Source organism: Serratia sp. BW106 (genome assembly GCF_002607755.1).
In the GTDB taxonomy this organism is placed as follows: domain Bacteria; phylum Pseudomonadota; class Gammaproteobacteria; order Enterobacterales; family Enterobacteriaceae; genus Serratia; species Serratia proteamaculans.
The window spans coordinates 1-57,671 of record NZ_MCGS01000018.1; the positions used below are offsets into that span (position 1 = coordinate 1).

The window sequence follows — 57,671 nt, forward strand, 5'->3', positions numbered from 1 at the left end:
GGAAATATAGGGGCCAAACCAATAGGCGATGCGGTTCTAGTGTTAATTAATGAAGAGCGCGCCACGGAAAAGGCCGATATCATTGATGTGTTAAAAATGGCGATCACCAGGGATGGCAGGGATGTCAGTCTGGATGAGGCACGAATATTGGCCGTCGAATGGCTGGAGCGATAAGCGCCAAAAGCCGTTGTTACTTGACCTGTTGGATATAGAAAAACCTGCCGAAAAGCAGGTTTTCTAAGTTTGTTGGTATGAGCTGACTCTGCAAACCTTTCGCAAGTCTAAATGTGAAGAGGAGCAGAGGTTTTCACGAAAACTGACAGTTTGTTGAAAGACAGTTAGCCATGAATGAGATATAACCGGATAGCAAAAAGATAAGGAGCTTTGGATGCGAAGGGTGTTATTTCTTTTGGTTATTTTGACCCTGTCAGGGTGTTCGGGCTCTTTGGGCTCCATATTGGGCGTGATCCCGCAGAGTTCCGACGTTTGCCCTCAGGGGAAAAACTCGATCACGGGTGAATGCCGAGTTTAAGAGATAAAAAAACCAACCGCAACGGGTTGGTTTTAATGGCGTTTATTTTAAGTATGATAGGGTTTGAACCTCCCATTCCCCACGTCGCTGTGTGTCATTTGGCTCTGTGGATCGATCCCCTGATTGTCGAGTAGGTGCGCTGTTAACTCGTGGACTTCGTGAAACGTTGGGTGTTCTTCTATGGTCAGATTTCCACGGCACCCCAGTTTATCCCTAAGATCTGAGAATGAATGGCTCGGATAAGTCTGGCACCTCCTGGGTGAGGGGGCGATTTCGTTGAGCGTTCGACACTCCTTTTTGGGGGGCGCTGTACTACATAGGGACTGGCGACATTGCCATAAATCATACCTTTTATACAGGTAGGTTTTTACTAGTAAGTACTTCAGCTCTTAATGAAATAAAAGCATCTAACACTTCAGGTACTGTCAGGTTAGAGACGTCCTCGTTTGGCGCTTCGAGTACGCGCGCCGGCACCTTCCACGGACTCCAGAAGAAGGCATCACTATTGCCGAATAGGGCAACAACTGGGCGTTCGACACCAGCAGCTACGTGTAGTGCACCACCATCGCTTGTTATAATTTGATCACAAAGTGACATTCCCGCCATAAGATCACGAACACTTTTCGTTTCAAACGGGAGTAATGGAAAGTCTTTACATTGCCTTACTATATATTTAGCTTTGTCATCGTCGCCAGGATGCGTGGGATTATCACTTGCACCTGGAGACCAAAATAATATAATTTTACACGGCTCTCTCTCTGATAAACTATGCGCAAGTGCAATAAATTTTTCAGCAGGCCAGCGCTGCTTTTCCTTTCTTGAGCTTATCTGTAAGCCATAAATGGGTACTCCAGTTCCTTCACCCAATTTAGCTTCTGCCTTTATAATTTCAGATTTTTTCAAGTAGAGTTCAAGTTTGCCTGGAGCCTCATCATACCCTAGTGGTTTGGCTAATTGACTTAGCTCTTCAACTATATGTCTATGTCCATGCGTATATGGCACCTTATCGGTGACAGCATTGGGAGCATCTTCGCCTATTGCAATAATGCGTTTTGCACGAGATAGCCTGGCCCATTGCAAAGGGCGCTTATCCCAGTTACCGGCCACAATGGCAACATCGTAGCGCTCGCGCCAAATATTAAAAGAAGTCTTTACGCGCAGTAATATTGCGAAAACTTTAGCTTTAAGTGATTTTTCATGGTGTAGTTTCGTATAAAGATAAATTTTATTGAGATGCGGATTTTCGTCTATCACCTGACTGTTATACGTATTTACTAAAATATCAATTTTATGGTCTCTGCCTAGCAGAGCAATAAGGGGTGTCGTAAGAATTAAGTCACCAATGTTTTCACGTCTAATAATTAGTATTTTCATCACATCCCTATATATTTAATACTACGGCATATTGATTGTATGTTTTTTAAAAGGCGGATGCTAACTATTTCATATTAAGCTAATCAAGTTATCCTTACATAGGTTATGTAATCCATGACCCTTGGTGTCTCTATAGGCTACGAGGATAAACTGCAAAAAAAGGTTCAGATGGACGTTGCTACGGGGCAGGTTTTAATCGGGCATTTCACCATTATTTTACCATGGTAAAACTGCAGGTATAAAAAAACCAACCTCAATGGGTTGGTTTTTATGGGTATTTTTTGGTCGGCATGAGAGGATTTGAACCTCCGACCCCCGACACCCCATGACGGTGCGCTACCAAGCTGCGCTACATGCCGATGCTATAGAAAATTATACTACCCTTTCCCAATCTCAAATCAAGAGTACGCCAACTGACTGATTGTATTTTAAGCAATTAGTTGGCGATAAAACGTTTCACATCGGTCAACACCTGCAGCAGCAGAGCGAGCTGTGGCTTCTCGTCTTTGATCTCTTTGTCGTTCTTGTCATACGCACGGTAGTTACCGCTGCTGTCCAGCACCAGGGTTTGCGTTGGCGTGGTGATCACCAACAGACTGTTATCACCGGTAGCGACCCAGTTGTTTCTGCGCTGGGCGGTAAACAGGTCTTCACCCTGTGAATAGTCATTAGGGCTGGTTTTCACGTGCAGCAAACGCTGCATCAGCGTGCGCATCACGTCGTTATGACCGGTCAGTTTATTGATGGTCTGCGCCGGGGTTCCCGGCCAATGGATAACCAACGGCACCTGCAACTGTTGCTGGTTAAAACTGGTACCTGCGCCCCAGTAGCCTTTGCCGGAGTCATTAAATTCCACACCGTGTTCAGCGGTAATCACCACCACGGTTTTATCCAGAACACCACGCTCTTTCAGCGTGCTAAGCACCTGAGCAATTTGCGCATCCACATCCTGCGCACCTGCGCGGTAGCGCTGAATAAAGTCGGCCGGGGCCAGCGTTTTCCCATTGGCAGCCGATTCAGCGCCACGGAAATTAATATAAGAGAACCATGGGCGGTTACTGTTTTGGTCGGCCAGCCAACGTTGCCATTGTTGCGTGGTCGCCGTGTCATTTTGCTGTATTGGCGCCGGCAGCGTGAAGTCGGTCAACAGCGCCTGGCGATAAAGGCTGGCGTTAAAGCCGTCTGACGAGAACAAACCAAACTGATAGCCTTGGGCGCTGAGTGCACTGACCAGAGCAGAAGGTTTGCGCGCGGCAAGAATGCTGTCCAGATAGGTCGGTGAAATACCGTAGAACAGGCCAAACAAGCCGGTATCTGCATGATTGCCGGAACTGTAGTGATCGCTGAAACGGACATTTTCCTGCGCGAAGCGGGTCAGGGCAGGCATATCCTGTTTCATATCCTGCTCACGTACGCCGTCCACCACGATCATCAGCAGGTTATAGCCACTACCTTTGTCGCTGTAGCTCAGATCGTTCAGCGGATATTCCACCGCAACGGCTTCCGGATTCCCTTGCTGCACCAGTCGGCGTTCATATTCCTGCGAATCAAGCAGGCCATGTTTCTCAAGGAATTTACGCGCGGTCATTGGGTATGACAGCGGCAGGTTGGCCCGTTGCATGGTGATCGGGCGGTAGAAATTGGCGTCGGCCCAGATATAAATCAGGTGCGAGGCGAAAAAGGCGCTGATAAACAGCGCGGCCAGCGGTTTACCGAACCTTTGACGGTTCAGACTGCGCAGCTTTTGCCAGCTCCAGGTGCCAAACAGCATCTCCACCAGGAAGATAACCGGCACGCAGATAAACATCAGCTGCCAGTCGCGCGCCAGCTCACTTTGATCCGGGTTGACCACCAGTTCCCACACCACCGGATTGAGGTGAAGGTGGAAGTGGGTGAACACTTCGCTGTCTACCAGCAACAGTGTCAGTCCCGCAGTGGCCAGCGCGGCAGAAATAAATCGCAGCAGCCGCTGCGACATCACCACAAAGGTGAGCGGGAAGATCACCAGCAGATAGCCGGCGAAAACGATAAAGCTGAAATGCCCCAGTAAGCTGACCAGGGCATAAACCCGGCCCAACAAGGAAGAGGGCCAGTCGGTGACAAACAGGTAGCGGCTGCCCAGCCCGAGGGCAAGCAGGATATTGAATAAGGCGAACCAGTGCCCCCAGCTAATCATCTGGGAGACTTTTTCACGATAACGCTGACGGTTTGTCACCATAATTAATTATTAATGCGCTTTATCTTCACGAATAGAAGCTTGCAGAGCTTCTGCAAACGATCTTGCCAATGTTTTCCGCTGCGCGGGAGCAACACTGGTGTTGATCAGATTAGTTACCATGTTACCCAGCACCATCAGAGAGAGATCGGTGGGAGTATGGTGTTTTTCCAGAACATTAACCAGCTCAGAGAGCAGCTGTTCAACGTGTTCGTCACTGTAACGGGATGATTGTGGCATAAAAATTGCGCTCAACGCCTGACAAAGTCCCATATCTTACCGTATAGGACAGTGATTTTCCGCTCTTTTATCTATTCCCTTTGTCTTTCAAACCCTAGCGTCGCGGGTTGTGCGAGCCGCCCCCGTCTCTGGCTCGGGTTGGCTACCGGCCCGCTGCCTGAATTCCATGGGATATTCCAGCTATTTATGGCCTGTATGGGTGCCGGAAATTTATCGATGGCTGGTGATGTGATCGCTGCTTAAAAGTTGCAGCACGGTAGCCTTCAGTGTTTGAATACGCGCCTAAAGAACAGGAGGATTTACCATGAGTCTGGATATCGACCAGATCGCTCTGCACCAGTTGGTCAAACGCGACGAACAAACGCTGGACGTGGTGCTGCGCGATTCTCTGCTGCCAACCAATGCGGCGGTGGAAGAGATGATGGAAGAGCTGCATCGTGTCTACAGTGCCAAGAGCAAGGCTTACGGCCTGTTCAATGAAGGCAGTGAACTGGCGGACGCGTTGCGTACCTGCCGCAAGGAAGATAAGGACTTTTTGGCCTTCAGCCGTGCGGCGACCGGTCGCCTGCGTGATGAGTTGGCCAAGTATCCGTTTGCCGAAGGTGGTGTGGTGCTGTTTGGCCAATACCGTTACCTGGCGGTGGAGTATTTACTGATTGCGGTTCTGAACAGCCGCAACAGTTCGCGCGTTAACGAAGAACTGGATATCAATACCACTCATTATCTGGACATCAACCACGCCGATATCGTGGCGCGCATCGATCTGACCGAGTGGGAAACCAATCCGGAGTCGACCCGTTACCTGACCTTCCTGAAAGGGCGAGTGGGTCGCAAGGTGTCCGATTTCTTCATGGACTTCCTGGCGGCGGCCGAAGGGCTGGACACCAAGGCGCAGAACCGGGGCTTGCTGCAGGCGGTTGACGATTATTGTGCCGATGCACAGCTGGACAAAAATGAGCGTCAGTCGGTACGTCAGCAGGTTTACAGCTACTGCAATGAACAGCTGCAGGCTGGCGAAGAGATTGAGCTGCAGGAATTGTCGAAAGAGATTGCATCGGTGGGCGAGAAAGATTTTCTGCAGTTCTCCAGCGAGCAGGGTTATCAACTGGAAGACAGCTTCCCGGCCGATCGCGGTACGCTGCGTCAGTTGACCAAGTTTGCCGGTAGCGGTGGCGGTATCAGCATGAACTTTGACGCCATGCTGTTGGGGGAGCGAATTTTCTGGGATGCGGCTACCGATACGCTAACCATCAGAGGCACGCCACCGAACCTGCGCGATCAGCTACAACGCCGCCAGAATAGCGGTAATAAGTAATTTCGCCGGATCGCAGACAATAAAAAACGCCGCAATTGCGGCGTTTTCTACTTCGGCGTCCCGAAAGGTTCGATTTCGTTGCGATTAAACGCGACGGAAGTCGATGTGAGCCAGTTTCGGCTTGAACGGGTGACGCTGTACAGCCTGAACTTTCACTTTGGTTTCTTTACCGTCGATAACCAGAGTTACTGCTTCGCTGTAGAATTCTGGTTTGATTTCCATGTTCTTAACAGAATCATGGTCCAGTTCGATGGAAACTGGAGCTTCTTCGCCACCGTAAACGATAGCTGGGAATTTGTTGGCAATACGCAGGCGGCGGCTCGCACCCTTACCCTGGTCTTTACGTACTTCTACATTAATAGTGAACATTGTTTTTTCTCTAAAAAGAAAATTTACCCTGCTACAGGCGACCCAGTAGCAAGTTCGATTTACCCGTTGTCTTCCAGGCCACAGCTTGAAATTCGCAGGGTATAACCTGCTTTAGCACCGGGCGAACCCAGGCAAAGCGGGCGGCAGTTTAACGGAAAGCCGTCCGCAGGGCAATGGAAACCTGCCCGATTTGCAGGCTGACAGGATCAATACAGCTTATTGGCTCGGCGGAAGCGGCCTTGATAATCGAACACTTTTTCCCGTACCTGCCAGAATTGTCCGCGCTTGCGTGCCACCACAAAATCCGGATGGCGCAGCAGCGTTTGCTGGGCCAACACGTCGGCGGCGGTTTGCCAGGCAAACGGCACCCCGGGTGCACGCTGATGTGGGCGCAGGAACAGCATTTCGAAGGCTTTGCGCTGCGCCGGCGTTTGCAGTCGAAAACGTTCGCTGGTGCTGGTGCCGTCTTCGTCGAAATAGGTGGCTTTCAGCCACTCGCCTTTATCATCGCGGCCAGTTTGCAGCTCCATACCGCCACAACGCAGTACCAGAGCGTCTTTCAGTTTCAGTGCGGCCTTCAGCATATCGTCAGGGTCGACCAGCACTTCCTGACATTGGTGGCAGCGACGGGCGGCAATATCATTTTCCGCGCCGCAGTGCGGGCAAATTTTGAAGCGGAAACGGTAGTCGCATTGCTCGCGATGGCCTTCATCGTCCTCCAGCCAGCCCTGACAACGGCGACCGTAGTGTTCGATGATATCGCCGCTCTCGGTGCACTTGCCCCAGAACAAATTGGCGAAGCCGCAGCCGGGGCAGAACACCTGTACCGGCTGGCTGTCGCTGTGTGGCTTGCTGACCCCGACCTCGGGCGTAAACAGGTCGTGCGGGTTACCGGCGTAGTCGAGGATCAGACAATCCTCTTTGCCGGGGGCCAGCCGCAGCCCACGGCCGACGATTTGCTGATACAGGCTGACGGATTCGGTTGGCCGCAGAATGGCGATCAGATCGACATGCGGCGCATCAAAACCGGTGGTCAGCACCGCCACGTTGACCAGGTAACGCAATTGCTGTTGTTTGAATGCCTCAATCAGCGCATCGCGCTCGGCTGCGGGCGTTTCGGCGCTGACCAGCGCGGCTTCACCGGAAGGCAGCAGGCCGTGGATCTCACGCGCATGTTCAACGGTGGAGGCGAAAATCATCACCCCCTTACGCGTTTCGGCATATTCGACGATTTGGCTGATGATATGCGGTGTAATACGATTTTGCTGTTTCAGCTCACGGTTCAGGTCCACTTCACTGAACAGGCCGTTGCGTCTGGCCTCCAGTCGGCTGAAATCATACTGCACTATTGGCATATCCAGCCGTTCCGGTGGTACCAGATAACCGTTTTTGATCATATAGCGCAATGGCAGTTCATAAATGCAGTCGCGAAACAGGCTATTGGCATCACCGCGGGTAAAGCCGTGATAGTGATACTGATAAATCCAGCCTTTGCCCAGCCGATAGGGCGTGGCGGTCAGGCCCAGCAGCCGCAGCTGTGGATTGGTTTTTTGCAGATGCTGAATAATCTGTTGGTACTGGCTGTCGTCATCGTCGCTGATGCGGTGGCATTCGTCGATAATCAACAGGGAAAAAGCCCCGTCAAACAGCGGCAGATTGCGTGCTACGGACTGCACGCTACCGAACACCACCTTGCCTGCGCTGTCTTTTTGCTGCAGTCCAGCGGCAAAGATATCGGCTTCCAGCCCGTAGGCGCGGTATTTGGCGTGGTTCTGCGCCACCAGTTCTTTCACATGGGCCAGCACCAATACCCGGCCGCGTGCACGTTTCGCCAGTTCGGCGATCACCAGGCTTTTTCCAGCTCCGGTCGGCAGTACGATCAGCGCCGGTTGCGGGTGCTGACGGAAATGTTTGATGGTGGCTTCGACCGCTTCCAGTTGGTAAGGGCGTAGAGTAAAGGCCATAAATTAACGCCGTGGGTTGAGAGGGGCCGTCGGGAACAGGTTTTGTAACCTCTGATCCCACCAAAACAGTGACATTTTACTCCCATGACGGCTAAAAAATTTCTATTATTATGCCTTCTGAGCACTCGCGGTGCGAGAAGCATGGAAATTACCTCTGTCAGGGGGCCGTTTCCATCGCTATACTCGTGTGACAGTAATCGCTGTATCCCCCTCTTCGAACCTGCTCTGTTGCACCTGGTGCAACGGCGGGTGTCATATTTTAGCAATACGATCAATGCGATCATAACAACGACAGGCAAAGCAGATTCAATGCGACTGGACAAGTTTTTATCTCAGCAGTTAGGTGTTAGCCGTGCGCTGGTAGCGCGCGAACTTCGGGCAAAACGCGTCACCGTGGACGGTGAAGTGGTGAAGAGCGGGGCACTGAAACTGACTCCGGAGCAGGAGGTGGCGTTCGACGGCAACCCGCTGCAGCGCCAAAATGGCCCGCGCTATTTTATGCTCAACAAACCGCAGGGTTACGTTTGCTCCACGGACGATCCCGATCATCCGACGGTGCTGTATTTCCTCGATGAGCCGGTGGCCTACAAGCTGCACGCTGCCGGTCGCCTGGATATCGATACTACCGGTCTGGTGTTGATGACCGACGACGGCCAATGGTCGCACCGTATCACCTCACCGAAACATCACTGTGAGAAAACCTATCTGGTGACGCTGGAGCATCCGCTGGCGGAAGATACCGCACAGCAATTTGCCGAAGGCGTGCAGTTGCATAACGAAAAAGATCTGACCCGGCCTGCGCAACTGGAACAAATTGAAGACAAGCTGGTGCGTCTGACCATCAGTGAAGGGCGTTATCACCAGGTGAAACGCATGTTTGCAGCGGTCGGCAACCGGGTTCTCGAGCTGCATCGTGAACGTATCGGCGCCATCGTGATGGATGAGGATCTGGCAGAGGGCGAATACCGTCCGCTGACCGAAGAAGAAATCGCCAGCGTCGGTGCTCCGCACCTGCAAGATTAATTCAATACTAGATTACGGCTGATGAAGGAGTCGTCGAACGTGTTACAGAACCGGTCATCTCACCTCGGTTTGATTTTTATTCTGGGTCTGCTGTCCATGCTGATGCCGCTGGCTATCGACATGTACCTGCCCAGTATGCCGGTGATTGCCAAACAGTTCGGCGTCGGGGCGGGCAGCGTACAGATGACGCTCAGCGCCTATATGCTCGGCTTTGCCCTGGGGCAGTTGTTCTACGGGCCAATGTCGGACAGTATTGGCCGCAAGCCGGTGATCCTGTGGGGAACGCTGATCTTCGCGATTGCCGGTGGTGCCTGCGCCATGGCGCAGTCGATCGATCAACTGATCAACCTGCGTTTCCTGCATGGGTTGTCGGCGGCGGCGGCCAGCGTAGTGATTAATGCCCTGATGCGCGATATGTTCACCAAGGACGAGTTCTCGCGCATGATGTCGTTTGTCATCCTGGTGATGACCATTGCACCGTTACTGGCGCCGATGATCGGTGGCGCGCTGTTGTTGTGGTTCAGTTGGCATGCGATTTTCTGGACCATGGGGGCCGCGGCGCTGATCGGTTCGTTGCTGGTGGCGTTCTTTATTAAAGAGACGCTGCCCAAAGAGCGGCGGCAAAAATTCCATCTGCGTACCACGCTGGGTAACTTCGCCTCATTGTTCCGCCATAAGCGCGTGCTGAGCTACATGCTGGCCAGCGCCTTCTCCTTTGCCGGTATGTTCTCGTTCCTCAGTGCCGGCCCGTTCGTGTATATCGAACTGAATCATGTTTCACCGCAGCACTTTGGCTACTATTTTGCGCTGAATATTGTCTTCCTGTTCCTGACGACGCTGGTCAACAGCCGCAATGTCCGGCGGCTGGGCGCGATCAAGATGTTCCGTTTGGGGCTGTTTGTTCAGTTGGCCATGGGGCTGTGGTTGCTGGCGGTGAGCGCTATTGGCCTGGGGTTCTGGGCATTGGTGATTGGCGTGGCGGTGTATCTGGGCTGTATTGCCATGATTTCATCTAACGCCATGGCGGTGATCCTGGACGATTTTCCGCATATGGCGGGCACGGCGTCTTCACTGGCCGGTACCTTGCGTTTCAGTATCGGTGCATTGGTGGGGGCGATACTGGCAATGGCACCCGGCAAGAGTGCCTGGCCGATGGTCTCCTCGATGGCGCTGTGCAGCATCGTTGCGGTGCTGTTCTATCTGTATGCCAGCCGGCCGCGGCATAAAGCGTCGCCTGATACCCCGTAGTTTCTCCTTTCTGACTCAGGCTCAATCTGGTGTTGGGCCTGAGTGAAATCAGCCTTCTGTCACTCCCTTCTGAAATTCAGGCGCAATAAAAAATTCGTTGCTAAATATAAGCGCGCTAAGCGATGGTTTGTCGTGCTGCCTGTGTGCTTTTTGTTAAAAAAAATGCTCTGCCTGCGCCGGGCTGCAACCGGTCTTTCCCCGATAGGTTTGACCTGGAAACGTTGCGCAATTTAACTTAGTGATAATGATAATCAATGAGTTAACGCGTTATCACTGGCTGTTGAACAACCTTAAATGTTTCCTCAATGTAAAATTATGCGGAGCAATAAGTAACCGTATTGCAAGAAAAAAGAGTTGAGATCGCGGCGGGAAAGGGTTACATATAACGAAAAAATGCGAGCTGAGTCGCAAAATGCCGTGAAATGACCCCCAATGGGAGTCACTAAAACAGCAGGACATCGGCAAGCGCAGGGAACTAGTTAACCGCTTGTGACATATTTTACATTTAAATAACATTCATGAGCGGCAGAGTCAGGCGTCAACGGCTATAACTTAGTTACCCTGTCAGGTAAAAAGTGTTTCATTTTTCAAACTAGGGATTTCATGTGGAAAGTATCCAACTTTCGGTAGTTCATCGCTTGCCGCAAAGTTATCGTTGGCTATCAGGTTTTACCGGCGTCAAGGTTGAACCGATTCCGCTCAGCGGAATAGACGAAGATAACAACCTGATGGGGCTGAAACTGCTCAGCCATGAGGGTGCGGACGCCTGGCAGGTGATGCAGCAGCTTAAGCTGTCTTTGCAGGAGATTCAGGTCGACTGCGCCATTGTAGAGTGGGAAGGGGAACCTTGCCTGTTTGTGCATCGCGGCGATGAAAGCGCCACCATGTGCCGGTTAAAAAACGTAGGTGCCGCCATTGCCGAGCAGATGAGTGCTCAATACCCTTTCTAGCTCCCGTCGCTAATCCGCCAGCTGTAACAGCTGCTGCGTATAAGCGGCGGTCGGTGAGTTAAAGATCGTCTGGCAGTCGCCTTGCTCCACCACTTCCCCCTGTCGTAACACAATCACCTGATGGCACAGTGAACGCACCACCTGTAGGTCGTGGCTGATAAACAGATAGGCCAGCCGGTGGCGTTGTTGCAGCGATTTCAGCAACGTCAGGATTTGCGCCTGTACTGATTTATCCAGCGATGAGGTCGGCTCATCGAGGATCAACAACTGCGGTTGTAAAATCAGCGCCCGTGCGATGGCGATGCGTTGGCGTTGGCCGCCGGAAAACTCGGTGGGGTAACGGTAGCGCAGGGCGGGATCCAATCCTACCTCCTGCAATGTTTCAATCACCCGCTGCTCTCGTTGTGCGGCGCTCAGTTTCTGGTGCACTTCCAGCCCTTCGGCGATGATTTGCAGCACATTCAGCCGTGGATTCAGCGCGGAGAAAGGATCCTGGAACACAATCTGCATCTGGCTGCGGTACGGCAACATTTGCTTCATGCTGAACTGGTGCAACGGCTGGCCTTTAAACCACATTGAGCCGTTGGCATTAAGCAAACGCAGTAACGCCAACCCGGTGGTGCTCTTACCCGATCCTGACTCGCCCACCAGCCCGACGCTTTCCCCGGCCTTCAGTTCAAAGCTCAAATCTTTCAGCGCATAATGTTGGTCCACCGTGCGGCGCAGTAAACCACGCCTGATCGGGAAACTGACCTGGAGGTTTTCCACTTTCAGTAACGGGGTGGCATCCGCCGGCAGCGGCAGCGGGTCACCCAGGTTCTCTGCCGCCAGTAATTGTTGGGTATAGGGGTGTTGTGGCTGGCTAAACAGGCGGGTTCGGTTGTTTTGCTCAACGCATTGACCCTGGCGCATGACCGCCACGTTGTCCGCCAGACGGCGCACAATATTCAGGTTATGGGTGATAAACAGCAGTCCCATGCCCATTTCTTGCTTCAACTCTTTCAGCAACAACAGAATTTGCGCCTGAATGGTCACATCGAGCGCAGTGGTGGGCTCATCGGCAATCAGCAGCTTAGGCTGGGTTAACACCGCCATGGCGATCATCACCCGCTGGCGCTCGCCGCCGGAAAGTTGATGCGGGTAGTCTTTCAGGCGGCCTTTGGCGTTACGGATACCAACCCGATCCAGACATTGAATTATCTCACCGCGTGCAACATCGCGCCGCATACCGCGATGCAGCACCAACACTTCCGCCAGCTGTTTCTCAATGCTGTGCAATGGATTGAGCGACACCATCGGCTCCTGGAAAATCATCGAAATCTGGTTGCCGCGCACCTTGCGTAGTTCGGCCTCCGGGGCGTGCAGCAACGAATGGCCGTTGAACTGGATATCACCGCCGGTATAGACCACCGGTGGCGAAGGCAGCAGGCGCAGCACCGACAGCGCGGTGACGCTTTTGCCCGAGCCGGACTCCCCGACCAGTGCCAGCGTTTCTGCCTTTTCTATCTGTAGCGAAATGCCGTTGACCACCTGATTCAGTTGGTCACCCTGGCGGAAAGCGACGCCGAGATCCTGAATTGAAAGCAAAGGAGTGCTAGCCATATCAATGCGCCTTGCTGGGGTCAAAAGCGTCGCGTACCGCTTCGCCAATAAAAATGAGTAAAGACAGCAACACGGCCAACACCAGGAACGCGGTGATGCCGAGCCACGGCGCCTGCAGGTTGTTTTTACCCTGCAGCAACAGCTCCCCGAGCGACGGAGAACCGATCGGCAGGCCAAAGCCCAGGAAGTCGAGTGAGGTCAGGGTGGTGATGGAGCCGCACAGGATAAACGGCAAAAAGGTCAGCATCGCCACCATCGCATTGGGCAGCATATGCCGGTACATAATGACCCGGTCCTGCACCCCCATGGCGCGCGCGGCGCGGATGTAGTCATAGTTACGGGTGCGCAGAAACTCGGCGCGTACCACGCCCACCAGGCTCATCCAGCCAAACAAAATGGTGATACCAAGCAGCCACCAGAAATTGGGTTGTACGATGCTCGACAGCATAATAATCAAAAACAGCGTCGGCATGCCTGACCACACTTCAATCAAGCGCTGGCCCCACAGATCCACGCGGCCGCCGTAGTAACCTTGTATCGCACCGACACAGACGCCAATCACGCTGGAAAACAGCGTCAATGCCAGCCCGAACAGCATCGAAATACGAAAGCCATACAGCACGCGGGCCAGTACGTCGCTGCCGTTACCGTCGGTACCTAACAGATTTTTGCGCGAAGGGGCTGAGGGGAAGGGCACCTCGGTGGCGAAGTTGATGGTGTCGTAACTGAAGCGAATCGGTGGCCAAACTGCCCAGCCGTGGCTATCGATCTGTTTTTTGACGAACGGATCCTGGAAGTCGGTGACGGTATTGAGCTCACCGCCGAAGGTGGTTTCGCTGTAGTCGATAATGAACGGCAGGTACAAGCGACCCTCGTAGCGCACCAGCAGCGGCCTGTCATTGGCGATCAGATTGGCTCCCAGGCTGAGGATAAACAGCACCAGAAAAATCCACAGCGACCAATAGCCACGGCGGTTGCTGCGAAAGCGAGCCCAGCGTGCCTGATTGATCGGGCTTAAGCGGCTCATTGGCGGGCCTCGAAATCAATGCGAGGATCGACCAGGGTATAGGTGATATCGCTGAGGATATTCAACAGCAGGCCAATCAGGGTGAAGATATACAGCGTGCCGAACATCACCGGGTAATCGCGCTGGAGGGTCGCGTCATAGCCCAGCAGCCCCAGACCGTTAAGCGAGAACATCACTTCGATCAGCAATGAGCCGGTGAAAAACATGCTGACAAAGGTCGCCGGGAAACCGGCGATCACCAACAGCATGGCGTTGCGGAACACGTGGCGGTAAAGGATCTTGCTCTCGTCCAGCCCTTTGGCGCGCGCGGTGACCACGTATTGTTTGCGGATCTCATCAAGGAATGAGTTTTTGGTCAGCATGGTCAGGGTAGCGAAGCCGCCAATCACCGTTGCCAACACCGGCAGCGTGATATGCCACAGGTAATCGGTGATCTTGCCATACCACGGCAGGGTATCGAAATTGCTGGAAACCAGACCGCGCAGCGGGAACCAGTCAAGGTAGCTGCCACCGGCGAACAGCACGATCATCAGAATAGCGAACAGGAAGGCCGGGATGGCATAGCCGATGATAATCAGGGTGCTGCTCCAGGTATCGAAGGCGCTGCCGTTATGCACCGCTTTGCGGATCCCCAGCGGGATCGACACCAGATAGATAATCAGCGTGCTCCACAGCCCCAGGGTGATCGACACCGGCAGGCTATGGCCAACCAACTGCATTACGGATGCACCACGAAACAGGCTGTCACCGAAGTCGAGGCGCATGTAATTCCACAGCATGGTGAAATAGCGTTCGTGCAGCGGTTTGTCGAAGCCATAGCGTTTGGTGATCTCAGCGATCACTTCCGGATCCAGCCCGCGTGAGCCGCGGTATTGGCCATCCGTCGCACTGCCGACACCGATATGCGCATGTCCCAAACCTTCACCGGCACCGCCGCCACCAAAGCCGCTGCTCTGGCCCATTTCGATAGTGGCAATCGCCTGATCGACCGGGCCGCCGGGGGCGATCTGCACGATAAAAAAGTTAATGGTGATGATCGCCCACAGGGTGGGAATGATCAGCAACAGCCTGCGAATCAAATAAGCCGTCATCGCTGACCCCTTACTGTTGTTGAGCCGGCAAACGCGCCGCCTTGTTGACGTCAAACCACCAGTTATCGAAACCAATCACGTAGGCCGGGCGGATCGACGGCGTGGAGAATTTGTCCCAGTAGGCATAGCGGTCGTGGTTGGAATACCACATTGGCAGCATATACCGGTTCCAGGTCAATACCCGATCCAGCGCGCGGCCCAGCGGCAGCAAGGCTTTCTCGTCGCCCTGATGCGCGGCGATCTGTCTGACCAGGCTATCGACTGCAGGATCGCTGACGCCCGATCGGTTATAGCTGGAATTAATGTATTCGGAATCCCAGAGTATTTTCAGATCGGGGCTAGGGAATGGCACCGCCATATAAACCGTCGGCATCATATCGAAATCACCGTCGCGCATGCGCTTGGTGAATTGGGATATGTCGATTTCACGGATCTGCATATCGATGCCCAGTCGTTTCAGGTTGTGCTGGAATGGCAATACGTACTGGAAATTGCTGCCACTCAGCAACAATAATTCAAAGCTAAACGGCTGACCGGTTTTGCTGTTGACCAACTGTTGGTTTTTCACTTCCCAGCCGGCCTGTTTCAGCAACTGAGTGGCTTTTAACAGATTTTGGCGATCGTTGCCGCTGCCATCAGAGGAAGGGGGTTGATAGATACTGGTAAACACCTCTGCCGGCACCTTGCCCTTCAGCGGTCCCAGTAGCGCCAGTTCGGCCGCATCCGGATAGCCGCTGGCGGCATACTGAGTATTCTGGAAGTAGCTGTTGGTGCGCTGATAGGCGTTGTAATACAGCGCCTTATTCATCCAGTCGAAGTCAAAGGCCAGCGTGAGCGCTTCCCGCACCCGAGGGTCGGCGAACAGAGGGCGTCTCATATTGAAGGCCATCCAGCGGGTGTTCTGCGCCGACTGGTTGGTTTCGTCCTGCTTGATGATGTAATTGCGGGCGAAATTGCCGCCCTGATACTGGGTCGCCCAACTTTTTGGCGAACCTTCGATGCGGAAGTCATAGGCACCGGCCTTGAAGGCCTCCAGCGCAACTTTGTCATCCAGATAATAGTCGTAGCGGATACTGTCGAAGTTAAAGCGGCCGCGGTTGACCGGCAGATTGGCGGCCCAGTAATCGCGAACGCGCTGATAGGTAATGTATTGACCGAGCCGGTAACTGGCGACCTTATAAGGACCGCTGCTGAGTGGCGGGGTGTTCAGCGGCTCGCTCAGTTTGTGATCTTTCCAGAAGCTCTGCGGCAAAATAGGCAGGCCGAACAACCCCAACAACTTATCTTTATCCGGCTGCGGGAATTCAATACGCACCGTCAGACGTGAGATAGCCTTGACCGTAACGCCTTTATACAGCACGCGAAACTGCGGTACGCCTTCGGTCATAAATTTGTTAAAGGTGAAGGCGACATCGGCAGCGGTGATCGGTGAGCCATCGTGGAAGCGGGCGCGGGCGTTAATATCCAGCTCCACCCAGCGCATATCGGCCGGGAAGCGAGCAGATTCGGCAATCAGTGGGTAGTAGCTGCCGATCTCATCGTCTGAGGTGGTAAACAGGGTGTCATACAGCGCGTCGGTTCGCTCGCCGGGTACGCCACGTTGCGCATAGCGGTTAAAGTTATCATAGGTGCCAATCGCCGCCAGTCGTACGTCACCGCCTTTCGGTGCCGCCGGGTTGACGTAGTCATAATGGCTGAAGTCGGAGGCATATTTCGGCTCACCGAGCTGGGCGAAAGCATAGCTTTCATTGAGGGTTTCGGCCTGCAGGCCAAAACTCAGTGCTGAGAGCACCAGGGCAGCAAAAACGCGCACGGACATCTTGACGGTAAGCTCCTGCTGTAAAGTCGATGAAATCTGGGGCAGCATAACATTTTCTGCCGTGCCTAAGGGTAAAGAAGTTAAAAAATTCAGTCCTTTAGCACATGATGGTCCATGACCGTATGGGCGTTACAGAAGGCCACGAAGTTATCGATGCTCAGCGGCTTGCTAAAGTAATACCCCTGCATAAAGTTAACGTCCTGTTCCTTCAGGAAGTGCAGCTGTTCGGCGGTTTCCACCCCTTCGGCCACGGTTTGCATTTTCAGTTTCTTGGCCAGGGAAATCACCGCGTCCAGCACCGGGGCAGTGACCGTATCCCGACCGATGGAGTTGACGAAGCCGCGGTCTATTTTCAGATAGTCCATGCTAAAGCGTTCCAGATAAATCAACGCACTGTGGCCGGTGCCAAAATCATCGATGGCGATTTCAATGCCTTGTTGATGCAGCCAGTCGAACTCGGTCAACGCGTTGCCTTCCTCCACCATGCCACGCTCGGTAATTTCAAACACCAGTGTGAAGTAGTCCCCCGGCAATTGCGCCAGCAGTTCGTACACGTCGTGGTGGAAAGAGGGGGCATTGAGGTGGGAAGGGGAGATGTTCAGGCCGAGCTTGGCCCCCTGCGGCAATGCCGTCGCCAGCTTGGGCGCGTCTTCGGCAATCAGGCGGAACAGGTGTCGTGTCAGCGGTACAATCAGCCCTTCGTTCTCGGCATAGGGAATGAAAAGGTCCGGCGGAATACGTCCTTCGATGGGGTGCTGCCAGCGGATCAGTGCTTCCAGCCCGCCGATGGTGCCGGAACGGGTATGAAACACCGGCTGATATTCGATAAAGAACTCGTTGCGTTTGATTCCGCGCATCATTGCCCGCTCCGGGCTTTGGCGCAGCAACAGCATGTAGTAGCACAGCACGCCGATCATCAAAGACAGTACCAGGCTGCCCAGCAGCGTCAGGCGAATGTCGTTGGGCGTCAGTTTTTGGTTATAAAACAGAATGGTCATCGGCGTGCCGGCGATGGAGATGCGATCGGCCTTTTCGTCCGGCAACTGGTTCAGCGGCATCAGGTTTGGACTGAAACTGGTCAGGGCGCGATCGCCCAGAATAATGGCAACGCCATGGGACCGAACGGTGCTGGTGCCGAACATCTGTTGGGGCATCAGGCCAATATCCAGGGTGGCCAGTATGCCGGTGTCTTCCTTACCTGGCTGACGCAACCAAACGGCAACCGCCGGTTTTCCAGGGACCAGTGGGGTACCCTGCTGCAGTTTGAGATCCAGCCGTTGCTGTTGGTCAATTTCCGGGTAGATGTTTTTTAACGCCAGCATCATGTTACCGGTAGCGGAAGAGCAATAGGCAAAGCCGTTTTTCACTAACATAAAGGTGCGCACACCGGAATGGAAGGCTGCCTGGTAGGTAAGTTCTGGCTGGCTGGTTGCGCAGGGGCGTTCGGTTAACGGCATCAATTGGTGCATGACTGCCGTGAGGCTGTTAAAGGTCTCGAGGGTGAGTTTCTGCGTCCGTTGTTCTAGCGCACGTTGATATTCTGTGCGCTGGTGGCTAATCAAAGAAAGCGTAATAGCCATAAACAGGATAAAAAATACCAGGGCCACGATACTGCTTTTAGCCAGGCTGCGTCGTCTGTGCGAGACGTGGCGTGCAAATGCCCTTTTCAAGCCCATAAACCTGCCCCCTGAGCACGGCGTATCAATTTGTTTTTGTTATAGAGTGACTGTCTAATATATCGCAATGACGGTGTTGCAGCCATTATTCATCGTTTATCCCACGGTGATAATAGTTTAAACCCTGCATTATCGCTGTTATTCCCATTTGACGATAATAGGTGAGTTTTTCATCGTTGGCGTCGTTTCCCAGCAATAATCTCGCGAAATATAAACGGGGATGTCGAAAACATCGCAAATAGATAATGGGGGGGCTTAGTGGGAGAAACTCCGCGCAAAAAAAAACGCTGCTCGTAGGCAGCGTTCTATCGCTCGTTTGGTCTTCAGGACAATCAGGTTTTGCTCCGTCAGCTGCTGGTAAGCACCCGGCGGGCTTCGCGATAACGTTTATTCCAATAGTTATCGCTCAGTTTCGAAATCATCACGCCGCTGCTGGTAGAGGCATGAACGAATTGATCGTTACCTAAATAGATGCCGACATGGCGTCCGGTAGAGCCGGCGCGGAACAGCACCAGATCGCCAGGACGCAGTTTGGTGCGCAAGATTTTCTTGCCCATGTCTTCCTGTTCATAGGTAGAACGAGGTAAGTCCATGCCAAACTGTTCACGGAAAGTACGCTGTACAAACGCTGAGCAATCAATGCCGCGCTTGGTTTCACCGCCTAAACGGTAGCGAACGCCTTTCCAGTCTGCATACTGATCCATAATTTTTGACTTAACGTCAACGTTACGGACCATTGCTTCGAATTCATCCTGAGAGGCTTGCAGTAAAAGACCATCTTTGTCATTAACTGCACGCATCTCAGTTTGTGCGTTATTCAAGTTCGAAGTGTGTGTCGTGCTGCACGCGGAGAGCATTACCGCTGCGGCAATTGCAGGTACTACCCGCAAAAAATATCTCAGAAACGGTTGAGATTTGACCATTGTTATTGTTTTCCCTTGAAGTCCTTAACGACGTCAGTCGCTACCTGAAAAATGCCAAACGGAACGAGACTAATCTGCACCTGCTTTATCGACAATCAGATACCGCCGAAAACGTGCTGGAACGCACACTTTTAGTGGATTTGATGCTGAGTCGAGTTAAACCAGGCACAAACGCATCCGAGATTACCGTAACGAATTGGGGATTGCGAGCCTTTTTCCGCCCTTTTATATATGAATTTGTGATGTAACATAATGTAAATCATCATATAAAAAACGCTGATTGTCCGTTGTGTTGATTTTGCGTGAAATTAGGTGACAGAAGCGTTAACGCGGTGATGTGGAAATAAACAGGAAGCGGCGGGGAAATTATCAGGAGGCTGGCGGCCTCCTGCGGGTCATAACGGTGGGTTATGGTTGTGTTGGGCGGTGTTTACCGGGCAGCATACGATTCAGGCGCAGGATCAACACATCGCTGAGCGGGGTCATCAGGCACCAACTGGCGCCCACCAACACCACCGACAGCGAACCGACGGCGATATCCGTAAACCAGTGAGCGCCAATCATTACGCGTGGTAATGAGAACACCACCGTGATCAGCAGCGCGACGGCAAAGGCGCGGCGGTTAAAGTAGCGCAGCATAAAGCAGGAGAAAATCATCAGCATCATGCCGTGGTCGCCAGGGAAGCTGTCGCTGGAGGCATCTTTGGTGGGAATGCCGGTCAGTTCACTGACGCGATTAACATTATCAAAACTCAGCGACGGGCTGGGGTGCTTGACCGGTAACAGATGACCCAGTTGGTTCAACACCACGGCGGTCAGCAGCATAACAACGCCGGTGACCAGCAAACGGCGACGGCCGGCGGCATCCTGTTGCAGATAAAAGCACAGGTACAGCAACCCCATGGCAATCAGCGAAATTACATCAAACGCACGGTTATTGGTAATGGCCACCAAATGCAGAAAAGCGGGGTCGGTCGCCAGATGACGATTAAAAAAGAAGAAAATCGACGAGTCCAGGGTAAACCAATAGCCGTGGTTGGCTGGCAGGAACCAGGACAAAAACAGCGCAATGCCCAGTATATTGAAGAAAATGATGAAGGGTAAATTGCGGCGAGTCATGGCATAACCTGTTGTAAGTCTAAAATGAAAAGGGTGCTAACGGTAAAGATCTCAACTTAAACGAATGTTAAACAGTTTGGATTGCAGCGCGTTCCAGTCCGCATTCTCGTTGTGAATCAGTTCAATTCGGCTGTCCAGTGGTGCGACAGGGCGCGTTTCGATACTGAGATCCTGTCCCTGACGGTTGATCAAAAGGGTGCCTTCAGCAATACGCACTACGCCTTTGGCCCGTTCGACCGGCGCCAGCCGTATCCATTCCATGATACCAACGGTATCGAACACGGTTTCGGCGTCAAAGATCCAGCCGCAGCTGGTAAATCCCTGGCCCTGATTGAGCGCTCTTCGCCAGCGTGAGTTTTCCGGCAGTCGCAATGCAGCCAAGCCCTGCGTTTTACTGTGGCTATGATGATGCTGCGCATCCGGTAATTCTGTGCGATTCGTGCGCGGAAGGTCGAGCAGGGCGACATCCGCCTGACCCTGTTGGATGTGATAAAGCGGTCGCTGCCGGGGATCCTGTTCCGCCCACTGCTGCAGGGCCAGCAGATCTTGTGGCTGATAAGTGTCGCTCTTGCTGGCCAGAATAATGTCGGCGGCCGCCAGCTGATCGCGGAAGTTTTCGTTTTCGCGGTAACGCGGTTCGCTGAGCTGGCGCGCGTCCAATAGGCACAGGGTCGCTTGCAAGTCGATCCAACCGGCATAGCTGTCCTGCGTCAGCAACGACAGGATCTGTTTGGGATGCCCAAGGCCGGTGGGTTCGATCAACAGTCGGTCGGGTTTACTCTGTTGCAGCAGCATATTCAGCCCGACCTGCATTGGCAGCCCGTTGACACAGCACATGCAACCGCCAGGGATCTCTTTGAGTACCGCGCCGCTGTCTGCCAGCAGTGCACCGTCGATGCCAATTTCACCGAACTCATTCACCAGCACCGCCCAGCGTTCATGCTCCGGCTTGTTAGCCAGCAAATGACGGATGGTGGTGGTTTTACCGCTGCCAAGGAAACCGGTGATCAGGTTAGTTTTAGTCATGGATTATTCCTGATGTAATAGTAGTGATTGATTAATAAATAAGCGGTGCAACTCTGTCTGAGCGAATGAGGTTACTTTACCAGCGCCAGATCACAAATTTGGCAGGTTAAGATGCGATATTTAACCGGCTAAATCCACGATAAATTGTCGGAAAATTCTTAGGTAAAACCATGAATTAGCCATGGATACCGTTTGTTATTAGCTTGTTTTTTCTTTGTTAATTGCCCGATTACCCCGCAAATAATTCCTCTGACCTTGCGATTATTCTTAAGAAGATCCTCTATGGTTAAATTGGCTTAACAAAAAATGAGGTTGCCATGAATGTCTTCCGGTTATTTTTGATCGCAGGAATGTTGTTTTCATGGACGGCAGCAAGTCATGCAGGAACCACTGGCGGGGTTATTCGTTTTGTCGGTTCTATTGTGGAAAGTCCCTGCACGGTGAACATCGCCGATTCAACGGCCAAGACACAATGTTACCGCAATGGGCAGCACTATCAAGGCCAACAGACACTGTCTAAATTTGATGCTACACGCAAAGAACTTCCACTGAATTTAGGGTCGACCGAGATGAAGTGGGTGGATCAGCAGAAAAACCTTGCAGTTATGACGGTAGTTTATCGTTAAGTCGTTCGGCCATGACGGACAGTTTATCCGGCATGGCCATTTCCCCGTCGCCTTTCAAGTTACAGCGTTGTTACCTGCACTCGCTCACCCCAGTTACTTACTCAAGTAAGCGCCTGGGGATGAGCGAGCTTGACGCCTAGCTGTAATTTGAAATTCATAGGGGATATATTTTATCTTTTACGTCATTGCCAGCGCTACGCCAGTTGAGTCGACACCCAGTTTTGTACCGTTTGTCGCGCTCCACGATCGCGCAGTGACAGATAGGCGCGGGTAACCGCCGCTACAAACTCCTCATTAACCGCCAGCTGCTCACCAAAGACCGCCTTCAACCCCAGCAGGGCTTTTACTCGCTGTTCATCGTCCGGCGTTGCGGCCACCGTCTGCTGCAGCGTTGCCAGCAGCGGATCGCGAATATCGATAGCTTGTCCGGCGTCATCCACGCCGCCGACATAGCGCATCCAGGCTGCCACGCCCAGTGCCAGACCGGCGTAGCTGCCGCCATGTTGCAGATGCCAACGGACCGAGTCCAGCATGCGCTGCGGTAATTTCTGCGTCCCGTCCATGGCGATTTGCCAGGTGCGGTGTTGCAGCGCCGGATTGCTGTAGCGTTCAATCAACTGCGCGGCATAGGCGGCCAGGTCGATGCCGCTGACGCTGAGCGTCGGTGCCTGTTCGGCCAGCATCAGGTGGAGCGCGGCATGGCGATAAGACTCATCGGCCATACAGTCGTTGATATATTGATATCCCCCCAGATAACCGAGGTAGGCCAGGAAAGAATGGCTGCCGTTCAGCATGCGCAACTTCATCTGTTCAAAAGGCAGTACGTCATTCACCAACTGTGCACCAGCCCGTTCCCAGGCCGGACGACCCGCGACAAAATTATCCTCTACCACCCATTGAATAAAGGGTTCGCAGGCGATGGCACATTCATCACGCACACCGCCCAGTGCGACGGCCACTTCATCCAGCGTTTCCGGTGTGGCGGCCGGAACAATGCGGTCGACCATGGTGCTGGGGAAGCTGACCTGCTGGGCTATCCAGTCGGCCAGCGCCCCGTCGCGGGCCTGTGCCAAACCGATGATGGCGTTACGCAGCACATGGCCGTTCTCCGGAATGTTATCGCAAGAGAGCAGGGTAAAGGCGGGCAGACCACGCTCCAGGCGCAGACGCAGTGCTTCGACCAAAATACCGGGTACGGTGGTGGGTTGGCCGGGATTCGCCAGATCGGCGCGGATCCCTTGGTGTTGCAGATCCAGTTTTCCGCTGCCTGGTTCGATGCAGTAGCCTTTTTCGGTGATGGTCATTGAGACGATCGCTACCTGAGGCTCTGCCAGTTTTTCCAGTACCGCATCGATCCCTTCCAGTTTGCGGTGCACGCTTTCATGTACAGCACCGATCACGATCGCCTGATTACCCGCCGCACCTTTCTCCAGCACGCTATAAAGATGGTCTTGCTGACGCAGCGTCTGGAACAGAGGATCGCCACCAAACAGGCTGATCTCACAAATCCCCCAGTCACCTCCCTGGCGGTTCAATACCCGGTCGGTCAGCAAAGCCTGATGGGCGCGGTGAAAAGCGCCAAACCCAATGTGCACCATACGGCTTTGCAGCGCGCTGCGGTCATAGTGGGGTTGCAGGACGGCGTCGGGAAGCGGTGAGTTGGCGATAGTCTTCATGCATGGCTCCTAAGCTGAATGAAAGGTACTGGCCGTTAACTTTCCAAAAGTTATCAGACCAGTTTTGCGAGCAAAAAACGGCACGGCGTTTACCCTTTTTCGCACGGGGTCTCTGCCGCCAGTGTAAGGCCGTATGGGCGCTAATAACATTGCTCAGCTCAAAATAAGCCAGAACCGTGAAGTGGATCAACCAATCAGGGTTTCGCTTTTGACAGTCAGGTGCGAAAGAGTAAGGTGAAAGATAACTGATATCTAATTCAATTTGGTATAACAAGATTGCCAAAACTGTGCGATCTTTATCCCCTCCATAATACTGGGCGATTCTTACAAGGATAAAAAATGGAACAAACATGGCGTTGGTATGGGCCGAACGATCCTGTCTCTCTTGACGATGTGCGCCAGGCGGGTGCTACCGGCGTGGTTACTGCATTGCACCATATCCCGAATGGCGAAGTGTGGCCGATCGAAGAGATCAAGGCCCGCCAGGCGCTATTGGCAGAAAAGGGGTTGGTGTGGTCGGTAGTGGAAAGCATTCCGGTGCATGAGGAAATCAAAACCCACAGCGGCAATTATCAGCAGCATATCGCCCATTATCAGCAATCGCTGCGTAACCTCGCGGCCTGCGGCATCGACACCGTGTGCTACAACTTTATGCCAATCCTCGACTGGACGCGTACCGATCTGGAGTATTTGCTGCCGGACGGATCAAAAGCGTTACGTTTCGATCAGATTGCTTTTGCGGCTTTTGACTTGCATATTCTGCAACGCGCGGGGGCAGAGCAAGATTACACGCAGGAAGAGCAGCAGCAGGCCGCCGAGCGTTTTGCTGCCATGAGCGCTGCAGAGGTTGCCAAATTGACCGGCAACATCATTGCCGGGTTGCCGGGGGCGGAAGAGGGCTATACGCTCGACCAGTTCCGTGCCCGTCTGGCCGAGTACGATGCCATCGACAAGGCGCAACTGCGTGAAAATATGGCGGTGTTCCTGCGCGCCATTGTGCCGGTAGCGGAGGAAGTTGGTGTGCGGCTGGCGGTGCATCCGGACGATCCCCCGCGGCCGATCCTGGGGCTGCCTCGCATTGTCTCGACCATCGAGGATATGCAGTGGTTCAAGCAGACGGTCGACAGCCTTTATAACGGCTTTACTATGTGTACCGGTTCCTATGGGGTGCGTGCGGATAACGATCTGGTGCGGATGATTGAAACCTTCGGCGATCGCATCCATTTCACCCACCTGCGCGCCACTTGCCGTGAAGAAAACCCGAAAAGTTTCCATGAGGGCGCGCATCTGCAAGGCGACGTTGACATGGTGGCGGTGATTGAGGCGATCCTCTGCGAGGAGCAGCGGCGTCATCAGGCGGGCGATACCCGGCCGATACCGATGCGTCCCGATCATGGGCATCAGATGCTGGATGATTTGAAGAAAAAAACCAACCCGGGCTACTCGGCGATTGGTCGTTTGAAAGGGCTGGCAGAGCTGCGCGGGGTTGAACTGGCGCTCAAACGCCGCTTCTTCCCTGAATTGCCATCGTAAATATTTTCAGACGACGGGCAGTGTCAAATATTAGGGAGAGCGTGCCGAAGGGGTCGTAGCAGCTTTAGCTGCCGGAGCGCCCCTCGGTGCGCTAGGCCCGGGTATCTAGGACTAACGAACCACTTTGTTATAAAACACAGGGGCCATAATCGGCCCCTGAATTTCAACTAGTCAGCACGGCTCATATAGCGGCGTTCGGCAATATGAATGCGGATTTTGTCACCAGGGCTAAGATATTCCGGCACCTGAATGGTCAGGCCGGTCGCCATGGTGGCCGGCTTGTTGCGGGCACTGGCGGAGGCACCTTTGATGCCCGGCGCGGTGTCGACAATTTCCATATCCACGGTCTGTGGCAGTTCCAGCGCCAGCACCTGGCCGTCCAGTGTCAGCACCTGCATGCCCGGCAGACCAGCTTCAGGGATGAACAGCAGTTCGTCTTCGATCTGGTCTTTCTTGAAAATGTAAGGGGTGTAATCCTCATCATCCATAAACACGTATTCTTCACCGTCGATGTAAGAGAAGTTCACCTTACGGCGGGACAGGCTAATGGTGTCCAGAATATCGTCGCCCTTGAAGCGCTCTTCTACCTTCAGCCCGGTACGGACGTCAGAGAAGCGCATTTTGTACAAGGTGCTGGCACCACGTGCGCTTGGGCTCTGCACATCGATGTCTTTTACCAGCAGCAGTTTGCCGTTGTAGCTGATCGCCATGCCACGCTTAATTTCGTTAGCCTTTGCCATATAAAATAACCTGCAATAAAGAGTTTTTGGGAAGTTGCGACAAGTTACTCGCGCCGATGATTTCAGGCAAGCAGATCGAGCAAAAACAGGGGCAGAAAAGGGATGGCGGGCGCCATCCCCTGAGGTATTACTTGAAGACCGGCAACAGACCGAGCAATGCCAGCACGTGTGCGACGGCGTTGATCACCCCGAACAGAATGATAAACAGGATCATACCCCGGCCGCCGGGTGCGCGATACTGCGCTTCGGCAAAGCGACGACGACTGGCGCGCGCCATCATTGCCGGCACGATCACCGCCCAAACGGTGGCCGCCAAACCGGCGAAACCGATGGCATACAGGAAGCCGTTCGGGAACAGCAGGGCGGCGATGGTCGGCGGTGCAAAGGTCACCAGCGCGGTTTTACTGCGCCCGGCGGTGTCATCGCTGAATTTGAAAAAGTCCGCCAGATAATCGAACAGGCCCAGCGAGACCCCGAGGAACGAACTGGCCAGGGCCATATAAGAGAAGGCGCTCAATAGCTGGCCAACGGTCTGGCTGCTGGACACGTTGCCCATCTGCTTAAGCAGGCTGCCGATGTTGCCGCCTTCGGCAATCACCTGGCGAAAGGCGTCACGGGCGATGTTGCCCTGAATCACATACTGCCACAGGATGTAGATCGCCAGCGCCAGCAACGTGCCGTACACCAGGCTGCGCACCACGGCCCCGCTGTCTTTGTGGTAATACTTCACCAGCCCCGGCACGTTGCCGTGATAACCGAACGAGGTCAGCAGATAAGGCAGTGCCGCCAGGGCATAAGGCAGATAGCTGGCCTGGTCGTCACCGCGGTTGAACAGCACCGCCGGTTGCACATGAGTGAACATATCGCCCACCGACATCACAAAGGTGATCACCATACCGCCAATCAGGATAGTGCTCAGACGATCGACGGCACGGGTGGACAGCCAGACGATAAACGCCACCACGATGGCAAACACCAGCCCGGCAGTGGTTTGCCCAACGCCAACAATACCCTCCAGCGTGTGGGCGATGATCGAGCCACCGGCGGAAATATAAGCGTAGGTCAGGATATACAGTACAAAGGCGATGGAAATGCCATTAATGGCGTTCCAGCCTTTACCCAGCAGATCCTTGACGATGGTGTGGAAACTGGCCCCGCTTGGGTAATGCATTGCGGCTTCGAGGATCATCAGCCCAGAGATCAGCATGCAGGCCCAGGTATAAATCAATAGCGCGACCGAGCCGCTGAACCACACGCCAGAAGTGACAATAGGGATGGAGAACATGCCGGCGCCGACGGCGGTGCCTGCAATGATCATCGCGCCGCCAAGGACCGAAGGGCGGGAAAGCTTCTGGATGGTGTCCGCGGACATTTTTTGCTCCTGAGTGGCCGGGTTGGCCGTGAGTTCTTTTGTACTAGCTCAATGGTACAGGTGCGGTTGACGCATGTAAAGCCGTGAATGCGCTTGTTTCATGCATTAATCGGTGTGAATGGGGCGATTTGCGGCGTGTTTTTGCCCGATATGAGTGCAACCCATTAGCGGTGAAATGGGGGCGATGTAAAGATTGTTGGGCAAACCCGGATTATGCTGGCGGCGGATGAGCGCTACTGATATTGTCGCGCTTCAATTCCGCCAGCCCACCGGGAGACTTGCTGATGGACTGTCGTGCCGACTGTGGCGCCTGTTGTATTGCGCCTTCAATATCCAGCCCGATCCCCGGCATGCCCAATGGCAAGCCCGCCAATACCCGCTGCATTCATCTGAGCGAGCAACTGCGTTGCGGTCTGTTCCATTCACCGCTGCGGCCCAGGGTCTGCGGCAGCCTGCAGGCCAGCCGCGAAATGTGCCACGACCACCGTGACGACGCGTTGATTTATCTGATCAAACTGGAAGCGGATACCGCGCCCTAAGCGTCTTTGAGTTTCCACAGGCACAGCACTGCACCGACAACCATCGCCAGCGCGGAATAAAACACCGCGTGATAGCTCCAGACCTCCGCCACCACACCGGCGATGGAACCGGCAAAAATCCAGCCGACACGCGTCGTATTGGTAAACAGGGTGGTGGCCGCGCCGGCCTGTCCAGGCATCAAATCCTGAAAATAAAGCATGCCAATCCCCGCCAGCACGCCGATAAATGCCGCATTAAGCAGTTGCAGGGCGATCAATGGCCAGGTGCCGGTGATAAACAATAACCCGAAGTAAAAAAGCAGGCCTGCCACCACCGCCCAACGCATTAAAAAGCGTTTGCCGAAGCGTTTCGCCACCATGCCGGCAATCAGCATAGTCGGTATTTCCAGCCCGGCCGCCGTGCCCATCAAGATCCCGGCCAGCCTTTCCGGCAGTTGCAGCTCATGCACCATATACAGCGGCATATTGATCAGATACATGCTGTTGGCGGTCCACATAAAGGTGCAGGCCATAAACAGCAGCAGCGTATCACGACGGTTCTGTCGTGGTGCTTCCAGCGTGGTACTGGCGGCCACCGGTGTTTTGCGCATCGACGGCAGCATTTTCCACACCAGCACGCCACACAGGATAAACGCCGCGGCGGCGGCCAGGTACATCACCTTAAAACCGAATCCCAGTGCCAGTGCGAAGGCGATAGGCGGCCCGATCACCCAGGCAAGGGAAACCTGCGCCCGCAGGATCGAACTGAACATGACTGCTTCGCGACCGGTGCGGTCGGCGTGCTCGCGCGCCAGGGCGAACATCTGTGGGTTAGCGGTAGAGCCGAAACTGGTCAGCACCACGCCAACGGCCAACAACAGGTAATAATTGCGGTTCCAGGCAAACAGCACACAACCCAATGCGCCCAGCATGCAGCAGAGGAAAATCAGCGTCTTGCGGTCACCCTTTTGATCTGAGCGGCGGGCGAGAAACTGGCTGACCAAAATGCCGATCACCGCGCTGCCGGTGAAAAACAGCCCAACCATGGAGGGGCGCACATTGACTTGCGTCGCCAGAAACAGGCTCAGCGTAGGAGTCTGTAGCGCCCCGGCAATGCCGGTGAGGAACGCCACCACTAAAAAGGCCAGCGATGTGAGGTCGGGCGAGCGTCGCGTTACCGCAGTTGAAGTAGGCATAGAGGTCAGGAAATAGCCGAGAATGAGGGGTTCGCGCGCATCATACGCCCATTTATTTTAAATAAAAAGAAAGAAACAGAAACCGGTTTCACCCTGCTTAATAGGGAAATTATTTCCCTGCGCAGGGACAAAAAAAGGGGCGATATTATCATCGCCCCTGATGCTTTTGGATCTGCCGTTACGCGCCGGCTGGCACGTCGTGCGCAGTGTTTTTCAACACTTCACCCTGATACTTCTCGATCTGCAACTGGGCCATCTGCCCACAGTTCCCCTGAGCCAGGCTGGAGGAGCCGACGTCGAAGGTCAGGCAGTTGACGTTGCCGTTTTTGCACAACGAGCCCGGCTGTGACGGATCGGCCGGATCGAACCAGGCCCCTTCGCTGATACGAACCACACCAGGACGCACGTCTTCACTGACTACCGCGCCCACCAGGATCTGGCCGCGATCGTTAAAAGCACGGACCAGATCACCGCTGGCGATGCCGCGTGACTTGGCGTCTTCCGGATGGATCACAATCGCTTCCCGATCGGCTACCGCATACTTTTTACGCAGCGGCGTGTTGTCGAGCTGCGAATGCAGGCGGTTGATCGGGTGCGCGGTGTTCAGCGACAGCGGATATTTAACCGCTTCTGGCCCACGATACCATTCATGCGGCGGCATCCAGGTCGGAATACCCGGGCAGTCCAGGTATTTCATTTTGGCGATAGCGTCGGAATGGATCTCGATTTTGCCGGACGGCGTCCCCAAAGGATTGAGCAGCGGGTTTTCGCGGTAGTCGGCGAAACGCACCCATTGGGTGTTGGCCTCGGGCACCGGGAAGCGCACATAGTTATTGGATGCCCAGAACATGTCGAACGGCGGCAGGGCCACCCGGGCACCGCGCGCCTGGGTTTTCATGTCATCGTACATGCCTTTCAACCACTGAGTTTCATCTTTGCCTTCGGTAAAGGCATCCTGCACACCCAGCTTGGCCGCCATGGCCGCGAAGATATCGAAATCGCTGCGCGACTCGTGCTGTGGCTCCACGCACTGATGCATTGGGAACACGTACAGTTGCGAGTAGTCGCCGCCCATTTCCAGATCGTTGCGTTCATAGCTGGTAGTGGCCGGTAACACGATATCGGCGTGTTTGGCGGTAGCGGTCCAGTAAGGTTCGTTCACCACGATGGTGTCCGGCCGCTGCCAGGCCTTGACCAGATTGTTGGTGTCCTGGTGCTGGTGGAAGGTGTTACCCCCGGCCACATACACCATTTTAACCTCGGGATAGGTGACCTGCGCGCCATTGAAGTTAATGGTCTTGCCCGGGTTGGACAGGCATTCGGCGATACGTGCCACCGGGATCGGTGCCGGTGAGTTTTTCGGCGCATTACCGGCAGAAATACCGGAAACAATGCCGCCTTTCGCCGTCGGACTGCCGCCGGAAGAGTAGTGATAGCTGAAGCCAAAGCCGCCGCCCGGCAGGCCAATTTGGCCGAGCATCGCCGCGACGGTGACCAACAACCAGTGCTGCTGTTCACCATGATGCTGGCGCTGAATGCCCCAACCGCCCATGATCATGGTGCGGTTTTTCGCCATGTCGCGCGCCAGTTGGCGCAATACATCGGCATCGACGCCGCAAACGTCGGCGGCCCATTCGGCGGTTTTCGGCGTGCCATCGGTTTCACCCAGCAAGTAAGCCTGGAATTTGTCGAAGCCGGTGGTGTAGGTTTTCAGGAAGTCCGGGTTATGCAGCTTTTCGGTCAGCAGCGTGTGGGCGATGCCGATCAACATGGCGCCATCGGTATAAGGACGTGGGGCGATCCACTGCGCATCGATAAATTTGGCGCTGTCGTTGTGTACCGGATCGATGCTGATAACGCGGGTGCCTTTCTTCTTCAGCGCTTCAAAGCCAGTCTGGCCGTAGTGGTCCGGCACGTTCCAACTGTTTTTCAGCGTGATCATCGGGTTACAACCCCACAACACCACCAGTTGGCTGTTTTCAATCACGTTTGGCCAGGCGGTTTGCTGTTCGTAAACCTCCATGGAGCCGACCACGTGTGACATGATCACCTGCGCGGCGCCGGTAGAGTAGTCACCGGCATAACCGAGGAAGCCACCGGTCAGGTTCATCAGGCGTTGCAGCAGCGTGCGGCTGTTGTGCAGCATGCCGACGCTCTTCCAGCCATAGGAACCGGCATAGATTGACTGCGGGCCATGATCTTTTTGCAGACGGGTGATTTCACCGCAAACCAGTTCAATTGCCTTGTCCCAGCTGACTCGCACCCATTCGTCGCGGCCGCGCAGTTCGGTATGGCTACCCGGGCCGCCTTCCAACCAGCTTTTACGCACCATCGGATACTTGATGCGGTTTTCAGCATGCACCTGGTAGGGTGCCATGGTGATCAGTTCGTTCGGGTAAGGATCGTCTTTGACCGGCTGCACGCCAATCATTTTGCCGTCCTGCACTATGGCTTCAAACGCACCCCAGTGCGCACCGGTCAGAATGCCTTTCTGCGCCTGACGCAATGCTACAAATTGCGGCAGCGCCTGGCTGATGGCCTGCGCCAGCGCCGACTTGGGCCACAGGCCAGCCAGCAACGGGGCGGCGGCCAGCGCGGTGGCGCCGGTCAGGAAGCGGCGGCGGCTCATTTTTAACGCTTGTTGTTGATATTTGCTCATTTCGCTTCTCCCTTAAAGCTTGGCTGGTGCGGCTGGCTGCATGTCACTGGCATGTTTCTGCACGTATTGTGTCAGAACGCGCAGTTGTTCCTGCGTCAGCGAGGTGCGTGGAGCCATACCTTTAATTACGCCGATCCACTGGTTGGCGTTGAAGCGATCGAGGGCGGTCAGACCGTGGCAACCTGTGCAGTTGGCCGACATCATATCCGCGGTGTAGCGCCAGATTTTTTGCTGATCGTCGATCAATTGTTTACGCGGTAGCCAGACTTGCAGGGAAACCTGATGCCACACCAGCCCGGTGTCGCTATCGGTCATGGTGGTGCCGGTTTTCAGCAGTTTGCGGGCGTCTTCACCCAGCAATACGCTGAGGATACGCTTGCCCTGCGCGGCGTAGAACACTTCACTGACGCCGTCTTGCTGCCAGCCGGTGACGCTGGCCAGCACCTTGTCGCCTTCCTGCTTCACCACCTGAACTTCGGTGGATGGCATCAGGTTGCCGGCATTGTGGCTGTCGTCCGGTTTCAGGAAGAAGGGTTCAGTGGCAATGGTGTACAGCGTAGTGGCGGTCGGTGAGGTTTCGGCTGCGGCCTTCGCCAGTTCGGCGGCACCGGCCTGAGCTGCACCGCTCATGTCTGGCAGGATATGCGCCACCCCTTTATGGCAATCGATACAGGTTTCACCCTGTTTGATGGCCACCGGATGTTGGATACGCGCTTCAGGCCGCTGGGCGGTGATGTCCATGGCGTCAAAGCTGTGGCACGAGCGGCAGGTGGCGGAATCGCTTTCTTTCAGCGTTTTCCATACCGACTGTGCCATCGCCAGTTTATGCGCCTCGTATTTCTCTGGTGTATCGATGGTGCCCACCATCTCACCATAAATGTCTTTTACCGCGCGGATCTTGGTCCACAGGTAATCAAGCGGTTCGTGCGGAACGTGGCAGTCGGCGCATTCAGCGCGAATACCCTTGGTATTTTGGAAGTGAATGCTGCCCTGATACTCGGCCAGCGGTTGTTGCATGGTATGACAGGACACGCAGAAGGCGGTGTCGCTGGTTTTGTGGAATACCGTGGCGGTACCCGCCAATAATGCTGCCCCGAGGATAATCCCCAGCAGCAAAAGCCACAGCCATCCCCAGCGGTGCTTTTTTATCAAGCCAGTGAATTTATTGGTCATATTGAACCCGCTTATAATTATGAAATACCAAGGAAAACCTTGCCAAAAAAATGGCCGGCCGAGTGCCGACACACTTGAGGAAGTATAGGTATAATTAGCAATGACATCTAATACTATAGGGTTATTTTTAGCAGGAAAGCGGTCATTCGAGGGATTTTTCAGCGTTATATTCTGGGTTATATAACGCATTTTTTATGGGGCTTTATCAGTCTATGAGCAAGATCACGGACAGGGTGGAAAAACCGTGATTTTAAACAGTTACTTCGTAGGGATGTACGCCTGACCCGTCAACCAAAGATGAATGGCATTGCGGCTGGCTTCGAAATGCGGCTCCGGTAACTTGTTCGGCGAGCACCAGCGCCACTCGGCACATTTTTCCGGCTCTTTCAGTTCGGGATCACCACCGGGATGCTGGGTCAGCAAACATACGGACAGGGTATGTTTACCCTCGGCGCGCCAGGTTTGCAGATTATTGCTGATGCCGATAAAAGTGGGTGGGGCGATAATCAGCCCGGTTTCTTCGGCAATCTCACGTTGTGCACATTGTTCAATGGTTTCACCGGCATCCAGATGCCCGCCGGGGATCGACCAAAAAGGCGCGTGTTGGCCGCAGCGTTTCCCCAACAATATTTCCCCTTGGGCATTTACGATGATCACCCCTACGCCAGCCACTACAGTCATGCTTTTCTCCGTCAGCAAAGTTTCAGCACAGTATGTCATTTTACCCTCGTGACAGGTAACCCTTCAGGAAAAGTGTGCGTAAGGTCAAAAATCTATCACATCAATTTTGAGAAAACTTGCTTTCGGCCAGTGTTACTCACACACTCCTTGAAACGTTTCAGCGTTATGGGCGCGATGATTCCGTACCGATAACGCTCCTTTTTCCCAATGAAGCTGAAACGATTCAATTCAGCAGGAGAGGAGAATCATGTTCCAGTTGTCACAGCAAGATATTCACCTGGGCGCGGCTGCCGGCAGCAAGCAGGAAGCCATCCAACAGGTTGCCGCCGCACTGACCGAGGCCGGCTGTGTCAGTGCCGCCTACGTGGACGGCATGCTGCAGCGCGAGCTGCAAACCTCCACTTACCTGGGTAACGGCATCGCCATCCCGCATGGCACCACCGATACCCGCGATCTGGTGCTGAACACCGGCGTGCAAGTATTTCAATTTCCACAGGGCATTGAGTGGGGCGAAGGCCAAACCGCCTTTGTGGTGATCGGTATTGCCGCCCGTTCCGACGAACACCTGGCGCTGTTGCGCCAGCTGACACACGTACTGAGCGACGACAGCGTGGCTGAACAGTTGGCGAAAACCACCTCGGCTGAAGAGCTGCGCAGCCTGTTGATGGGCGAAAAGCTGACGGCGGAATTCCAGTTTGACGCTTCCCTGATTGCGCTCGATGTGGCCGCTGACAGCCTGATGACGCTGCAGGCGCTGAATGCCGGTCGTTTGCAGAAGATCGGTGCGGTCAACGCCCAGTTCGTCAGCGACGTCATTACCCGCAAGCCACTGAATCTGGGGCAGGGCATTTGGCTGAGTGACAGCACCGAAGGCAATCTGACCAGCGCAGCCACCCTGAGCCGCCCGGTGCAGGCATTTGACGAAGACGGCGAGAAAGTTGCGCTGTTGCTGACGCTATCGGTGGCTGACCAACAACCGCTGGCGGTGCTGAACTACCTGAGTGACCTGCTGTTGGCGAATAAAGCTGAACGCTTGCTGAACGCCGATGCCGTCACCGTGTTGGCATTGCTGACCAGTGAGGTCGAAGAAGAAAATACCACCCTGAGTGCCGAATATGTGATCCGTAACGAACACGGTCTGCATGCCCGTCCGGGCACGGCACTGGTCAACGTCATCAAGCAGTTCAGCAGTGAAATTACCGTCACTAACCTGGATGGCAGTGGCAAACCGGCCAACGGACGCAGCCTGATGAAGGTCGTGGCGTTGGGCGTGAAGAAAGGACATCACCTGCGCTTTACCGCCAAAGGTGAAGATGCTGAAACGGCGCTGAAGGCGATCGGAACGGCAATTAACGAAGGACTGGGCGAGGGCGCAGCATGAGCAGAAGAGTAGCAACAATTACCCTGAATCCGGCTTACGATCTGGTGGGCTTTTGCCCGGAGATCGAGCGCGGTGAAGTGAATCTGGTTAAAACTGCCGGCCTGCACGCCGCCGGAAAAGGCATTAACGTCGCCAAGGTGCTGAAAGACTTGGGCATTGATGTGACAGTCGGTGGCTTCCTGGGTAAAGATAACCAGGACGGCTTCCAACTGCTGTTCAGCGATCTGGGCATTGCCAACCGCTTCCAGGTGGTGCCGGGCCGTACCCGCATTAACGTCAAATTGACGGAAAAAGACGGCGAAGTGACCGATTTCAACTTCTCCGGCTTTGAGGTCACCGGCCAGGATTGGGAACGTTTCGTGACCGACTCCCTGAGCTGGCTCGGTCAGTTTGACATGGTGGCCGTGAGCGGCAGTCTGCCGGCCGGGGTTGATCCCGATGCCTTTACCGACTGGATGGTTCGTCTGCGCGCCCAGTGCCCATGCATTATTTTCGACAGCAGCCGTGAAGCCCTGGTTGCCGGCTTGAAAGCCGCGCCGTGGCTGGTAAAACCGAACCGCCGTGAGCTGGAAATCTGGGCCGGTCGCCCGTTGCCACAGCTGGCAGACGTGGTTGAGGCCGCCCATGCGCTGCGCGATCAGGGCATTGCCCACGTAGTGATTTCTCTCGGCGCAGAAGGCGCGCTGTGGGTCAACGCTTCCGGCGCCTGGATCGCCAAACCCCCGGCCTGCGAAGTGGTCAGCACCGTCGGTGCCGGTGACTCGATGGTGGGTGGCCTGATCTATGGCCTGCTGATGCGCGAATCCAGTGAACATACTTTGCGTTTGGCCACCGCCGTGGCTGCACTGGCCGTCAGCCAGAGCAACGTTGGCGTGACCGACCGTCCACAGTTGGCCGCGATGATGGCGCGTGTCGATCTGAAACCTTTTAATCAATAGCAGGAGGCAGAATGAAAACACTGCTGATGATAGACAGTTCGCTGGGGCAGGCGCGTGGTCACCTGGCGAAACGTATGCTCGGTGCTGCTGCAGCAAAAACCGACCTGACGCTGGTTGAGTCGCTGGCTGAGGCTGAACTGGTGGTGGTCGCAGGGCAAGCTGCGCCTGCTGACGCCGCGCTGAACGGCAAACGGGTTTATGTGGGTGATGTGGAACACGCGGTGCGTGAACCTGGAGCCTTCCTGACGCAGGCTATCGCCGAGGCAAAAGCCTGGCAGGCACCGGCAGCGGCTGAGCCGGTCAAAGCGGCCGGTCAAAAACGCATTGTGGCGATCACCGCTTGCCCAACCGGCGTGGCGCATACCTTTATGGCGGCAGAGGCCATTGAGAGCGAAGCCAAAAAACGCGGCTGGTGGGTGAAGGTTGAAACCCGTGGCTCCGTAGGCGCAGGCAATACCATTACGCCAGAAGAAGTGGCGGCGGCCGATCTGGTGATTGTGGCGGCTGACATCGAAGTGGATCTGGACAAGTTTGCCGGCAAGCCGATGTACCGCACTTCGACCGGTCTGGCGCTGAAGAAAACCGCGCAGGAACTGGACAAGGCGCAGGCCGAAGCCGAGATATTCCAACCGCAAAAAAGCGGTGCTCCGGCCGCAGCCGGCAAGAAGAAAGAGAGTGCCGGGCCTTATCGTCACCTGTTAACCGGCGTGTCCTACATGCTGCCGATGGTGGTGGCGGGCGGTCTGTGTATCGCACTGTCGTTCGTGTTCGGTATCAAGGCATTTGAAGTTAAAGGCACGCTGGCGGCTGCGCTGATGCAAATCGGCGGGGGATCGGCCTTCGCGCTGATGGTGCCGGTACTGGCCGGTTTTATCGCGTTCTCGATTGCTGACCGTCCGGGTCTGACCCCAGGGTTGATCGGCGGCATGCTGGCCGTGAGTACCGGGGCCGGTTTCCTCGGCGGTATCATTGCCGGTTTCCTGGCGGGTTATGTCGCCAGATTTATCAGCACCAAACTGCGTTTGCCGCAGAGTATGGAAGCGCTGAAGCCGATCCTGATCATTCCGCTGGTGGCCAGCCTGATCGTCGGTTTGATCATGATTTTCATCGTCGGTACGCCGGTGGCGAAAATCATGGAAGGCCTGACTCACTGGCTGCAGTCCCTGGGTACCGCTAACGCAGTGCTGCTGGGGGCGATCCTCGGTGCCATGATGTGTACCGATATGGGCGGCCCGGTCAACAAGGCGGCCTATGCCTTTGGCGTGGCGTTGCTGAGTTCTTCGGTGTATGCGCCGATGGCGGCGATTATGGCTGCCGGTATGGTGCCACCGCTGGCGATGGGGTTGGCTACGCTGCTGGCGCGTCGCAAGTTCGACAAGTCACAGCAGGAAGGGGGCAAAGCTGCGCTGGTGTTGGGCCTGTGCTTTATCTCTGAAGGGGCGATCCCGTTTGCTGCTCGTGACCCGATGCGCGTGTTGCCTTGCTGCATCGCCGGTGGTGCATTGACCGGTGCGCTGTCCATGGCGTTTGGTGCCAAGCTGATGGCACCACACGGCGGGCTGTTTGTGCTGTTGATCCCTGGTGCTATCACCCCGGTGCTGCTGTATCTGGTGGCGATTATCGCCGGTACGCTGTTGGCGGGCGTGTCTTACGCGGTGCTGAAACGTGCTGACGTCCCGGCGGCTAGCGTGGCTTAACCTTTACGCGGGCAATAAAAACCACCTCAAGGGACCCTATGGGTCCCTTGTCTATTCCTGCATCTTAAGATTGTTTTAATGGTCTCGCGTGACTACAATGTGACTACAAATGTAGGGGGTAATGATGGAAACTTATGTACGTGCTCGCATCGACACTGATCTTAAAGATGCCGCAACCGCTGTTTTGAAAGATTGCGGTCTGACGGTCAGTGCAGCCTTTAGAATATTTCTGAGTGAAGTCGTTGCAACCAAGGCTATGCCAATAGAAATAAAGGCCCATACGCCTAACGCACGCCTTCGTGCGGCCATTGAAGAAGCTGATGCTCTAGCGGCAGGAAAGCCGGACCACTTTAATAGTGTTGAATCCATGATGGAGAGCCTGAAAGTTGGTAAAAAAACCACTATCGAAAGCCAAGACCAAGGCAAAAGCAGCGAGGGCGGCGCGTCCAGCGGGGATTAGGCCGCGAAAATTGGACTACACATCCCGTTTTGACAAAGATTGGGCACGCATGCTGAATTATTCAAATGAACCACTCCGTTAGCAGGACGCGCTAGAGTCACCCCCACTCAGTCAGCCTATTGCTCACCGGGGGGGGGGGGTGACCCACACAACTACTGCTGAGCTTTCAGCCAGGCGATCTCTTCCGCCCAGATATCCGGGTTCACCGTTTCCAGGATCAGCGGGATATTGTCGAAACGCGCGTCGCGCATGATGTAGCTGAACACCGTTTTACCGATGTTGCCCTCACCCAGGCTGTGGTGCCGATCGACGCGGCTGTTGAATGCGCTCTTGGCGTCATTCAGGTGCATACCGCGCAGATAGTTGAAGCCCACCACCTCACCCAGCTCTTTAAAGGTCTGTTCGCAGGTTTCCTCGGTACACAGGTCGTAACCGGCGGCAAAGGCGTGGCAGGTATCGATGCAGACGCCGACGCGGCTTTTATCTTCCACGCCGTCGATGATCGCCGCCAAATGTTCAAACTTAAAGCCCAGATTACTGCCCTGACCGGCGGTGTTTTCAATCACTGCCGTCACGCCGGTGGTTTTATCCAGCACCAGGTTGATGGATTCGGCGATACGCGCCAGGCATTTGTCTTCGTCAATTTGCAGCAGATGGCTGCCAGGGTGGAAGTTCAGCAGCGTCAGCCCCAGTTGCTCGCAGCGTTGCATTTCATCAAGAAAGGCTTCACGGGATTTTTCCAATGCCTCGGTCACCGGGTGGCCGAGATTAATCAGGTAGCTGTCGTGCGGCAGGATCTGCCCAGGGCCGTAACCGTATTGCGCACAGGCGCTTTTAAACTTATCAATCACGTCAGCAGGCAGCGGGGCGGCCTTCCATTGACGCTGATTTTTAGTGAACAGGGCGAATGCGGTCGCCTCTAATTCGTGCGCGCGGATCACTGCTTGATCCACGCCGCCTGACGCGCTGACATGTGCACCGACAAACTTCATTTTCATTCTCCTGTGTAATCGGCGTCATTATGGCATTGATAGCGGAAGGATTGAATGGCTGGAAAAGTTCAGGCCCGCGATGGCGGGCCTGAGGTCGGAAAACAACGGCGGAGATAATCAGAGGAAATGTTGCACCAGCAGGTTAATCACAGTACCGCCAACAATCAGCCAGATGAACAACAGGGTGGCCAGCAGAATCGGTTTGATCCCTGCCTGACGCACTGCGCTGATGTGGGTGGTTAGCCCCAGCGCCGCCATCGCCATCGCCAGCATCCAGGTATCGGCGGTAATCAGGTGTTTCACCAGTGTCGCCGGGATCATGTCGAATGAGTTCAGCCCGGCTACGGCGATAAACAGCACGGCGAACCAGGGAATGGTGATGGCGGATTTTTCTGCCTTCTCCCCAGTGTTTTCGGTGCTACGGCTGCGGCTGATAAACCCGGAGAGCACGACCAGGAAGGGTGCCAGCATCATCACGCGGATCATTTTGGAGATCACCGCGGCATTTTCGGCATCCGGCCCGATGGCATGCCCGGCGGCGACGACCTGTGCCACTTCGTGGATGGTCGAACCGGTAAAGATACCGAAAGTTTCCTGATTAAACGGCAGCCACTGGAATTGCTCATTCAGATGGTACAGCCATGGGTAGGCGAAGATCGCCAGTGTGCCGAACACCACCACGGTGCTGACTGCGACGGCCACTTTATTGGCATCGGCTTTCAATACCGGCTCGGTCGCCATGACCGCGGCCGCACCGCAGATGCTGCTGCCGGCACCGATCAGCATGGTGGTGTGACTGTCGAGGCCAAACACCCTTTTGCCCAACCAGCAGGCCAGCAGGAAAGTGGTGGTTAGCGTCAAGGCATCAATGATGATGCCGGTAGTGCCCACGTCGGCAATTTGCTGGAACGTCAGACGGAAGCCGTAAAGGATAATACCGAGACGCAGCAGGCGCTGTTTGGCAAATTGAACGCCGCCATGGCAGCTTGGTTGCAACCAGGGATACAGCGTATTGCCCACCACAATGCCGAGTAAAATCGCCAGCGTCAGCGCCCCTAATCCCAATCCGGCTACCCAGGGAATATCACCGACCCATACCGCCAACGCGGTGATGGCACCGGTCAACAACAGCCCGGGGACCAGGTGAGGTATACCGAACAGGGGGAATTGTCGGGTTGGGAAATTGTGTGTGGTATTGGTCGCCATAAGTCAGCCCTTTTATTCAAAATCTTGAGCACAGACTACGTTCTGGCAGCATAAAAGAGAAATTGATTATATGGTTATAACCTATCTGAATAAGTGGTTAGTCGACCTGGCTGGCTTTCATGCTGATTTCTGCAAACGTGGTACCATTAATGTTATTCACCCTGTGCGTTGTTGCCGGTCAGCAGCGCAGATTTTGCATTAATTTCAGTGACTTTTTTCGATGTCACCTTTGATCAATACCGAGACGCTATGCATATCACCTTACGTCAATTGGAAGTTTTTACCGAAGTGCTTAAAAGCGGTTCGACCACGCAGGCCTCGGTGGTTCTGGCGTTATCACAATCGGCGGTCAGCGCAGCGCTGGCCGATCTGGAAGGGCAGTTGGGCGTGCAGTTATTCGATCGCGTGGGGAAGCGTTTGGTCATTAATGAGCACGGCCGGTTGCTGTATCCGAAGGCCCTGGCGCTTCTGGAGCAGGCGGGCGAGATTGAACAGCTGTTCCGCCATGACGGCGGTGCGTTGCGCATCGGTGCCAGCAGCACCATCGGCAACTATATGCTGCCGGAGATGATCGCCCATTATCGGCATGACTTCCCCGCTTCACCGTTGGAACTGAACGTCGGTAACAGCCAGGACGTGATTAGCGCGGTTGCGGACTTTCGGGTCGATCTGGGGTTGATTGAAGGCCCTTGCCATATGCCGGAACTGATCACTCTGCCGTGGCTGGAAGATGAGTTGGTGGTGTTTGCCGCGCCGGACAACCCGCTGGCCGGGCAGCCGCTGACTCTGGAGATGTTGGCTACCGCTCCCTGGATCCTGCGTGAAGGCGGCTCGGGTACGCGCGAGGTGCTGCATCACCTGCTGCTGGCGCACTTGCCGCACTTCCAGTTGGTGATGGAACTGGGCAACTCGGAAGCGATCAAGCACGCGGTACGCCACGGCATGGGGATCAGCTGTCTGTCGCGGCGGGTGATCGGCGAACAGTTGGACAGCGGGGTGCTGGTGGCACTGAATGTGCCGTTGCCGCCTCTGATGCGGACCCTTTATCTGATCCATCACCGGCAAAAGCATCTCTCCAACGCGCTGCAGCGTTTCCTCGGCTACTGCGGGTTTCAGCCCCAATGACGTCTCTGTCAGGAGAAACAAAGCATAAAAATCTGCTCCCTGTCACATTAATGACAGTAAGTAAGGTATTGTGGCCCGTTGCTAATAATTAGCCCTGAATTATGAAGCTATCTTATATCAGTGCAATGTTACTAGTTCGCCGGTGGGTATTTGTTACAATCCGCCCTCATTTTTTTTGACCAGCAGATAGGGTAAGAATGGCTCAGCAGGATATAAAAACATCGGGGCAACCAGCACCCGGATTGCGCCGCGAGCTGAAAGCTCGGCACTTAACCATGATTGCTATTGGTGGCTCTATTGGCACCGGTCTGTTTGTCGCCTCTGGCGCTACGGTTTCTCAGGCCGGTCCGGGCGGGGCACTGCTGTCCTACGCGCTGATCGGGTTGATGGTTTACTTCCTGATGACCAGTCTGGGCGAATTGGCAGCTTTTATGCCGGTCTCCGGCTCGTTCTCTACCTACGGTGCCAAATACGTAGAAGAAGGCTTTGGTTTCGCGCTGGGCTGGAACTATTGGTACAACTGGGCGGTGACCATCGCCGTTGACCTGGTGGCTTCACAGCTGGTGATGACCTACTGGTTCCCGGACGCGCCAGGCTGGATCTGGAGCGCACTGTTCCTTTGCCTGATGTTCCTGTTGAACTACATTTCGGTTAAAGGTTTCGGTGAAGCGGAATACTGGTTCTCGCTGATCAAAGTGACCACCGTCATTATCTTTATCGGTATCGGTGTGCTGATGATCTTCGGCATCCTCAAAGGAGGGGAGCACGCAGGCTGGCAGAACTGGACCATAGGCGACGCGCCGTTTGCCGGAGGGTTCTCGGCAATGATAGGCGTGGCGATGATAGTGGGCTTCTCGTTCCAGGGCACCGAGCTTATCGGTATCGCGGCCGGTGAGTCGGAAAACCCGGGCAAAAACATCCCGCGCGCGGTGCGTCAGGTGTTCTGGCGTATCCTGCTGTTCTATATCTTTGCCATCCTGATTATCAGCCTGATCATTCCTTATACCGATCCGAGCCTGCTGCGTAACGATGTGAAAGACATCAGCGTCAGCCCGTTCACGTTGGTATTCCAGCACGCCGGTCTGCTGTCGGCGGCGGCGGTGATGAATGCGGTGATCCTGACGGCGGTACTGTCCGCCGGTAACTCCGGGATGTATGCTTCCACCCGCATGCTGTTTACTCTGGCATCGGAAGGTAAAGCGCCACGTATCTTTGCCAAACTGTCGAAGGGTGGGGTGCCACGCAACGCGTTGTACGCGACTACCGTGGTGGCGGGCCTGTGCTTCCTGAGCTCGATGTTCGGCAACCAGTCGGTTTATCTGTGGCTGCTGAATACTTCAGGCATGACCGGCTTTATCGCCTGGTTAGGGATTGCCATCAGCCATTACCGCTTCCGTCGTGGCTATATGATCCAGGGGCGCGATCTCAACGATCTGCCGTACCGTTCCGGCTTCTTCCCGCTGGGGCCGATCTTTGCCTTTGTCCTGTGCCTGGTTATCACGCTGGGACAGAACTATCAGGCGTTCCTGCAAGACCGGATCGATTGGTACGGTGTGACGGCCACCTATATCGGTCTGCCGCTGTTCCTGATTATCTGGTTCGGCTACAAGCTGACGCGCGGCACCCGTGTCGTGAAGTACAGCGAAATGGAATTCCCGAAAATGGACGTGAACTAACCCCGATCTTTAGCCTGTGAATTTCAAGCTGCAGCCGATCGCCTGGCTGCAGCTTGAAACGTCGTGCTACTCCTTTCTGTTGACCACCAGCGCTTGCTGCGCCGCCGCCATCAGGCTTTCAACCGTTTGATAATCCTGCGTTAACGCCAGTACACCGCTATTCAACTGCAGCGTCACCTCACCGAATGCACCAAAGTCGTATGGCACCTCCAACGGGGGAACGATACGCGCCAAAAATTCCCCTTCGGAACCGTAAGGCAGGCCGTGCACCAGGATCAGAAACTGACCACCGCTATAGCGACAGACAAAATCGCTGGGGCGAACCAGCATTTTCAGGCGTTCGCCAATGGTGCGTAACACGTCATCGCCGATCAGCACGCCGTGGCTTTGGTACAGCGCTGCCAGTGGGGTGAATTCGATCATAAACAGATGAGAAAGTGGGTGGATGGTGGGAGAGGGGCTACAAATTTCCTGCATCACCGCTTCGCCGCCAGCCCGGTTGAGGAAGCCGGTCAAATGATCGCGCTGGGCCGCTTGCTCTTTTTCTGCAGTCAGCGTGACCTGCTGTGCCGCCTGACGATGGTAAAACGCGATCAATCCATGGGCCAGCAGCAACCACAGCGGAATGATATCCGCCAGTAAAAACAGATTTTGCACGCGTGACAACGGCGCGGCCAGCAGATAGGGCAGCGTCAGCAGCATCACCTCCAGCAAGGCAAAGCGCGGTGCGGCGGCGTGGCGCTGTATCAGCCAGAACGCCAGCGCGGTAATCAACAGGCCGGCGAACAGGATCAGAACCATGCGACCAGACAGCATCGCCAGCAGGGCAATGGCTCCCACCAGGGCGCACCAGAGCAGCACCGTTACCAGCATGGCGGTTGGCCTGCGGGGGGGACTGACGCGCGCCAGCCACCAGCGCACGCCGGTCAGCAGGACCAGCAACACCAGCAGTGCTGCACCAATGGTCATATGGCTCAGCCAGGCATAAGCCAACAGCAGCAGCGCCACTCCGGCGGCATTCAGCCAGGGGGTGACTGGCGAAGGCACCAGGGTCAGCCGCATCTGGCGTTGGAATTGGGCGTCATCAGCCTGCTGCGGGCTTTGTACCAGCCAGTGCAGCAAGGCGGGCTTTTTAGGCGTTAAGGTTTGGGTTCGACTTCTCAATGCAGCCTCTTTCATCGGGGCCCTGCCAACAGGCCAAAATATCCGGTCTGGCGCGGTGAACACGCCATTTACCGGTCTGGTTTTGGATTCTATGTGGTTTCGTTGCAATTTGTCACAGCCGGACGGAGTGAGGCGAAACTTTCGGATTTATTAACCCTGTCCGCTAACCACGGCTTGTCAGACCTGTTTGGTTAATCACCTTATAAAATAAAGCGTTACATATTCACATGGCGGGTAATAGCTATTGATATGATTGATAAGTATTATCGTTTGCTTTATTGTTACCGGCTGCTTATCAGGTTCAAGCGGCCGTCTGGCACACCGCTATGGTCATCGTCGTAACAGGTATCCGAAATAATGAGCGTATCCACCGATCCTCTGTCTGACGCCAAGGGGCAACCCGACGTCAACGTTATGGGGCGTTATCACCATATTCTCCGCCACCGTTTATTGATGATGGGGGTGTTGGCATTGGCGATTTTGGGGTCGCTGCTGCTGGATTTTACCCTGGGGCCCTCAGGCCTTTCGTTGTCCTCGCTGTGGCAAACGCTGATTGATCCTGCGACGGCCGATGCCGGAACGCGGGTGATCGTCTGGGATATCCGCCTGCCATATGCCCTGATGGCGGTGGTGGTGGGCTTTGCGCTTGGCCTGGCCGGTGCCGAAATGCAGACCATCCTGAATAACCCGCTGGCCAGCCCCTTTACCCTGGGGGTGTCTTCTGCTGCGGCTTTCGGCGCGGCGCTGGCCATCGTGTTGGGGATTGGCGTACCGGGCATTCCCGACCAGTGGTTTATTTCCGCCAATGCGTTTGTTTTCGCCCTGTTCGCCGCGCTGATGCTGGACGGTATTACGCGCTGGACGCGGGTTGCCACCTCCGGGGTGGTGCTGTTTGGCATTGCGCTGGTGTTCACCTTTAACGCGCTGGTTTCCATGATGCAGTTTATTGCCAGCGAAGACACGCTGCAGGGACTGGTGTTCTGGACCATGGGCAGCCTGGCGCGCGCCTCATGGGACAAGCTGGGTATCCTGCTCGGAGTATTCGCCGTGCTGCTGCCGTTGTCGATGATGAGCTCATGGAAACTGACCGCGCTGCGTCTGGGTGAAGATCGGGCGGTGAGCTTTGGTATCGACGTGCGTCGTCTGCGTCTGACTACCTTGCTGCGTATCAGTATTCTTTCCGCATTAGCGGTGGCGTTTGTCGGGCCTATCGGTTTTATCGGCCTGGTGGCGCCGCATATCGCCCGAATGATTTTCGGTGAAGATCACCGTTTCTATCTGCCGGCCAGTGCGCTGATTGGTGCGCTGGTGTTGTCGATGGCTTCCGTAGTGTCGAAAAACCTGATCCCGGGGATCATCATCCCGGTGGGTATCGTCACCTCGCTGGTGGGCGTGCCGTTCTTCCTGAGTATTATTCTGCGTCATCGGGGGAATGTATGAGTCAGGGATTACGCATTGAGCATTTTTCTGCCGGTTATCCGAAGCGTCAGGTGATCAGCAATCTGGCGGTCCCGATGTTATCTCGCGGTCAAATCACCGTGCTGTTGGGGCCGAACGGCAGTGGAAAGTCGACGCTGCTGCGTTCATTGGCGGGGTTAAACCCGGCGCAGGGGCAACTGTGGCTGGATGATACCGATTTAATGCAGATGCCTTTTGCCCGCCGGGCTGAAAAGGTGGTGTATCTGCCGCAATCGTTGCCTGCCGGGGTGCATCTGCACGTGCTGGAGTCGATCATTGTGGCGCAACGCGCTTCAGGCGGCCGCAGCAACGCCGGCAGCGAGGCCGAGGTGATGGCGCTGCTCGAGCAGCTTGGCATCGCCCATTTGGCGCTGAGCTATCTTGATCAGCTCTCCGGTGGGCAGAAACAGTTGGTCGGGTTGGCACAGTCGCTGATCCGCCAGCCCTCGCTGTTGTTGCTGGATGAGCCGCTGAGCGCGCTCGATCTCAACTACCAGTTCCACGTGATGGATCTGGTGCGTAAAGAGACGCGTAAACGCAATATCATCACGGTGGTAGTGGTGCATGACATCAATATTGCCCTGCGTCATGGTGACCACGTACTGATGCTGCAGAATGGCGAATTGATTGCCGACGGTGCGCCGGAAGAGGTGATTACGCCGCAGAGTCTGGCACGGGTGTATGGCGTACGCGGGCGGATTGAGCGTTGTTCGCAAGGGACACCGCAGGTGTTGATCGACGGCCTGGTGAACCAGCCGGTGGTTTGATATCAGGAAGGCCCGGTGATCGCCGGGCCTTTTACTATTACTTCTTGTTCAGCGCGTCGGCGACGCGTTCGACGATATGCTGACTGGTGATAATACCGCCAGACAGATAGACCTCAGCCGCCGGTAAATAAACCACCTGACCTTTCTTCACCGCCACGGTGTTTTTCAGTGCGGTAGTGGTGAGTATCTTCTGCGGAGCAACCGCATTCGGACGGCCGGTTGCCGCATCGCGATCGATGATAAACAGCCAGTCCGGGTTCAGTTTAGCCACCTGCTCAGGCGACAGCTTGTTGCCGCGAACATCGGGGTTTTCGCTCTGTAACGCCGAAGGGAATCCGAGCGCATCGTAGGTAAAGCTGAAACGGCTCTTAGGCGCATAAACGCTGATTTTCCCGCCAGAGAACAACACCACCAGGCCACGCCCGGCTTTTGCCACTTGCGGTTTGACCGCTGCAATTTCAGCGTCCAGTTTGTCGACCGCGGCCTGTGCCTGCGGCTGTTTATCGAACAACTCACCCAACTGCAGCGTCCGTTGCTTCAGGCTGCCCAGTTGATCTTGCGGATCAATCGCCATATTCAACGTTGGCGCGATACCACTCAGTTCGCTATAGGCCTTGGAAGAGCGACCGGCGATCAGGATAAGATCCGGTTTGGCTGCGCGCAGCGTGGCCATGTCCGGTTCAAACAGGGTACCGGCGTTGAGGTATTTGGCATCCTGATACTGCTTCAGGCTATCCGGCAGCATGGTGCGGTTGCCCGGCAGTGCCAGCGGCTCGACGCCCAGCAGTTGCAGGGTTTCCAGCGAAGCGTAGTCCAGCACCACCACGCGTTGCGGGTGTTTTTTCACTTCTGTGTTGCCGCTAAGATGTTGAAAGTTGACCGTTGCCGGGGCCGCAGTGTGGGGCTGACTGTTGCAGCCTGCCAGCGCCATACAGGCCAGCAGGGCGATAACCATGGGGGAACGACGTAATGTCATTAAGGCTTCCTCGGGTGGGAGAGTGACAAAAAGGGCGCGCAGTTTGAAGTGCGCGCCCGGTGTGGCATCAGAAGTTGTAAGTCATGCCGACGGTGTAGCGGCGACCATCCAGTACGGTGTTGTAGTGATCGTAATCCACGGTTTTGTCGAGGATGTTGTAGACACCACCGGTAACCTGCAGGTTTTTATTGGCCTTATAGCTCAGACCGGCATCGACAAAGGTGTAAGACGGCGTGCTCTTGGCCATTGACGTCCGGCTTAAATAATCTGAAGTCTTGCTGCGGAAGTTCACGCGTGACCACAGGCTGACGTCTTGTGTGGCCTGCCAATCCAGCACGCTGTTAACCATATGTTTTGGCATCTGGTTCAGCGGCTTGCCCTGGAAATCTCCGCTTTTCTGTTCGGACGAGGTATAGGTATAGTTGGTGGTCCACTCCCAGTCCTTGGTGATTTCCCAGCCGAAGGTGGCCTCTACGCCGCGCATATTGGCTTTATCAACGTTAGTGCGGTCACTGATAAAGTAGTAAGGCGTATTGCCGATCATGCATTGTGCGTCGCCATCACCGCTGTCACAGCGACGGACTTCGGTGATCTTGTCTTTGAAGTCGGTGTTGAACAGGGTTACGCCGGCGTTCAGGCCCCGTTGGTTATCCCACATCACGCCGATCTCTTCGCTCAGGCTCTTCTCTGGCTGCAGGTCCGGGTTGCCGATAATGATTGAGGTGCGTCCACCACCGGTGATTTGTCCCCAGTTGGCAGAGGATTGGCGCAGGTCTGGTGACCGGTAGCCGGCGGAAACGCCGCCTTTCAGCGTAAATTCCTCGGTCAGGTGCCAGACGCCGTACATGCGCGGTGTCCAGTGGCTGCCGTAGTTCTGGTCCTGATCCATACGGATGCCGCTGGTCAGGCTGAAGTCGTTGGTCATTGCCCATTCGTCTTCGGCAAACAGCGCCCAGCTCCAACGGGTCAGCTTATTCAAGCCATCTGCCGCTTCCAACTGATTGCCTTCGTCACTCAATTTTTCGTAACGATATTGACCACCCAGGCTCAGCATATGGGCGCCGAGATCAAACTGGGTTTGGGTATTGAGGATGGTGTTATACATCTTCATTTTGCGGCCCGGATTATTGTTTTCTTCGTGCTGAATGTAACTGGTGGTGTTGCCGAAGTCGTAATAACCGTTATGCGTCAGTGCATAGTTGGTACGGGCGTAAAGGCTGTCACTGGCGGTGTTTGGCGTACATTTGTTATTGCGACAGTTTTCGGCCGCCATGGATTTACCTGGCGTGCTGTTACGGTCCTGCAGCGAGCGGCCAACTTCAAAGTCGAATTCGTTTTTATCATCCGGTGTCAGGCTAAATACCGCAGTGCCGCTGCGCATGCGCTGTTCGTTAAAGCCGTTGAGGATTTGGTCCTCGGCACGACGCGACAGCAGGCCGTTGACCCGCAGGCCCAGCAAGCCTTCAATCAGCGGGCCGGAGGCGTAGGCGTTGGTCTGGAAAATATCACCGGAGTCGCTACGTTCCTGGAAGGTGGCATCGCCGTGCAGTGAGCCTTTCCATTCGTTCCTGGAGGTCTTGCGGGTGATCACGTTGATCACGCCGCCCATGGCGTCGGAACCATACAGTGAGGACATAGGGCCGCGTACCACTTCAATACGCTCAATCGCTTCCAGCGGTGGCAGCCAGCCCTGTTCGATGCCGGAGTTATCGCTGTTCGGGCGAGTGCCACGCGTGTCCACGCGCTTGCCATCCACCAGGATCAGGGTGTATTTGGAGGACATGCCGCGGATGCTGATATCGCTGCTGCTGGCCCCGCCGGTGACTACCACGCCCGGCACGTCTTTCAACGCGTCGGTAATATCGCGATAGGCTTTGTCTTCAATCTGTTGACGTGGGATCACCGAGATAGAGGCGGCGGAGTCCTGGATTTTTTGCTGGAAACCGGAGGCGGTCACCACCATGGTGTCCTGTGCGTCATTCTGGGGTGCGGCGAACGCGCCAGCGCTGCCGAGTGAAGCAATAATCAGTGCGGTGAGCTGGTTATAACGTGGCTTTTCCATGAGGCAAACCTTTCCTGGTCTGATGTAAATCGACAAAGTGTCGTTTTAACGGTTTGAATAATAAGTAGAAACGGGCTCCGTCGTTGCGGAGTTCGTCGTTCCGTCAGTATTTCGTCAGGCCATTGTAAGGATTTCAAACAAAATGTAAACGCAAATGATAATTCGTATCATTTGTATGCTTATAAATAGAAAGGGGATCTGGCTCAGGCAGTGATGAATGGCAGGAAAAGCCGGCGCAGCAGGACGTGCGCCGGGGAAATCAGCGTTTCTGGATGTAGGTGATCGCTAGCGCCAGGGCCAGCACCAGACCTTTGATAATGTCCATCGCGTAGTAGGGGACGGAGAGCATCACCAGGCCGTTTTGCAACACGCCGAGGATCACCGCGCCGACTAGCGTGCCAAGCGCGTTAGGTTTACCGGAGCCGGCCAGCGAGAAACCAATGTAGGCGGCGGCGACCGCATCCATCAGATAACCGCTGCCGGCATTCACCTGCGAAGAACCAATACGTGACGCCAGCAGTATGCCACCAAGCGAGGCCAGCAGGGCAGAAATGACATAAGCCGCAACCCTGTAACGTACGGTGCGGATACCTGAAAGACGTGCCGCCTCCGGGTTACCGCCGATGGCATACATACGACGGCCATGCTTGGTCAGCGACAGGAACAACTGCACCACCACAGTGACTGCCAGCATAATCAGCACGATCACCGGTACCTGGCCCAGTGACGAGAAGATCTCCGGGATCAGGCCTTCCGCCATATCGCCGTTCGGCAGCAGCATATTTTGGGTGATGGATCCGCCGTAGCTGTAGGTCATCGCTACGCCCTGGATCACAAACAGGCTGGCCAGCGTCGCCAGCATATCGGGGATTTTCAGCACCACGATCAGGAAAGCGTTAAACAGCCCGACCAGCGTGCAAATCAGCAACGTCAGTACAATCGCGCCGGTGGTCCCGAAGCCGTGCCAAACGAACAGCGAAACCACCAGGGCGTTGGCCAGCGAGGCGGTGGAACCGACGGAAAGGTCGAAACCGCCGACCGACAGCGAAATGGAGACCCCGATGGCGATCACCGTGACGATGGCAATTGAGCGTAAAATATTGATGATGTTATTGGGATCGAGGAAGTTGTCCGACGCCAGCCCGAACAGGGCGATCAGCGCGACAACGGTGAGTAACATCCCCCATTTGTAGAGAAACTCAAACAGCTGATGGCGCCAGGGTTGCGCATTCTGCAGGGATAATTCTTTACTCACGCTGGGGTTCCTCCGGTGGAATACAGTAATAGGGTTTCTTCATCAATCTCGGCGGCGTCAAGCTCCGCCACCACTCGGCCATCCCACAGCACGCAGATGCGATCGCATAAACCGACCAGCTCGGAGAACTCGCCGGAAGCATAGATAATGCCTTTGCCGTCGCGCGCCAGGCCGTCGATCAGGGTGAACAGCTCCTGTTTGGCCTTGATATCCACGCCCTTGGTCGGCTCATCGAAAATCAGTACCTTGGCATCGCCGCGTAACCATTTGCCAATGGCGACTTTTTGCTGGTTGCCGCCCGACAGCCTTGCCAGCCGTTGTTGCGGGCCAGAGGCACGGATATTCAGGCGCTGCATGATATCCCGCGCCCAGCGCAGTTCCTGACGGCGGCTGAACAGGCTCCAGCGTGAGAAGCTTTCGTCGGCGCTGACGCTCAGGTTCATCGGGATGGCTTCATCAATAAAAATACCTTCTTTGCGTCGTTCTTCCGGCACCAGCGCCAGCCCTTGTTCAACGCTGAGGTGCGGCGCACGCGGGGCCCAGGGCTTGCCCAGCAGTTCGCCCCGTTCAACCCGGGCTGCTGAGGCACCAAACAGCGCCTTGCACAGTTCGGTTTTGCCTGCACCGGCCAGCCCGGCAATACCGAGGATTTCCCCCTGATGCAGCTTTAGCGTGATGTCACGCAGCTTGTGGCGATCGTTCAGACCTTCCACCTGCAACAGCGGACGGGCACCGTGCGGTAGGCGCGGCGGCGGGAAGATATCGTCCAACTGATGGCCGAGCATTTTTTCGACAATCTGTTCGCCGCTCAGCCCCTGCATGGTGTCTTCGCTGACGTGGCGGCCATCGCGCAGTACCGTCAGGCGGTCGCAAATTTCACTCAGCTCATGAATGCGGTGGGAAATAAACACCACGCCGATGCCTTCGGACTTAAGACGGCGCACCACGCGGAACAGACGTTCACTTTCAGCGCGATCAAGCGGGGCGGTGGGTTCATCGAGCACCAGGAAGCGGCAACGGTGGGACAGCGCACGGGCCAGCAGCACCTGCTGTTTTTCCGCCAATGTGCAGTCCGCCAATCGTTGACGAAGGTTAATGGTCAAATCCAGCTGGGTCAGTAACTGTGCCGCCTGGCGATACAGTTGCGCCCAGTTCAGCAGATGGCCCGGCTGGTTCAGCCAGTCGAGCATGATATTTTCCGCCACCGACAGCGTGGGGATCAGCGCCACATCCACTTCCTGCTGCACCACGTGGATCCCGTGCTGACGCGCCTGCAGCGGCGAATGAATATCCACTTTTTGGCCGTCGATAAAGATCTCACCACGGTAATGGTTGTGCGCGCCGGAAAGTATTGCCATCAGCGTGGATTTTCCTGCGCCATTAGCGCCGACCAGCGCATGGGTAGAGCCGCCCTGCAGGGTGAAGTCAACGTTTTGCAGGGCGTTGAAGCCGGCAAAGGCGATCGAGATATTGCGCATCTCGAGGCGTGAGGGCGTAGGGATTGGCATAGTGTGATTAAAAGACGTTTAGGTGTTTAGATGGCTAAAGTAAGTCTTTTGTAACACAGATTGCGATTTCCGCAACAAACTAAATGGCATAACTGAGATCAAAAAAATCTGGTCGGGCAGGCACTAGAACCCCAGCCGGTCACGCAACGCATAGTAGGCCGCGCCGAGGGCGGTGAAGGGAACGCGCAGCTGGCGGCCACCCAAAAAAGGCAGGTGCGGCAATTTGGCGAAGGCGTCAAAGCGTTCGGCATCGCCGCGCAGCACTTCGGCGATCAGCTTGCCCGCCAAATGCGTGCTGGTCACGCCATGACCGCTGTCGCCCTGCATGTAATAGACGTTATTCTCCAGCCGACCAAACTGCGGCATACGTGACAGCGTCAGCAGGAAGTTGCCGCTCCAGTGGTAATCAATCCGCACCCGTTTCAGTTGCGGGAAAGTCTTCAATAGCTTGGGCAGGATTAACGCGTCGATATCGGCAGGGTCGCGGGCGCCATACACCACGCCACCGCCATACAGCAGGCGGTTGTCGGCGGTCAGGCGAAAGTAATCCAGCAGGTAATTGCAGTCTTCGACACAGAAATTATTGGGCAGCAGCGACAGCGCCATGTCCCTGGTCAACGGCTCGGTAGCGAGAATTTGTGAGCCGCAGGGCATGCTTAAGCGGCTAAGGCGGGGTTCGAGTTGCTCACCGAGGTAGGCGTTGCCGGCAATAATCACAAAGTTGGCGCTGACCAACCCCTGGGCAGTGTGCACCCTGACCGTTTCACCGTAGTCGATGCGCGTGGCGGCAGATTGTTCGAACAGCTGCCCGCCGTGACGGCGTACCGCCTCGGCTTCACCCAGCGCCAGATTGAGTGGGTGCAGGTGGCCGCCGTTGCGATCCAACAGCCCGCCGACGTAACGATCGCTGGCAATCTCACGGCGAATAGCTTGCTGATCCAACCATTCCAATTGGTGATTGCCATAGCGCTGCCAGCGGACCTGTTGCTGCTGCAGCTCATGACGTTGTTTTGGATTCAGAGCGGCGAAGATACCGCCGGGACGGTAGTCGCAGGCGATGGCGTATTGATCGATGCGCTGGCGGATAATCTCCGCCCCTTCGAACATCATGCTGCCCAGCATCGCTGCGGTATCCGCGCCATAGCGCGCTTCGATCACATCGATATCACGACTGTAGGAGTTGACTACCTGACCCCCGTTGCGACCGCTGGCGCCCCAGCCGATGCGGGCAGCTTCCAGCAGCACCACATCGTAACCGGCCTCAACCAAATGCAACGCCGACGACAGGCCGGTAAAGCCGCCGCCAATAATGCAGACGTCGCAGCGGACCGGCCCGTTCAGCGCTGCACAGGGCGCGAACGGGTTGGCGGTAGCGGCATAATAACTGGCGACATGTTCCTGCATAACGCCTCCGCCCCTAGGGGTCAGAAGGTGGTGGGGGTATGTGCGCTGACGATGCGACAGACGCGCGCCGAGGTATTGCTGAAACTGTGGGGAATGCCGGTGTTAATCGCATAGCTCTGGCCGGCGCTCAAACAATGGGTCTGGCCGTTGATGGTCAGCATGATCTCGCCTTCCAGCAGGGTGCCAATCTCCTCGCCCTGGTGCTTGATCTTCTCTCCGGTGGTGGTGCCGGGTTGATAGGTTTCCAGCATCATCGCCAGATTGCGCGTTGGGTTGCCGTTGTGCACCAGCTTCATCGACACGCCCTGGCTGCCGATCTCGATCAGATCTTCGGCCTCGATCACCACTTTGGGTTCATTGGCGGTCTCAGGCTCGGCAAAGAATGCCGACAGCGACAGCCCGTAAACCTTCAGCAACTTTTGCAGCGTACTGATGGCCGGACTGACCTTGTCCTGCTCGATAGTGCTGATTGCGCTGTGGGTTAACCCGGACAGTTCGGCGACCCGGCGCTGCGACAAACCCAATTGCAGACGGATCTGTGACAGGCGCTTGCCTGGTGCCAAGCTGACTTCGCTCATAGCGGTACTTCCTTCTGGTAGGGACGACAGGCAGAAATGAATATCGGTGTCAGGTGCCTGTCTGAGTGAGTTCGACACAGCATGATATCGGTAGTTGTGACCGATATGGAAAATATATTGCCCATGACCACCCCCATTCTGGCGGACGAAATTCTGTACACAAAAAGGCAGTTAACGCCTTTTCGGTCAATATTTTATCAATTTAGCAGTCGGTGGCGAATAATCAAACAGGATTGTAACATTTGCAAACCATTTGTGTTAAGGCTATGTTTCATATTATGGATGTTATTTTGAGCGCCCATTCTGGCGCAGTCTACAGAGAAATCAGACCATGTGTTGAACCTATCGGCAGGCGAACGCAAGCGCGTTCTCAGAGCATAATGGCGGGTGATGTATGCAAACCAATATCGCAGCAGTTGAAAATTTTGCACAGCATAATGAAGAGAGGCGAAGTAGCGCGTTCCAACGTGAGGTTGCTCACTATTTGGAACGCCACCCCTCAACGCAGTATATCGATATCCTTCTCACTGACCTGAATGGTTCCTTCCGCGGTAAACGTATTCCCGTCTCCGGACTGAAAAAATTGGAAAAAGGCTGTTACTTCCCCGCCTCGGTATTCGCTATGGATATTTTGGGCAACGTGGTGGAAGAGGCAGGCCTGGGCCAGGAACTGGGTGAGCCGGACCGCGTTTGTCTGCCGGTGCTCGGTTCACTGACGCCGTCAGCGGCGGACCCGGATAATATCGGTCAGGTATTGCTGACCATGCTGGATGAAGATGGCACTCCCTTTGACGTTGAACCCCGTAATGTCCTGAATCGAGTGTGGCAGGCGTTGCGCCAGCGCGGCATGTTCCCGGTGGTAGCGGTAGAGTTGGAGTTCTATCTCATTGATCGACAGCGAGACTCAGAGGGGTATTTGCAGCCGCCCTGTGCGCCCGGTACCCAGGAGCGCAATATGCAGAGCCAGGTTTACTCGCTGGATAACCTGAATCATTTTGCCGAGGTGTTAAACGACATCGACAGCCTGGCGCAGATGCAGGGCTTGCCGGCGGACGGCGCAGTTGCGGAGGCGTCACCCGGCCAGTTCGAGGTGAACCTGAAGCATACCGATAACGTGCTGCTGGCCTGTGACCATGCGCTGGGGCTGAAGCGTCTGGTGCGAATGGTGGCGGAAAACCATCACTTGCACGCCACCTTTATGGCGAAACCTTATGAGGAATACGCCGGTAGCGGCATGCACGTGCATATCAGCATGCTCGACGGCAACGGTAACAACCTGTTCGCGCAAGCGGACGGCGAAGACTCGACGTTGCTGCATCGCGCGCTGGCCGGGATGATCACCTTAATGCCGGCCTCCATGGCGCTGCTGGCACCCAATATTAACGCCTTCCGTCGTTTTCAGCCGGGCATGTATGTGCCTACCCAGGCATCCTGGGGACACAACAACCGCACCGTTGCGCTGCGTATTCCCTGCGGCGAGCAGGAGAATCATCGGGTGGAATACCGCGTGGCGGGCGCCGATGCCAATCCTTATCTGGTGGTGGCGGCGATACTGTCAGGTATTCTTTACGGGCTGGACAACGAACTGCCATTACCTGAGCCGGTGACCGGCAACGGGCTGGAGCAGGAAGGGCTGCCGTTCCCGATCCGCCAAAGCGATGCGCTGTATGAATTTGAGCATCAGCACGAACTGACGCAGTATCTCGGCGAACGTTTTGCGCATGTTTACCACGCCTGCAAAATGGATGAACTGATGCAGTTCGAGCGCCTGGTGACGGAAACCGAGATCGACTGGATGTTGAAAAATGCCTGAGGGGGCGTAAACTGAGCGTCATTAAGTTGATCGGTGAAAGTGAAGATAGCGGATTAATTCACCCGTAAGGGCGCTTTTCCGAACGATCGCGAAAAGAATTTGTTTAACAGGCCTTCCTGATCTTGTCATCAGGAGGGTTTCTGGTGCAAAATATCCCTAATGCAGATAGCCGACGTTTTAACGCGTCGGTTATTTTTTTTGCATTTGTGTTCTACAAACTGTGCGTTTCATACACCAAGCGAGGCCGGACACCGATCCGGATAGATAAATAGTTTCGTGCGCGATCAAATAAAACTTTATGGTCGTGACTCATGAGGATAAGAAAGATGGGGCAATTTTTCACTTTAGCACCGGTGCCCGCCGGTTTCCGCTGCGGTCGCAGCGATTATGGAGCAGCCAAGGCCGCCTTGACTCGTTATCCAGCTTCCAATCCCCTTCTTTTTGAATTCAGTCGCAAGTTGCGAAGTTTCCCCGCAACCTTAAGTCTTGGCGTGTCTACGCTCCGCAAGACTGAAGGTAAGGGGGGGCTGCGTCATGTCCGATAACATCATCAGCGCCGCTCCGGCTCAACGTGCACAGCTGCGTAAAACCCTGACTTTAGTTCCGGTAGTGATGATGGGGCTGGCTTATCTGCAGCCAATGACCATCTTCGATACCTTTGGCATCGTATCCGGCCTGACCGATGGTCACGTCGCCACTGCGTACGCCTTTGCTCTGCTGGCGGTACTGTTTACCGCACTGAGCTACGGCAAACTGGTACGGAAATTCCCGTCCGCCGGTTCTGCCTATACCTATGCCCAGAAGGCCATCAGCCCGCACGTTGGCTTTATGGTGGGCTGGTCATCACTGCTGGACTACCTGTTCATGCCGATGATCAACATTCTGTTGGCCAAAATTTACCTGGAAGCCATCTTCCCGGGTGTGCCTTCGTGGATCTTCGTGGCGGCACTGGTCGCGCTGATGACGGTGTTCAACCTGCGCGGCATCAAGCTGGTGGCGAACCTGAACTCCATTATCGTGGTGGTGCAGGTAGCGATCATGATCGTGTTCCTGTTCCTGGTGGTGAATGGCATTTCGCATGGTGAAGGTGCCGGTACGCTGATCAGCAGCCGTCCGTTCTGGTCTGAAGGTGCGCATGTGGTGCCGATGATTACCGGTGCGACCATTCTGTGCTTCTCGTTCCTCGGTTTTGATGGCATCAGCTCGCTGTCTGAAGAAACCAAAGACGCGGAGAACGTGATCCCGAAAGCCATCTTCCTGACGGCGTTGATCGGCGGCGTTATCTTTATCGTGGTGTCTTACTTTGTACAGTTGTACTTCCCGGACATTTCACGCTTTAAAGATCCTGACGCGTCTCAGCCGGAAATCATGCTGTACGTGGCCGGCAAGTTCTTCCAGTCGGTGATCCTGGTGTTCTCTTGTGTGACCGTACTGGCTTCAGGCATGGCATCGCACGCCGGTGTTTCGCGCCTGATGTATGTGATGGGTCGTGACGGCGTATTCCCGGAGCGTTTCTTCGGTTAT

At 55.1% G+C, this 57,671-nt stretch carries 46 protein-coding genes and 1 tRNA gene (1 of these 47 running past the window's edge); 17 read left to right on the forward strand and 30 right to left on the reverse strand.

The features are described 5' to 3' along the window. Nucleotides 1–883: 883 nt before the first annotated feature. The 4 genes from BEI65_RS13040 to BEI65_RS13055 all read right to left on the reverse strand — a co-directional run bounded on the left by BEI65_RS13040 (nt 884) and on the right by BEI65_RS13055 (nt 4,361). Complete coding sequence (locus BEI65_RS13040; RefSeq protein ID WP_099063706.1) at nt 884–1,906, reverse strand: glycosyltransferase family 9 protein; 1,023 nt, start codon at nt 1,904–1,906, stop codon at nt 884–886. A gap of 282 nt (nt 1,907–2,188) precedes the next feature. Beyond that, nucleotides 2,189–2,265, reverse strand: a tRNA-Pro gene (locus BEI65_RS13045). 77 nt (nt 2,266–2,342) lie between these two features. Continuing rightward, the gene (gene yejM / locus BEI65_RS13050) at nt 2,343–4,124 is read right to left on the reverse strand and encodes an LPS biosynthesis-modulating metalloenzyme YejM (RefSeq protein WP_099063707.1); all 1,782 of its coding nucleotides are present in this window, start codon (nt 4,122–4,124) and stop codon (nt 2,343–2,345) included. Nucleotides 4,125–4,133: 9 nt separating this feature from the next. Continuing rightward, a complete protein-coding gene (locus tag BEI65_RS13055; RefSeq protein ID WP_006317912.1) occupies nt 4,134–4,361 on the reverse strand; it encodes a YejL family protein in 228 nt (75 codons plus the stop codon). A 304-nt stretch (nt 4,362–4,665) separates the two neighbouring features. On the opposite strand from BEI65_RS13055, the gene yejK reads away from it, so the two are divergent. Beyond that, a complete protein-coding gene (gene yejK / locus BEI65_RS13060; RefSeq protein WP_099063708.1) occupies nt 4,666–5,676 on the forward strand; it encodes a nucleoid-associated protein YejK in 1,011 nt (336 codons plus the stop codon). Between the two features lie 84 nt (nt 5,677–5,760). Here the strand turns inward: yejK and rplY are convergent, their stop codons facing one another. Next, entirely contained in the window at nt 5,761–6,045 is a 285-nt protein-coding gene (gene rplY, locus BEI65_RS13065; RefSeq protein ID WP_085117681.1) for a 50S ribosomal protein L25, read from the reverse strand. Nucleotides 6,046–6,251: 206 nt separating this feature from the next. Next, nucleotides 6,252–8,009 carry a DEAD/DEAH box helicase gene (locus BEI65_RS13070; RefSeq protein ID WP_099063709.1) on the reverse strand — a complete coding sequence of 586 codons (1,758 nt, stop codon included), beginning with the start codon at nt 8,007–8,009 and terminating at the stop codon, nt 6,252–6,254. Between the two features lie 309 nt (nt 8,010–8,318). Here BEI65_RS13070 and rsuA point away from each other — a divergent pair, with 309 nt between their 5' ends. From rsuA to BEI65_RS13085, 3 genes are all read left to right on the forward strand, one after another. Beyond that, the gene (rsuA, locus tag BEI65_RS13075) at nt 8,319–9,032 is read left to right on the forward strand and encodes a 16S rRNA pseudouridine(516) synthase RsuA (RefSeq protein ID WP_099063710.1); all 714 of its coding nucleotides are present in this window, start codon (nt 8,319–8,321) and stop codon (nt 9,030–9,032) included. Between the two features lie 39 nt (nt 9,033–9,071). Continuing rightward, nucleotides 9,072–10,280, forward strand: a complete 1,209-nt coding sequence (locus BEI65_RS13080; RefSeq protein ID WP_099063711.1) for a Bcr/CflA family multidrug efflux MFS transporter — start codon at nt 9,072–9,074, stop codon at nt 10,278–10,280. Between the two features lie 605 nt (nt 10,281–10,885). Then, complete coding sequence (locus BEI65_RS13085) at nt 10,886–11,230, forward strand: YejG family protein (RefSeq protein ID WP_085117672.1); 345 nt, start codon at nt 10,886–10,888, stop codon at nt 11,228–11,230. A 9-nt stretch (nt 11,231–11,239) separates the two neighbouring features. On the opposite strand, the gene yejF is transcribed toward BEI65_RS13085, so the two are convergent. From yejF to BEI65_RS13130, 8 genes are all read right to left on the reverse strand, one after another. Then, a complete protein-coding gene (gene yejF / locus BEI65_RS13090) occupies nt 11,240–12,832 on the reverse strand; it encodes a microcin C ABC transporter ATP-binding protein YejF (RefSeq protein WP_099063712.1) in 1,593 nt (530 codons plus the stop codon). Between the two features lies 1 nt (nt 12,833). Continuing rightward, on the reverse strand, nt 12,834–13,859 hold the full coding sequence (locus tag BEI65_RS13095; protein ID WP_099063713.1) for an ABC transporter permease: 1,026 nt from the start codon (nt 13,857–13,859) through the stop codon (nt 12,834–12,836). After that, nucleotides 13,856–14,950 carry a microcin C ABC transporter permease YejB gene (locus BEI65_RS13100; protein ID WP_099063714.1) on the reverse strand — a complete coding sequence of 365 codons (1,095 nt, stop codon included), beginning with the start codon at nt 14,948–14,950 and terminating at the stop codon, nt 13,856–13,858. The genes BEI65_RS13095 and BEI65_RS13100 overlap by 4 nt, the downstream gene beginning before the upstream one ends. 10 nt (nt 14,951–14,960) lie before the next feature. Next, nucleotides 14,961–16,769, reverse strand: a complete 1,809-nt coding sequence (locus BEI65_RS13105) for an extracellular solute-binding protein (RefSeq protein ID WP_099063776.1) — start codon at nt 16,767–16,769, stop codon at nt 14,961–14,963. A gap of 89 nt (nt 16,770–16,858) precedes the next feature. Then, nucleotides 16,859–18,445, reverse strand: a complete 1,587-nt coding sequence (locus BEI65_RS13110; RefSeq protein ID WP_099063715.1) for a cyclic di-GMP phosphodiesterase — start codon at nt 18,443–18,445, stop codon at nt 16,859–16,861. A gap of 347 nt (nt 18,446–18,792) precedes the next feature. Then, entirely contained in the window at nt 18,793–19,368 is a 576-nt protein-coding gene (gene mepS, locus BEI65_RS13115; RefSeq protein ID WP_012145960.1) for a bifunctional murein DD-endopeptidase/murein LD-carboxypeptidase, read from the reverse strand. Between the two features lie 408 nt (nt 19,369–19,776). Continuing rightward, entirely contained in the window at nt 19,777–20,487 is a 711-nt protein-coding gene (locus BEI65_RS13125) for a phosphatase PAP2 family protein (RefSeq protein ID WP_099063717.1), read from the reverse strand. Between the two features lie 51 nt (nt 20,488–20,538). Then, nucleotides 20,539–21,513 (reverse strand): GTP-binding protein, encoded by a 975-nt coding sequence (locus tag BEI65_RS13130; RefSeq protein WP_099063718.1) that lies wholly within the window; start codon nt 21,511–21,513, stop codon nt 20,539–20,541. Nucleotides 21,514–21,830: 317 nt separating this feature from the next. Between BEI65_RS13130 and BEI65_RS13135 the strand changes: the two genes are divergently transcribed. Then, nucleotides 21,831–22,139: a type 1 fimbrial protein gene (locus tag BEI65_RS13135; protein ID WP_099063719.1), complete on the forward strand. Its 309-nt coding sequence runs from the start codon at nt 21,831–21,833 to the stop codon at nt 22,137–22,139. A gap of 194 nt (nt 22,140–22,333) precedes the next feature. On the opposite strand, the gene BEI65_RS13140 is transcribed toward BEI65_RS13135, so the two are convergent. Beyond that, nucleotides 22,334–23,815, reverse strand: a complete 1,482-nt coding sequence (locus BEI65_RS13140) for a mannitol dehydrogenase family protein (RefSeq protein ID WP_099063720.1) — start codon at nt 23,813–23,815, stop codon at nt 22,334–22,336. Between the two features lie 339 nt (nt 23,816–24,154). Between BEI65_RS13140 and uxuA the strand changes: the two genes are divergently transcribed. Continuing rightward, complete coding sequence (uxuA, locus tag BEI65_RS13145; RefSeq protein WP_099063721.1) at nt 24,155–25,348, forward strand: mannonate dehydratase; 1,194 nt, start codon at nt 24,155–24,157, stop codon at nt 25,346–25,348. Nucleotides 25,349–25,515: 167 nt separating this feature from the next. Here uxuA and yeiP read toward each other — a convergent pair whose 3' ends face one another. Beyond that, on the reverse strand, nt 25,516–26,088 hold the full coding sequence (gene yeiP / locus BEI65_RS13150) for an elongation factor P-like protein YeiP (protein WP_085117648.1): 573 nt from the start codon (nt 26,086–26,088) through the stop codon (nt 25,516–25,518). 127 nt (nt 26,089–26,215) lie between these two features. After that, nucleotides 26,216–27,460, reverse strand: a complete 1,245-nt coding sequence (gene mtr, locus BEI65_RS13155; RefSeq protein ID WP_099063722.1) for a tryptophan permease — start codon at nt 27,458–27,460, stop codon at nt 26,216–26,218. A gap of 284 nt (nt 27,461–27,744) precedes the next feature. Here mtr and BEI65_RS13160 point away from each other — a divergent pair, with 284 nt between their 5' ends. Further along, complete coding sequence (locus BEI65_RS13160) at nt 27,745–27,999, forward strand: YkgJ family cysteine cluster protein (protein ID WP_099063723.1); 255 nt, start codon at nt 27,745–27,747, stop codon at nt 27,997–27,999. Here the strand turns inward: BEI65_RS13160 and BEI65_RS13165 are convergent. The 4 genes from BEI65_RS13165 to BEI65_RS13180 form a co-directional block, all read right to left on the reverse strand. Continuing rightward, nucleotides 27,996–29,174 (reverse strand): sugar efflux transporter, encoded by a 1,179-nt coding sequence (locus BEI65_RS13165; protein ID WP_099063724.1) that lies wholly within the window; start codon nt 29,172–29,174, stop codon nt 27,996–27,998. The two genes, BEI65_RS13160 and BEI65_RS13165, sit on opposite strands and share 4 nt — an antisense overlap. Nucleotides 29,175–29,352: 178 nt before the next feature. Continuing rightward, on the reverse strand, nt 29,353–31,833 hold the full coding sequence (gene torA / locus BEI65_RS13170) for a trimethylamine-N-oxide reductase TorA (RefSeq protein WP_099063725.1): 2,481 nt from the start codon (nt 31,831–31,833) through the stop codon (nt 29,353–29,355). 12 nt (nt 31,834–31,845) lie between these two features. Further along, a complete protein-coding gene (locus BEI65_RS13175; RefSeq protein ID WP_099063726.1) occupies nt 31,846–33,006 on the reverse strand; it encodes a NapC/NirT family cytochrome c in 1,161 nt (386 codons plus the stop codon). Between the two features lie 258 nt (nt 33,007–33,264). Next, the gene (locus BEI65_RS13180) at nt 33,265–33,687 is read right to left on the reverse strand and encodes an NUDIX hydrolase (RefSeq protein ID WP_099063727.1); all 423 of its coding nucleotides are present in this window, start codon (nt 33,685–33,687) and stop codon (nt 33,265–33,267) included. Between the two features lie 247 nt (nt 33,688–33,934). Between BEI65_RS13180 and fruB the strand changes: the two genes are divergently transcribed. The 4 genes from fruB (at nt 33,935) to BEI65_RS13200 (ending at nt 38,163) form a co-directional block, all read left to right on the forward strand. Then, the gene (gene fruB / locus BEI65_RS13185; protein WP_099063728.1) at nt 33,935–35,068 is read left to right on the forward strand and encodes a fused PTS fructose transporter subunit IIA/HPr protein; all 1,134 of its coding nucleotides are present in this window, start codon (nt 33,935–33,937) and stop codon (nt 35,066–35,068) included. Continuing rightward, nucleotides 35,065–36,006 carry a 1-phosphofructokinase gene (gene fruK / locus BEI65_RS13190; protein ID WP_099063729.1) on the forward strand — a complete coding sequence of 314 codons (942 nt, stop codon included), beginning with the start codon at nt 35,065–35,067 and terminating at the stop codon, nt 36,004–36,006. The genes fruB and fruK overlap by 4 nt, the downstream gene beginning before the upstream one ends. Nucleotides 36,007–36,017: 11 nt before the next feature. Next, nucleotides 36,018–37,703 carry a PTS fructose transporter subunit IIBC gene (gene fruA / locus BEI65_RS13195; RefSeq protein ID WP_099063730.1) on the forward strand — a complete coding sequence of 562 codons (1,686 nt, stop codon included), beginning with the start codon at nt 36,018–36,020 and terminating at the stop codon, nt 37,701–37,703. Between the two features lie 121 nt (nt 37,704–37,824). Further along, complete coding sequence (locus tag BEI65_RS13200) at nt 37,825–38,163, forward strand: type II toxin-antitoxin system RelB/DinJ family antitoxin (RefSeq protein WP_099063731.1); 339 nt, start codon at nt 37,825–37,827, stop codon at nt 38,161–38,163. Between the two features lie 152 nt (nt 38,164–38,315). Here the strand turns inward: BEI65_RS13200 and nfo are convergent, their stop codons facing one another. Beyond that, nucleotides 38,316–39,155, reverse strand: a complete 840-nt coding sequence (gene nfo / locus BEI65_RS13205; RefSeq protein ID WP_099063732.1) for a deoxyribonuclease IV — start codon at nt 39,153–39,155, stop codon at nt 38,316–38,318. A gap of 117 nt (nt 39,156–39,272) precedes the next feature. Continuing rightward, nucleotides 39,273–40,361, reverse strand: a complete 1,089-nt coding sequence (locus BEI65_RS13210; protein ID WP_099063733.1) for a YeiH family putative sulfate export transporter — start codon at nt 40,359–40,361, stop codon at nt 39,273–39,275. Between the two features lie 249 nt (nt 40,362–40,610). Here BEI65_RS13210 and yieE point away from each other — a divergent pair, with 249 nt between their 5' ends. Together yieE and BEI65_RS13220 are read left to right on the forward strand one after the other, a co-directional pair. Further along, complete coding sequence (gene yieE, locus BEI65_RS13215) at nt 40,611–41,486, forward strand: DNA-binding transcriptional regulator YeiE (protein WP_099063777.1); 876 nt, start codon at nt 40,611–40,613, stop codon at nt 41,484–41,486. Nucleotides 41,487–41,683: 197 nt separating this feature from the next. Further along, nucleotides 41,684–43,162, forward strand: a complete 1,479-nt coding sequence (locus BEI65_RS13220; protein WP_085117630.1) for an amino acid permease — start codon at nt 41,684–41,686, stop codon at nt 43,160–43,162. Between the two features lie 66 nt (nt 43,163–43,228). Here the strand turns inward: BEI65_RS13220 and BEI65_RS13225 are convergent, their stop codons facing one another. After that, nucleotides 43,229–44,326: a diguanylate cyclase domain-containing protein gene (locus BEI65_RS13225; RefSeq protein ID WP_099063778.1), complete on the reverse strand. Its 1,098-nt coding sequence runs from the start codon at nt 44,324–44,326 to the stop codon at nt 43,229–43,231. Between the two features lie 357 nt (nt 44,327–44,683). Here BEI65_RS13225 and BEI65_RS13230 point away from each other — a divergent pair, with 357 nt between their 5' ends. Continuing rightward, nucleotides 44,684–45,766, forward strand: coding sequence for an iron ABC transporter permease (locus BEI65_RS13230; protein ID WP_099063734.1), 1,083 nt, complete (start codon nt 44,684–44,686; stop codon nt 45,764–45,766). After that, nucleotides 45,763–46,551, forward strand: coding sequence for an ABC transporter ATP-binding protein (locus BEI65_RS13235; protein WP_099063735.1), 789 nt, complete (start codon nt 45,763–45,765; stop codon nt 46,549–46,551). The genes BEI65_RS13230 and BEI65_RS13235 overlap by 4 nt, the downstream gene beginning before the upstream one ends. A gap of 37 nt (nt 46,552–46,588) precedes the next feature. Here the strand turns inward: BEI65_RS13235 and BEI65_RS13240 are convergent, their stop codons facing one another. From BEI65_RS13240 to puuR, 6 genes are all read right to left on the reverse strand, one after another. Beyond that, complete coding sequence (locus tag BEI65_RS13240) at nt 46,589–47,527, reverse strand: siderophore ABC transporter substrate-binding protein (RefSeq protein ID WP_099063736.1); 939 nt, start codon at nt 47,525–47,527, stop codon at nt 46,589–46,591. Nucleotides 47,528–47,594: 67 nt separating this feature from the next. Next, the gene (locus tag BEI65_RS13245; RefSeq protein WP_099063737.1) at nt 47,595–49,589 is read right to left on the reverse strand and encodes a ligand-gated channel protein; all 1,995 of its coding nucleotides are present in this window, start codon (nt 49,587–49,589) and stop codon (nt 47,595–47,597) included. A 259-nt stretch (nt 49,590–49,848) separates the two neighbouring features. Further along, nucleotides 49,849–50,844, reverse strand: a complete 996-nt coding sequence (locus tag BEI65_RS13250) for an ABC transporter permease (protein WP_099063738.1) — start codon at nt 50,842–50,844, stop codon at nt 49,849–49,851. Further along, the gene (locus tag BEI65_RS13255; protein ID WP_099063739.1) at nt 50,841–52,352 is read right to left on the reverse strand and encodes a sugar ABC transporter ATP-binding protein; all 1,512 of its coding nucleotides are present in this window, start codon (nt 52,350–52,352) and stop codon (nt 50,841–50,843) included. The genes BEI65_RS13250 and BEI65_RS13255 overlap by 4 nt, the downstream gene beginning before the upstream one ends. Before the next feature lie 123 nt (nt 52,353–52,475). After that, on the reverse strand, nt 52,476–53,756 hold the full coding sequence (locus tag BEI65_RS13260; RefSeq protein ID WP_099063740.1) for an FAD-binding oxidoreductase: 1,281 nt from the start codon (nt 53,754–53,756) through the stop codon (nt 52,476–52,478). 20 nt (nt 53,757–53,776) lie between these two features. Beyond that, nucleotides 53,777–54,334, reverse strand: coding sequence for an HTH-type transcriptional regulator PuuR (puuR, locus tag BEI65_RS13265; RefSeq protein ID WP_099063741.1), 558 nt, complete (start codon nt 54,332–54,334; stop codon nt 53,777–53,779). Between the two features lie 394 nt (nt 54,335–54,728). Here puuR and BEI65_RS13270 point away from each other — a divergent pair, with 394 nt between their 5' ends. Next, complete coding sequence (locus BEI65_RS13270) at nt 54,729–56,147, forward strand: glutamine synthetase family protein (RefSeq protein WP_099063742.1); 1,419 nt, start codon at nt 54,729–54,731, stop codon at nt 56,145–56,147. 534 nt (nt 56,148–56,681) lie between these two features. Further along, a protein-coding gene (locus BEI65_RS13280; protein WP_099063743.1) for an APC family permease crosses the window boundary here: on the forward strand, nt 56,682–57,671 show its 5' portion. It continues 378 nt past the right edge of the window; 990 of the gene's 1,368 nt are visible here — the first part of the coding sequence; the start codon lies at nt 56,682–56,684; its stop codon lies off the right edge, out of view.

Bases quoted from the DNA above. Each gene is read 5' to 3' on its own strand.
- torA (WP_099063725.1), bottom strand. From the start codon at position 31,833: ATGAGCAAATATCAACAACAAGCGTTAAAAATGAGCCGCCGCCGCTTC.
- BEI65_RS13260 (WP_099063740.1), bottom strand. From the start codon at position 53,756: ATGCAGGAACATGTCGCCAGTTATTATGCCGCTACCGCCAACCCGTTC.
- fruB (WP_099063728.1), top strand. From the start codon at position 33,935: ATGTTCCAGTTGTCACAGCAAGATATTCACCTGGGCGCGGCTGCCGGC.
- BEI65_RS13180 (WP_099063727.1), bottom strand. From the start codon at position 33,687: ATGACTGTAGTGGCTGGCGTAGGGGTGATCATCGTAAATGCCCAAGGG.
- rplY (WP_085117681.1), bottom strand. From the start codon at position 6,045: ATGTTCACTATTAATGTAGAAGTACGTAAAGACCAGGGTAAGGGTGCG.
- BEI65_RS13255 (WP_099063739.1), bottom strand. From the start codon at position 52,352: ATGCCAATCCCTACGCCCTCACGCCTCGAGATGCGCAATATCTCGATC.
- BEI65_RS13100 (WP_099063714.1), bottom strand. From the start codon at position 14,950: ATGACGGCTTATTTGATTCGCAGGCTGTTGCTGATCATTCCCACCCTG.
- BEI65_RS13165 (WP_099063724.1), bottom strand. From the start codon at position 29,174: ATGCCTACTTCAACTGCGGTAACGCGACGCTCGCCCGACCTCACATCG.
- nfo (WP_099063732.1), bottom strand. From the start codon at position 39,155: ATGAAGTTTGTCGGTGCACATGTCAGCGCGTCAGGCGGCGTGGATCAA.
- yejF (WP_099063712.1), bottom strand. From the start codon at position 12,832: ATGGCTAGCACTCCTTTGCTTTCAATTCAGGATCTCGGCGTCGCTTTC.
- BEI65_RS13105 (WP_099063776.1), bottom strand. From the start codon at position 16,769: ATGTCCGTGCGCGTTTTTGCTGCCCTGGTGCTCTCAGCACTGAGTTTT.
- BEI65_RS13135 (WP_099063719.1), top strand. From the start codon at position 21,831: ATGAATGTCTTCCGGTTATTTTTGATCGCAGGAATGTTGTTTTCATGG.
- BEI65_RS13140 (WP_099063720.1), bottom strand. From the start codon at position 23,815: ATGAAGACTATCGCCAACTCACCGCTTCCCGACGCCGTCCTGCAACCC.
- BEI65_RS13240 (WP_099063736.1), bottom strand. From the start codon at position 47,527: ATGACATTACGTCGTTCCCCCATGGTTATCGCCCTGCTGGCCTGTATG.
- fruK (WP_099063729.1), top strand. From the start codon at position 35,065: ATGAGCAGAAGAGTAGCAACAATTACCCTGAATCCGGCTTACGATCTG.
- puuR (WP_099063741.1), bottom strand. From the start codon at position 54,334: ATGAGCGAAGTCAGCTTGGCACCAGGCAAGCGCCTGTCACAGATCCGT.
- yejM (WP_099063707.1), bottom strand. From the start codon at position 4,124: ATGGTGACAAACCGTCAGCGTTATCGTGAAAAAGTCTCCCAGATGATT.
- yeiP (WP_085117648.1), bottom strand. From the start codon at position 26,088: ATGGCAAAGGCTAACGAAATTAAGCGTGGCATGGCGATCAGCTACAAC.
- mepS (WP_012145960.1), bottom strand. From the start codon at position 19,368: ATGGTCAAATCTCAACCGTTTCTGAGATATTTTTTGCGGGTAGTACCT.
- BEI65_RS13270 (WP_099063742.1), top strand. From the start codon at position 54,729: ATGCAAACCAATATCGCAGCAGTTGAAAATTTTGCACAGCATAATGAA.
- BEI65_RS13220 (WP_085117630.1), top strand. From the start codon at position 41,684: ATGGCTCAGCAGGATATAAAAACATCGGGGCAACCAGCACCCGGATTG.
- fruA (WP_099063730.1), top strand. From the start codon at position 36,018: ATGAAAACACTGCTGATGATAGACAGTTCGCTGGGGCAGGCGCGTGGT.
- BEI65_RS13125 (WP_099063717.1), bottom strand. From the start codon at position 20,487: ATGACTCGCCGCAATTTACCCTTCATCATTTTCTTCAATATACTGGGC.
- BEI65_RS13245 (WP_099063737.1), bottom strand. From the start codon at position 49,589: ATGGAAAAGCCACGTTATAACCAGCTCACCGCACTGATTATTGCTTCA.
- BEI65_RS13095 (WP_099063713.1), bottom strand. From the start codon at position 13,859: ATGAGCCGCTTAAGCCCGATCAATCAGGCACGCTGGGCTCGCTTTCGC.
- BEI65_RS13110 (WP_099063715.1), bottom strand. From the start codon at position 18,445: ATGGGCTTGAAAAGGGCATTTGCACGCCACGTCTCGCACAGACGACGC.
- BEI65_RS13235 (WP_099063735.1), top strand. From the start codon at position 45,763: ATGAGTCAGGGATTACGCATTGAGCATTTTTCTGCCGGTTATCCGAAG.
- BEI65_RS13175 (WP_099063726.1), bottom strand. From the start codon at position 33,006: ATGACCAATAAATTCACTGGCTTGATAAAAAAGCACCGCTGGGGATGG.
- mtr (WP_099063722.1), bottom strand. From the start codon at position 27,460: ATGTCCGCGGACACCATCCAGAAGCTTTCCCGCCCTTCGGTCCTTGGC.
- BEI65_RS13160 (WP_099063723.1), top strand. From the start codon at position 27,745: ATGGACTGTCGTGCCGACTGTGGCGCCTGTTGTATTGCGCCTTCAATA.
- BEI65_RS13210 (WP_099063733.1), bottom strand. From the start codon at position 40,361: ATGGCGACCAATACCACACACAATTTCCCAACCCGACAATTCCCCCTG.
- BEI65_RS13040 (WP_099063706.1), bottom strand. From the start codon at position 1,906: ATGAAAATACTAATTATTAGACGTGAAAACATTGGTGACTTAATTCTT.
- yejK (WP_099063708.1), top strand. From the start codon at position 4,666: ATGAGTCTGGATATCGACCAGATCGCTCTGCACCAGTTGGTCAAACGC.
- uxuA (WP_099063721.1), top strand. From the start codon at position 24,155: ATGGAACAAACATGGCGTTGGTATGGGCCGAACGATCCTGTCTCTCTT.
- BEI65_RS13200 (WP_099063731.1), top strand. From the start codon at position 37,825: ATGATGGAAACTTATGTACGTGCTCGCATCGACACTGATCTTAAAGAT.
- BEI65_RS13130 (WP_099063718.1), bottom strand. From the start codon at position 21,513: ATGACTAAAACTAACCTGATCACCGGTTTCCTTGGCAGCGGTAAAACC.
- yieE (WP_099063777.1), top strand. From the start codon at position 40,611: ATGCATATCACCTTACGTCAATTGGAAGTTTTTACCGAAGTGCTTAAA.
- BEI65_RS13230 (WP_099063734.1), top strand. From the start codon at position 44,684: ATGAGCGTATCCACCGATCCTCTGTCTGACGCCAAGGGGCAACCCGAC.
- BEI65_RS13070 (WP_099063709.1), bottom strand. From the start codon at position 8,009: ATGGCCTTTACTCTACGCCCTTACCAACTGGAAGCGGTCGAAGCCACC.
- BEI65_RS13055 (WP_006317912.1), bottom strand. From the start codon at position 4,361: ATGCCACAATCATCCCGTTACAGTGACGAACACGTTGAACAGCTGCTC.
- rsuA (WP_099063710.1), top strand. From the start codon at position 8,319: ATGCGACTGGACAAGTTTTTATCTCAGCAGTTAGGTGTTAGCCGTGCG.